General features: G+C 33.3%; 61 protein-coding genes, 2 tRNA genes and 1 other RNA gene. 29 read left to right on the plus strand and 35 right to left on the minus strand.

Annotated elements, in window-relative coordinates:
- Window positions 1–759, plus strand: a 759-nt coding sequence (locus tag A9G40_RS14895; protein WP_218057918.1) for a phage tail fiber protein, incomplete at its 5' end; no start/stop codon positions are given.
- Here the strand turns inward: A9G40_RS14895 and A9G40_RS02425 are convergent.
- Entirely contained in the window at window positions 760–978 is a 219-nt protein-coding gene (locus A9G40_RS02425) for a hypothetical protein (protein ID WP_141675169.1), read from the minus strand. It abuts the gene before it with no gap.
- A gap of 329 nt (window positions 979–1307) precedes the next feature.
- Here A9G40_RS02425 and A9G40_RS02430 point away from each other — a divergent pair, with 329 nt between their 5' ends.
- Complete coding sequence (locus A9G40_RS02430) at window positions 1308–1502, plus strand: thermostable hemolysin delta-VPH (RefSeq protein WP_065581761.1); 195 nt, start codon at window positions 1308–1310, stop codon at window positions 1500–1502.
- Between the two features lie 64 nt (window positions 1503–1566).
- Here the strand turns inward: A9G40_RS02430 and uvrA are convergent, their stop codons facing one another.
- The 9 genes from uvrA to plsY form a co-directional block, all read right to left on the minus strand.
- Window positions 1567–4407: an excinuclease ABC subunit UvrA gene (gene uvrA / locus A9G40_RS02435; protein ID WP_141675174.1), complete on the minus strand. Its 2841-nt coding sequence runs from the start codon at window positions 4405–4407 to the stop codon at window positions 1567–1569.
- 228 nt (window positions 4408–4635) lie between these two features.
- The gene (locus A9G40_RS02440) at window positions 4636–5574 is read right to left on the minus strand and encodes a sugar kinase (RefSeq protein ID WP_442902702.1); all 939 of its coding nucleotides are present in this window, start codon (window positions 5572–5574) and stop codon (window positions 4636–4638) included.
- A gap of 15 nt (window positions 5575–5589) precedes the next feature.
- Complete coding sequence (locus tag A9G40_RS02445) at window positions 5590–6069, minus strand: YhcH/YjgK/YiaL family protein (protein ID WP_065581764.1); 480 nt, start codon at window positions 6067–6069, stop codon at window positions 5590–5592.
- 463 nt (window positions 6070–6532) lie between these two features.
- Window positions 6533–7099 carry a hypothetical protein gene (locus A9G40_RS02450; RefSeq protein WP_141675170.1) on the minus strand — a complete coding sequence of 189 codons (567 nt, stop codon included), beginning with the start codon at window positions 7097–7099 and terminating at the stop codon, window positions 6533–6535.
- Between the two features lie 115 nt (window positions 7100–7214).
- A complete protein-coding gene (locus A9G40_RS02455; RefSeq protein WP_065581766.1) occupies window positions 7215–7631 on the minus strand; it encodes a DUF4878 domain-containing protein in 417 nt (138 codons plus the stop codon).
- Window positions 7632–7787: 156 nt separating this feature from the next.
- Entirely contained in the window at window positions 7788–8495 is a 708-nt protein-coding gene (truC, locus tag A9G40_RS02460; protein WP_065581767.1) for a tRNA pseudouridine(65) synthase TruC, read from the minus strand.
- 24 nt (window positions 8496–8519) lie between these two features.
- Window positions 8520–9338: a pyridoxal phosphatase gene (locus tag A9G40_RS02465; RefSeq protein ID WP_065580303.1), complete on the minus strand. Its 819-nt coding sequence runs from the start codon at window positions 9336–9338 to the stop codon at window positions 8520–8522.
- Between the two features lie 123 nt (window positions 9339–9461).
- Window positions 9462–10067, minus strand: a complete 606-nt coding sequence (recR, locus tag A9G40_RS02470; protein WP_065581768.1) for a recombination mediator RecR — start codon at window positions 10065–10067, stop codon at window positions 9462–9464.
- A gap of 203 nt (window positions 10068–10270) precedes the next feature.
- Window positions 10271–10855: a glycerol-3-phosphate 1-O-acyltransferase PlsY gene (gene plsY, locus A9G40_RS02475; RefSeq protein ID WP_065581769.1), complete on the minus strand. Its 585-nt coding sequence runs from the start codon at window positions 10853–10855 to the stop codon at window positions 10271–10273.
- A 1078-nt stretch (window positions 10856–11933) separates the two neighbouring features.
- On the opposite strand from plsY, the gene A9G40_RS02480 reads away from it, so the two are divergent.
- Window positions 11934–12917 carry an AEC family transporter gene (locus tag A9G40_RS02480; RefSeq protein ID WP_065580310.1) on the plus strand — a complete coding sequence of 328 codons (984 nt, stop codon included), beginning with the start codon at window positions 11934–11936 and terminating at the stop codon, window positions 12915–12917.
- Between the two features lie 815 nt (window positions 12918–13732).
- On the opposite strand, the gene A9G40_RS02485 is transcribed toward A9G40_RS02480, so the two are convergent.
- Window positions 13733–13993, minus strand: a complete 261-nt coding sequence (locus A9G40_RS02485; RefSeq protein ID WP_065581770.1) for a hypothetical protein — start codon at window positions 13991–13993, stop codon at window positions 13733–13735.
- A gap of 47 nt (window positions 13994–14040) precedes the next feature.
- Between A9G40_RS02485 and A9G40_RS02490 the strand changes: the two genes are divergently transcribed.
- On the plus strand, window positions 14041–14901 hold the full coding sequence (locus A9G40_RS02490) for a hypothetical protein (protein WP_065581771.1): 861 nt from the start codon (window positions 14041–14043) through the stop codon (window positions 14899–14901).
- A 265-nt stretch (window positions 14902–15166) separates the two neighbouring features.
- Here the strand turns inward: A9G40_RS02490 and A9G40_RS02495 are convergent.
- The 14 genes from A9G40_RS02495 to A9G40_RS02560 form a co-directional block, all read right to left on the minus strand.
- Window positions 15167–15242, minus strand: a tRNA-Gly gene (locus tag A9G40_RS02495).
- A gap of 12 nt (window positions 15243–15254) precedes the next feature.
- Window positions 15255–15342 (minus strand) — tRNA-Leu (locus A9G40_RS02500).
- 236 nt (window positions 15343–15578) lie between these two features.
- Window positions 15579–16133 carry a CDP-diacylglycerol--glycerol-3-phosphate 3-phosphatidyltransferase gene (pgsA, locus tag A9G40_RS02505; RefSeq protein ID WP_065581772.1) on the minus strand — a complete coding sequence of 185 codons (555 nt, stop codon included), beginning with the start codon at window positions 16131–16133 and terminating at the stop codon, window positions 15579–15581.
- 107 nt (window positions 16134–16240) lie between these two features.
- Window positions 16241–18076 carry an excinuclease ABC subunit UvrC gene (gene uvrC / locus A9G40_RS02510; RefSeq protein WP_065581773.1) on the minus strand — a complete coding sequence of 612 codons (1836 nt, stop codon included), beginning with the start codon at window positions 18074–18076 and terminating at the stop codon, window positions 16241–16243.
- Between the two features lies 1 nt (window position 18077).
- Entirely contained in the window at window positions 18078–18755 is a 678-nt protein-coding gene (gene artM, locus A9G40_RS02515) for an arginine ABC transporter permease ArtM (RefSeq protein ID WP_065567551.1), read from the minus strand.
- Between the two features lie 12 nt (window positions 18756–18767).
- A complete protein-coding gene (gene artQ, locus A9G40_RS02520; protein WP_065581819.1) occupies window positions 18768–19496 on the minus strand; it encodes an arginine ABC transporter permease ArtQ in 729 nt (242 codons plus the stop codon).
- 134 nt (window positions 19497–19630) lie between these two features.
- The gene (locus A9G40_RS02525; RefSeq protein ID WP_065581774.1) at window positions 19631–20365 is read right to left on the minus strand and encodes a transporter substrate-binding domain-containing protein; all 735 of its coding nucleotides are present in this window, start codon (window positions 20363–20365) and stop codon (window positions 19631–19633) included.
- A gap of 23 nt (window positions 20366–20388) precedes the next feature.
- Window positions 20389–21117 carry an arginine ABC transporter ATP-binding protein ArtP gene (gene artP, locus A9G40_RS02530; protein WP_065581820.1) on the minus strand — a complete coding sequence of 243 codons (729 nt, stop codon included), beginning with the start codon at window positions 21115–21117 and terminating at the stop codon, window positions 20389–20391.
- A gap of 157 nt (window positions 21118–21274) precedes the next feature.
- Complete coding sequence (locus A9G40_RS02535) at window positions 21275–21922, minus strand: ElyC/SanA/YdcF family protein (RefSeq protein ID WP_065581775.1); 648 nt, start codon at window positions 21920–21922, stop codon at window positions 21275–21277.
- A gap of 1 nt (window position 21923) precedes the next feature.
- Window positions 21924–22613, minus strand: coding sequence for a CidB/LrgB family autolysis modulator (locus A9G40_RS02540; protein WP_065581776.1), 690 nt, complete (start codon window positions 22611–22613; stop codon window positions 21924–21926).
- Window positions 22610–23065, minus strand: a complete 456-nt coding sequence (locus tag A9G40_RS02545) for a CidA/LrgA family protein (RefSeq protein WP_081302123.1) — start codon at window positions 23063–23065, stop codon at window positions 22610–22612. Before A9G40_RS02545 ends, A9G40_RS02540 begins: the two co-directional genes overlap by 4 nt.
- Before the next feature lie 101 nt (window positions 23066–23166).
- Window positions 23167–24600, minus strand: a complete 1434-nt coding sequence (gene sbcB / locus A9G40_RS02550; protein ID WP_065581777.1) for an exodeoxyribonuclease I — start codon at window positions 24598–24600, stop codon at window positions 23167–23169.
- Between the two features lie 1097 nt (window positions 24601–25697).
- Complete coding sequence (ubiT, locus tag A9G40_RS02555) at window positions 25698–26183, minus strand: ubiquinone anaerobic biosynthesis accessory factor UbiT (protein WP_065581822.1); 486 nt, start codon at window positions 26181–26183, stop codon at window positions 25698–25700.
- 21 nt (window positions 26184–26204) lie between these two features.
- Window positions 26205–27833 carry a Na+/H+ antiporter gene (locus A9G40_RS02560; protein ID WP_065581778.1) on the minus strand — a complete coding sequence of 543 codons (1629 nt, stop codon included), beginning with the start codon at window positions 27831–27833 and terminating at the stop codon, window positions 26205–26207.
- 156 nt (window positions 27834–27989) lie between these two features.
- Here A9G40_RS02560 and recO point away from each other — a divergent pair, with 156 nt between their 5' ends.
- Entirely contained in the window at window positions 27990–28682 is a 693-nt protein-coding gene (gene recO, locus A9G40_RS02565) for a DNA repair protein RecO (protein ID WP_065581779.1), read from the plus strand.
- A gap of 29 nt (window positions 28683–28711) precedes the next feature.
- Here recO and A9G40_RS02570 read toward each other — a convergent pair whose 3' ends face one another.
- On the minus strand, window positions 28712–29173 hold the full coding sequence (locus tag A9G40_RS02570) for a YaiI/YqxD family protein (RefSeq protein WP_065581780.1): 462 nt from the start codon (window positions 29171–29173) through the stop codon (window positions 28712–28714).
- A gap of 262 nt (window positions 29174–29435) precedes the next feature.
- Between A9G40_RS02570 and thrS the strand changes: the two genes are divergently transcribed.
- The 16 genes from thrS to A9G40_RS02645 all read left to right on the plus strand — a co-directional run bounded on the left by thrS (window position 29436) and on the right by A9G40_RS02645 (window position 44653).
- On the plus strand, window positions 29436–31361 hold the full coding sequence (gene thrS, locus A9G40_RS02575; protein ID WP_065581781.1) for a threonine--tRNA ligase: 1926 nt from the start codon (window positions 29436–29438) through the stop codon (window positions 31359–31361).
- A 27-nt stretch (window positions 31362–31388) separates the two neighbouring features.
- The gene (gene infC / locus A9G40_RS02580; RefSeq protein WP_065566615.1) at window positions 31389–31928 is read left to right on the plus strand and encodes a translation initiation factor IF-3; all 540 of its coding nucleotides are present in this window, start codon (window positions 31389–31391) and stop codon (window positions 31926–31928) included.
- A gap of 84 nt (window positions 31929–32012) precedes the next feature.
- Window positions 32013–32210, plus strand: a complete 198-nt coding sequence (rpmI, locus tag A9G40_RS02585) for a 50S ribosomal protein L35 (RefSeq protein ID WP_034945602.1) — start codon at window positions 32013–32015, stop codon at window positions 32208–32210.
- A gap of 32 nt (window positions 32211–32242) precedes the next feature.
- Window positions 32243–32596: a 50S ribosomal protein L20 gene (rplT, locus tag A9G40_RS02590; protein WP_024496189.1), complete on the plus strand. Its 354-nt coding sequence runs from the start codon at window positions 32243–32245 to the stop codon at window positions 32594–32596.
- 67 nt (window positions 32597–32663) lie between these two features.
- Window positions 32664–32720 carry a pheST operon leader peptide PheM gene (gene pheM / locus A9G40_RS15700; RefSeq protein WP_141671930.1) on the plus strand — a complete coding sequence of 19 codons (57 nt, stop codon included), beginning with the start codon at window positions 32664–32666 and terminating at the stop codon, window positions 32718–32720.
- An 81-nt stretch (window positions 32721–32801) separates the two neighbouring features.
- On the plus strand, window positions 32802–33785 hold the full coding sequence (gene pheS / locus A9G40_RS02595) for a phenylalanine--tRNA ligase subunit alpha (RefSeq protein ID WP_065581782.1): 984 nt from the start codon (window positions 32802–32804) through the stop codon (window positions 33783–33785).
- Between the two features lie 16 nt (window positions 33786–33801).
- A complete protein-coding gene (gene pheT / locus A9G40_RS02600; RefSeq protein WP_065581783.1) occupies window positions 33802–36189 on the plus strand; it encodes a phenylalanine--tRNA ligase subunit beta in 2388 nt (795 codons plus the stop codon).
- Window positions 36190–36193: 4 nt separating this feature from the next.
- Window positions 36194–36487: an integration host factor subunit alpha gene (locus tag A9G40_RS02605; RefSeq protein WP_065566618.1), complete on the plus strand. Its 294-nt coding sequence runs from the start codon at window positions 36194–36196 to the stop codon at window positions 36485–36487.
- Window positions 36488–36625: 138 nt separating this feature from the next.
- Window positions 36626–36721, plus strand: an RNA gene (gene ffs, locus A9G40_RS02610) — signal recognition particle sRNA small type.
- Between the two features lie 120 nt (window positions 36722–36841).
- On the plus strand, window positions 36842–37984 hold the full coding sequence (locus A9G40_RS02615) for a polysaccharide biosynthesis/export family protein (protein WP_065581784.1): 1143 nt from the start codon (window positions 36842–36844) through the stop codon (window positions 37982–37984).
- A 29-nt stretch (window positions 37985–38013) separates the two neighbouring features.
- Window positions 38014–38913: a hypothetical protein gene (locus tag A9G40_RS02620; protein ID WP_065581785.1), complete on the plus strand. Its 900-nt coding sequence runs from the start codon at window positions 38014–38016 to the stop codon at window positions 38911–38913.
- Window positions 38913–39716, plus strand: a complete 804-nt coding sequence (locus A9G40_RS02625; protein WP_065581786.1) for an ABC transporter permease — start codon at window positions 38913–38915, stop codon at window positions 39714–39716. The genes A9G40_RS02620 and A9G40_RS02625 overlap by 1 nt, the downstream gene beginning before the upstream one ends.
- Window positions 39716–40375 (plus strand): ABC transporter ATP-binding protein, encoded by a 660-nt coding sequence (locus A9G40_RS02630; protein ID WP_065581787.1) that lies wholly within the window; start codon window positions 39716–39718, stop codon window positions 40373–40375. The genes A9G40_RS02625 and A9G40_RS02630 overlap by 1 nt, the downstream gene beginning before the upstream one ends.
- 38 nt (window positions 40376–40413) lie before the next feature.
- Window positions 40414–42501 (plus strand): capsular polysaccharide biosynthesis protein, encoded by a 2088-nt coding sequence (locus A9G40_RS02635; protein ID WP_065581788.1) that lies wholly within the window; start codon window positions 40414–40416, stop codon window positions 42499–42501.
- 464 nt (window positions 42502–42965) lie between these two features.
- Window positions 42966–43670, plus strand: coding sequence for a DUF4261 domain-containing protein (locus A9G40_RS02640; protein ID WP_065581789.1), 705 nt, complete (start codon window positions 42966–42968; stop codon window positions 43668–43670).
- A 92-nt stretch (window positions 43671–43762) separates the two neighbouring features.
- A complete protein-coding gene (locus tag A9G40_RS02645) occupies window positions 43763–44653 on the plus strand; it encodes a DUF4261 domain-containing protein (RefSeq protein ID WP_065581790.1) in 891 nt (296 codons plus the stop codon).
- A 130-nt stretch (window positions 44654–44783) separates the two neighbouring features.
- On the opposite strand, the gene A9G40_RS02650 is transcribed toward A9G40_RS02645, so the two are convergent.
- The 7 genes from A9G40_RS02650 to A9G40_RS02680 all read right to left on the minus strand — a co-directional run bounded on the left by A9G40_RS02650 (window position 44784) and on the right by A9G40_RS02680 (window position 49930).
- On the minus strand, window positions 44784–45068 hold the full coding sequence (locus A9G40_RS02650) for a hypothetical protein (protein WP_065581791.1): 285 nt from the start codon (window positions 45066–45068) through the stop codon (window positions 44784–44786).
- Between the two features lie 9 nt (window positions 45069–45077).
- Window positions 45078–45479 (minus strand): hypothetical protein, encoded by a 402-nt coding sequence (locus A9G40_RS02655; protein ID WP_065581792.1) that lies wholly within the window; start codon window positions 45477–45479, stop codon window positions 45078–45080.
- Window positions 45480–45792: 313 nt separating this feature from the next.
- Window positions 45793–46284 (minus strand): hypothetical protein, encoded by a 492-nt coding sequence (locus tag A9G40_RS02660; protein ID WP_065581793.1) that lies wholly within the window; start codon window positions 46282–46284, stop codon window positions 45793–45795.
- A gap of 33 nt (window positions 46285–46317) precedes the next feature.
- Window positions 46318–46677 carry a hypothetical protein gene (locus A9G40_RS02665; RefSeq protein ID WP_065581794.1) on the minus strand — a complete coding sequence of 120 codons (360 nt, stop codon included), beginning with the start codon at window positions 46675–46677 and terminating at the stop codon, window positions 46318–46320.
- 52 nt (window positions 46678–46729) lie between these two features.
- Window positions 46730–47467 (minus strand): hypothetical protein, encoded by a 738-nt coding sequence (locus A9G40_RS15180; RefSeq protein WP_218057921.1) that lies wholly within the window; start codon window positions 47465–47467, stop codon window positions 46730–46732.
- 408 nt (window positions 47468–47875) lie between these two features.
- Entirely contained in the window at window positions 47876–48709 is an 834-nt protein-coding gene (locus tag A9G40_RS02675; protein ID WP_176700430.1) for a phosphoenolpyruvate hydrolase family protein, read from the minus strand.
- Window positions 48710–48718: 9 nt separating this feature from the next.
- Complete coding sequence (locus A9G40_RS02680; RefSeq protein ID WP_065581796.1) at window positions 48719–49930, minus strand: Tm-1-like ATP-binding domain-containing protein; 1212 nt, start codon at window positions 49928–49930, stop codon at window positions 48719–48721.
- A gap of 173 nt (window positions 49931–50103) precedes the next feature.
- Here A9G40_RS02680 and A9G40_RS15185 point away from each other — a divergent pair, with 173 nt between their 5' ends.
- The 3 genes from A9G40_RS15185 (at window position 50104) to A9G40_RS02690 (ending at window position 51432) form a co-directional block, all read left to right on the plus strand.
- Entirely contained in the window at window positions 50104–50289 is a 186-nt protein-coding gene (locus A9G40_RS15185; RefSeq protein WP_218057922.1) for a hypothetical protein, read from the plus strand.
- 112 nt (window positions 50290–50401) lie between these two features.
- Entirely contained in the window at window positions 50402–50734 is a 333-nt protein-coding gene (locus A9G40_RS15190; RefSeq protein WP_218057923.1) for a hypothetical protein, read from the plus strand.
- A 116-nt stretch (window positions 50735–50850) separates the two neighbouring features.
- On the plus strand, window positions 50851–51432 hold the full coding sequence (locus A9G40_RS02690; RefSeq protein ID WP_065581797.1) for a hypothetical protein: 582 nt from the start codon (window positions 50851–50853) through the stop codon (window positions 51430–51432).
- A 292-nt stretch (window positions 51433–51724) separates the two neighbouring features.
- Here the strand turns inward: A9G40_RS02690 and A9G40_RS02695 are convergent, their stop codons facing one another.
- Both A9G40_RS02695 and crcB read right to left on the minus strand, forming a co-directional pair.
- Complete coding sequence (locus A9G40_RS02695) at window positions 51725–52123, minus strand: cell division inhibitor SulA (protein WP_065581798.1); 399 nt, start codon at window positions 52121–52123, stop codon at window positions 51725–51727.
- Between the two features lie 104 nt (window positions 52124–52227).
- Window positions 52228–52605, minus strand: a complete 378-nt coding sequence (gene crcB, locus A9G40_RS02700; protein ID WP_065581799.1) for a fluoride efflux transporter CrcB — start codon at window positions 52603–52605, stop codon at window positions 52228–52230.
- 214 nt (window positions 52606–52819) lie between these two features.
- On the opposite strand from crcB, the gene A9G40_RS02705 reads away from it, so the two are divergent.
- The 5 genes from A9G40_RS02705 to A9G40_RS02725 all read left to right on the plus strand — a co-directional run bounded on the left by A9G40_RS02705 (window position 52820) and on the right by A9G40_RS02725 (window position 57659).
- Window positions 52820–53425, plus strand: coding sequence for a riboflavin synthase (locus tag A9G40_RS02705; protein WP_065581800.1), 606 nt, complete (start codon window positions 52820–52822; stop codon window positions 53423–53425).
- 591 nt (window positions 53426–54016) lie between these two features.
- A complete protein-coding gene (locus A9G40_RS02710; protein ID WP_065566667.1) occupies window positions 54017–54223 on the plus strand; it encodes a hypothetical protein in 207 nt (68 codons plus the stop codon).
- A 590-nt stretch (window positions 54224–54813) separates the two neighbouring features.
- Window positions 54814–55245 carry a hypothetical protein gene (locus A9G40_RS02715; RefSeq protein ID WP_065581801.1) on the plus strand — a complete coding sequence of 144 codons (432 nt, stop codon included), beginning with the start codon at window positions 54814–54816 and terminating at the stop codon, window positions 55243–55245.
- A 330-nt stretch (window positions 55246–55575) separates the two neighbouring features.
- Window positions 55576–55944, plus strand: a complete 369-nt coding sequence (locus A9G40_RS02720) for an MmcQ/YjbR family DNA-binding protein (RefSeq protein ID WP_065566669.1) — start codon at window positions 55576–55578, stop codon at window positions 55942–55944.
- Window positions 55945–56339: 395 nt separating this feature from the next.
- Window positions 56340–57659 (plus strand): DEAD/DEAH box helicase, encoded by a 1320-nt coding sequence (locus tag A9G40_RS02725; RefSeq protein WP_081302124.1) that lies wholly within the window; start codon window positions 56340–56342, stop codon window positions 57657–57659.
- Window positions 57660–57671: the final 12 nt, after the last annotated feature.

Consider the following 57671-nt stretch of genomic DNA (forward strand, 5'->3'; position numbering starts at 1 on the left):
TCTGTGTTAAAAAGTGGTGATTATGGTGTTGGGGCTGTTGTTGGTGCGATAGCTGAAAATTTTGATGGTCATCTTGCAGGCGGTTTTTATCAATGTAGCACATCTGATTTCTCTGATTTGCAATTTGCGGGCGATAGTGCAGCGACACTATTAACGTATCCGAGCAATAGCAAATCGTGGAAAGTTGAGCAGTTATCAGTAGTTAGTAGTAAAACGCCGAAAATCTATTATCGTTGCGATACGCGAGATGGCAAACAGAAATGGTACGAAGCGATCACAACAGCGAATTCAACTGTAGATAGCAATGGTTTTCTGAAAAAAGCGTCGCCAATTTTGCGGTTGTTTGCGACTGAAAATATTGATGATGTTGATGATTTTAAAAAATCGGGCTGTAGTTTAGTGAATGATTTGGCCGCTGGCGTGACAGCTAAACGAATTGATATTGGTCATTACGAAATCAGCGGTAGTTTAGGTTTTGCAAAAGAGGGGTGGTATATAACGCTACCCGAGGACGCTAACGGCAATAAAAAATTTTTTGCTGAGTACTCAACTGATGAAAACAACATCATCACAGTTAAAACATACACACGAAAATTCGATTTTGAGAGCTGTCAAATCGTTGCTGGTGAGCCAATTGACATAACTGAGGGACGCTGGATAGACATTCGATTAGAAATGCCAGTTGTTGAGGTAATTGAGAATGAAGAGCCGATACCGAGCACACTAAATCCAGTCATTATTAACAATGATGAAAACTAACTAACAAAACACACTATCAATCTTCAACTTACAATACTCAACAGCGTCATCTAGCATCACAAAATCAGCTATATCAAATAATGTTTTTGGTGTTTGATAGAACACATAATTGTGATCGTCATAGCTGTTGATAATGTAGCACTCGCCGACGATCTCATAATCGTAATCGTCGGGCGTCATGCGTATGTAAATTGGTAGCGTGTAGTTTATTGTTATCATACTGTGAAAAATTGATGAGTTTTATTTATTATAGATAAATACTTTTTGATGTGAACTTTTGAGAAAATGGTCGCAAAAAGTGTTAGAATATGTGAGAATATAATTGAATAACTTATTGATATTTAACGATGAAAAACTCGATAAAAAGTACTGTATATTCTAAGTTATTTTTATAAGTGATTGATTTATAAAAATATATTTTCGGATTGCAAATCCGTCTACCTCGGTTCGACTCCGGGACGCGCCTCCATTTAAATTAATCATTTTTCTATTTTATTGGGTTTCATTTATTTTTCAATTTGGCGATCATAATATTATCAATATTAACTATGAGCTACTTTAATTATCATGCGAAAGCGAAGAAGTTAATCAAGAATGGCGATCTTGTTAGGTATGAATTTGTTGATGATTGGAATGGTATTAAACCTGCGTTAGTTTTATATTTAAAAAATGCTAATCCTATGCCGATTAGAGAATATCGGTGGGATGAATATTTGCCATTGTTGAACTCTTCATTTGAATAATGCAAAGAATGGGCGTTATATTTCGCCCATCTTATATGTTTTGAGTAGAAGTAATAGCACTTGGCTATTTGACTTTTTGTTTTTCTAACAATGGTTTTAAATATTTTCCCGTATAGGACTGTTTAGATTTTGCCACTTCTTCTGGTGTGCCTTCAGCGATAATTTCACCGCCACCATTACCTCCTTCAGGACCCAAATCAACAATCCAATCAGCAGTTTTAACCACATCCAAGTTATGCTCGATAACAACAATGGTATTTCCTTTATCTCGCAATGAATGTAATTGTGCTAGCAATTGCTTCACATCAGCAAAATGTAAACCAGTTGTTGGCTCGTCTAATATATATAAAGTTCGACCTGTATCTCGTTTAGATAACTCTTTTGCAAGCTTTACACGTTGTGCTTCACCGCCCGATAATGTGGTCGCTGATTGCCCAATAGTAATATAAGACAATCCAACATCAATCAATGTTTGTAGCTTGCGTGATACCATCGGTACTGCATCAAAAAATTCACGACCTTCTTCGACGGTCATATTTAAAATTTCGTTAATCGACTTACCTTTATATTTGATTTCTAAGGTTTCACGATTATAACGGGCACCATGACACTGATCACAAGGCACATAAATATCGGGTAAAAAGTGCATTTCAACTTTAATTAATCCATCACCTTGACAAGCCTCACAACGTCCACCTTTAACATTAAAGCTAAATCGACCAGGTGTATAGCCCCTAGCACGCGATTCTGGTACACCAGCATAAAGTTCACGGATCGATGTAAAAAATCCAGTATATGTTGCAGGATTAGAACGAGGTGTACGACCAATTGGGCTTTGATCAATGGCAATGACTTTATCAAAATAATCAAGCCCTTTAATCGCTTTATACGGTGCTATATCGCTTTTTTCTGCACCATTAAGTTCATTTTGAGCTAATGGATATAAGGTGTCATTAATTAAAGTTGATTTTCCCGATCCTGATACCCCAGTAATACAGGTAAATAATCCAACAGGAATATTTAATGTAACATCTTTGAGATTATTTCCCGTTGCACCAATAAGCGATAACATTTTTTTCTTATCAACTTTAGTGCGATCAGCTGGAATTTCAATTTGTTCTTTTCCAGATAAATATTGTCCTGTTAAAGAGGTTTTACATGCCATAATTTGTTTTGGCGTACCTTGTGCTACAACTTCACCGCCATGTACACCAGCACCAGGTCCAATATCAATGACATAATCAGCAGCCATAATAGCTTCTTCATCATGCTCAACCACAATAACCGTATTACCTAAATCACGTAAATGCGTTAATGTGTCAATCAAGCGGGTATTATCGCGTTGATGCAAACCGATAGATGGCTCATCAAGTACATACATCACCCCAACAAGCCCAGCTCCAATTTGACTAGCCAATCGAATACGTTGGGCTTCACCACCTGATAAAGTTTCTGCTGAACGTGAAAGCGTTAAATAGTTGAGGCCAACATTAATCAGGAATTGTAAACGATCGTTGATCTCTTTTAATATTTTCTCGGCTATTTGTGCTCGTTGCCCAGTCAATGACAATTTATCAAAAAAGTTTTTAGCTTGTTGCGTACTTAAATCGCTAATTGTCGGTAAATTAGTATCATTTATAAAAACATTTCTTGCTGCTGTACATAATCTTGAACCATCACAGCAAGGGCAAGGTCGATGACTAATATATTTTGCTAGCTCTTCGCGGATAGTTTGCGATTCTGTTTCTTTATAGCGACGTGCCAAATTATTAAGAATACCTTCAAACGGGTGTTTACGCTTAACCACATCACCACGGTCATTTGTATACACAAATTGGATTTCAGTGCTACCTGAGCCATTCAATAAGATATCTTTTATTTTTTGTGGTAGCTTTTCATATGGTTTATCAATATCAAAATTATAATGCTCAGCTAATGATTTTAGCATCTGAAAATAATAAAAGTTGCGACGATCCCAACCTTTAATTGCACCAGCCGCTAATGAAACTTCTGGCATCTGCACAATCCGTTTTGAATCAAAATATTGTTGCACACCCAATCCATCACACTCAGGACATGCACCCGCGGGGTTATTAAATGAAAATAATCGTGGCTCTAGCTCCGAAATACTATAACCGCAAATAGGGCAAGCAAAATTAGCCGAGAACAAATGTTCTTGGGCTTGCGGATCATCCAAATTTGCTACTTTAACAATGCCATTAGTGATTGAAAGCACTGTCTCAATTGACTCAGCAAGGCGAGGTTTTAAATCATCACGAATACGAAAACGATCTACCACAACCTCAATGGTATGTTTCTTTTGTAATTCAAGTAAAGGGGGATCTGAAAGATCATAGACATCACCATCTACTCTTACTCGAATATATCCACTGGCAGCAAGTTGTTCAAATAATTTAACAAACTCACCTTTGCGCTCTGTGACAACGGGTGCAAGTAACATATAACGATTTTCAGCAGGCAACGCCATAATACTATCAACCATCTGTGATACTGTTTGAGCCGCTAATGGCAAGTGATGATTTGGACAACGAGGCTCCCCAATTCTGGCAAAAAGCAATCGTAAATAATCATAAATTTCAGTGATAGTTCCAACTGTCGAACGGGGATTATGCGAAGTTGATTTTTGTTCTATTGAAATAGCAGGGGATAAGCCTTCAATATGATCTACATCAGGTTTTTCCATTAGTGACAAAAACTGACGAGCATATGCCGATAAAGATTCAACATAACGTCGTTGACCTTCCGCATATAGAGTATCAAATGCTAACGAAGATTTGCCCGATCCCGAAAGACCAGTAATTACAACTAGCTTATCTCTTGGAATGGTTACATTAATGTTTTTTAAATTATGCGTTCGCGCACCACGAATATCGATATCTTTGATTGACATAGATCTCTTCTTATATGTGTTTTTAAACTAAATGAATAGAAAACCAACTGTATATTATACCAGTGGCATTTAATTAAATATACTACTATATAGAGAAATGCATTAATTAAGTGTTTTTATACTCAAACACTAATTTTTCTGAAAATTTTAATAAAATATTTGTTGCACTTATTTGTTATAACATGAATAAAAACGGTCATTAATGACCGCTTTTTTGCAAATTTAATTGATTAATTTAGGTGTGGCATCAACGGGAATAATTGCCCCTCGATATTGTATAACTGTACCAGCAACTAAATGACCTTGCAATGCTGATTGTGTTGGATTCTTTCCGTTTAAACGGGCAGCAAGATAACCAGCACTAAACGAATCACCAGCTGCTGTGGTATCAATTACATTTTCCTTTGCTATTTTATTAGCTGGAACTTCGAAACGACCTTCAGCAGAATCAATAATACAACTATCACTGCCACGTTTGATTACAATTTCAGTAACGCCAAACTGCTTTGTACGTTCAATGACTTGCTCATAAGGCAACTTGCCCCATAACAAATCTTCATCATCTAACGTTAAAAATGCAATATCTGTATAGGATAAAATATCGGCATAAACACTACGAGCTAATTCAAGGCTACTCCATAAATGTGGACGGAAATTATTATCAAAGATGACTTTACCGCCATGAGATTTAACACGTTTTAAAAGTGCTAATAATTTAACAATACTTTCAGCATCTAAAATGGCAATACTAATACCACTCAAATAGACATAATCACACAGAGCAATTTGTTGAATGATTTTATCTGCCTTAGATGATTTTAACCAAAATTTAGCGGCAGCATCATTGCGCCAGTAATAAAATGATCTTTCGCCCTGTTCATCAGTAACAATAGAATAAAGCCCAGGCAGTTTGTTAGGCATTTTTTGTACTAATTCCGTTTGAATATTTTCTTTTTGCCAACAATTTAACATCTCTTGACTAAAAGGATCAGTGCCAAGCGCTGTGACATAATAAATTGAAAAAACATTATCTTTTAATAAACGTGACAAATAAACAGATGTATTAAGTGTATCACCACCAAAGCCTCGTGTAGTCGAATCTTGTCTCATTGAAAGTTCGATCATGCATTCGCCAATAACCGCAATTTTTGTTGCCATAATATTTACCTAAGATCCTTATTCTAAATTTAAATAATCAAATGCAATTTTTACCACAACTTTACGAACAGCCACCATTTTGCCATCAATTGCGCAAAGTGGTTTATGCACTTCATGAGGAAAAAATACAATAAAATCGTTTGGTTGTAAAACTAATATGGTTTCTTCTCTCGGTGTTTCAATGAAAGCAATATCATTTTCTGTTAATTTATCATCCAAAATTGTTGTGTGAGGCGGTAACGTGCACACTGCCATTCCTTCTTGCCCTTCTAAAACAATCTGAACGTCAATATATTTTTCATGATATTCTGGATTAGCCTCGTTGATGTGACGTGGAGAATTATCCGATACCATAAAAAACATTTTATCGCCATCAATATCATAACGCCCTATAGGAGTATTCCTATTCACGTTATCTTTAATATATTCAATTGACTGTTTTATTTTTTCTGGAAGGTAAGGGACTAACCTTAAATGATTGATATTACCTATAATCATGCTAAATGATCCTTAAAAATATTGATGAAGATTAATACTGATAATGGCATTAATTGCAACTAACTTACACTATGATAAAGCTAATTAAATTAATAAAGAGTATATACTTAAGTCGCCTGTTTTTGTAGATCATATTGCTAATAAGTTTTTATAGCCTTTTATAGTTTAGCCATCACTTGTTTACGGTTATATGAGATACTAATGTAGAGTAATCTACAAAAAACAAAACGAATACTTTATTGCGGTCAAGAAATATAGCGGCTACACCATAAAGAAAATCACCACCATTATCAACGTGTTAACATTAGTTGTTTAACCATTGAAAAATGGGTTACGCCAATTCTAAATTGGAAAAGATAATAACGAACTAGTTTATTGTAGAGTGTGGCGATAGTATTTCTTGCCGCTTTTAACGGGTAAATGCGCAAACTCTGGCGCAGAGAGCCATAAACCACCATGCGTTTTATGGATATTTATAGATCCAAGTAATATTGGGATAATTTGCAAATGCTTGGGGAAAGAGATAAAAACCACTTAATGTTGGAAAATGAGTATACTTCCATTCAACATTAAAATCAGGTTGGAATTTAATAATAGAATCAAAAAGTAATGTTGTGCAATAAAGATGGGGTTGTTCTCTTGGTGCTAATATAAAAGCTTCACCTTGTTTGATTAAAAGGTCATTGACAATTTGCGATCGCTGCACATCAGACAAAAAATTAGGTCTTGCTATAGCATATTTTTCAGCTAATTTAGGAGTAATAAATTCGTTTAAGGTTGACACAATTACTTGATTGAGGCGATTATTATCATCACTTGTTGTAGCGTGGATAATTTTAATCTCTGGTTGAATTGATATAATCATACCAATATGTGAGAAATCACCGCCACCTAACTGATTGACAATAAAACTATCGGTTTGTATACCTTTCCTAAAAACCCAGTCTCCTACCTTTATAGAATAAGGCAATTCAATGGTTTGATTGGAAGAAGAAGCAAGCTGATTAGCAAATGCAAAATTTATCAGCATGAGAAAAATAATAGGAAAAAAACGGTAATGTTTCATCAAAATTGTTTCGCAATTAAAAAGGGTAAAATTTTACCCTTTTATCATTTCTAATATAACAATTAACATTAGCTATAATTTATATTTTCATACGAATTAACCATTTACCATCAACTTTGATTAATGAGATGTTTTTTTCATCTTTTTTAGTATTATCTTTGAAAGAAGCGCTAACTTGCACTTTAGCCATTGTTTTTTCATCATTGGTATATTCTGCAGGTGCTGCTTCGACTTTATCAAAACCACCATGTTTATCGGCAAACGCTTTCCCTCTTTTAAGCGCTTCTTGCATTTTACTTTTCATAAACGTTGTCATATCGATATCTTTGCTATCTTCTTTAGGAAAATAGATCAGATCCATAACGGTATCTGAATCACCTTTGTAGATTGCTGTGATAAATTTTTCTGCTACTTGTTCTGGTGTTTTTTCTGATGAACAAGCTGTCACCATCAGGGCTAGTAAAAACACACTAAAAAATTTGATAATTGTTTTCATTTTCATTCCTATTATAGATTTATTCAAATTTATAAGCGCTTTCTTAGATAAATAAAAAATGTAGATAAAATAAAAAATGGCATCCAAGGAAAGCGCCAAAAATGATACTATGTAATTATCTAAAAAAAAAGCAATTTCATTAAAGCACAAAAATGGTTATTTGAAATTTAATAAGATATTTTGCCAATTAGGATCGAGCGCAGCTTTTAATATTATTTGCTTTTGTTCAATAGGGTGTGTGATTTTCAGTGTATGGGCATGAAGCATTAATCGTTTAATACCGAAATAATCAGCAAATGCTCGGTTTTGATGAAGGTCGCCGTGTTTACTGTCCCCTAAAATAGGGTGAAAAATATGTTTCATATGGCGTCTTAATTGATGTTTACGGCCTGTTTGTGGTTTTAATTCGACAAAACTGTATCTTACGCTATCAAATTTCCTCACTTTAATGGGTATTTCAATTTTGCTAATACCTCGGTAAAAAGTCACTGCATTTTGTGCTGGCTTGTTTTTATCAGAAAATTTATCGGCGATTTTATCTAATTCCTCAACTAAAGGATAATCGATTATAGCTTCACCTTCCACGTAACCTCGCACAATGGCATAATAAGTTTTTTCAATTTGCTTCGTTGCAAATTGTTCAGACATTATTCGTGCTATATCACTAGAGAGCGCAAATAATAGTACTCCTGATGTTGGTCGATCAAGCCGATGAACGGGAAACACATGTTGACCTATCTGATCTCGCAAAGTTTGCATAACAACAACCGTTTCATGTTTATCTAGCCAACTGCGATGTACAAGCCAACCAGATGGCTTGTTAATAGCGATTAGATTGTCATCTTGGTAAATAATTTCAAACATATTTTATTATTACTAACTAATCAATTATAAAAAGAGTTTTTCTAGTTCTATTGCGATGCTTGGGCTATTATTATCGCCAATGGCATAACTTGCTTTAGCTTTCACTTCATCATCAGCATTCCCCATTGCAATTCCTAATCCAGCAACAGATAGCATACTGATGTCATTATAACTATCGCCAAAAGCAATTATTTCACTTAGATCAATATTTTCGTGTTCTGCCCAATGAGTTAAACCATTGCCCTTGGTATTGCCTTTCACTGCAACATCCGCTCTATTTGACCAAGACCATTCACATGAAAACATATCTAATGCCTCTACTGCATTTGAAAACTGTTGCAATGCAGATATATTATGGCTACTTGTGGCAAATTTGAAAATTGAGGCAGATTCATCTATCAGTTTTTCAAAGCTATTCACTTTTTTGATTTCTGGTTGTAAAAAGGTGGGTAGTGTATTAACCCACTTAAAAAAACTTTCAAGATGATCATCAAGAACTTCATAAGTCATCGATTGATCAGTATAAATTAAAGTATGTATCTTATACTGATTAACTAACTCCAATAATGTTTTTGCTTGATCTTTTGTCATTGGTTTTCCCGCAAACAATTGCTCATTTTCAAAATTGTAAAGATAAGAGCCATTACAGCAAATTGCTGGCGTTGATAAGTTAAGTTGGTAATAATAAGGGTAAATTACAGAATGATGGCGCCCTGAAACTAAAATCACTTTTACACCTTGATCGCTTATTTTTTTGATCATATTGGCTGTTTCTGGCAGAACTAAACGATTACTGGTAAGTAATGTACCATCCATATCAAAGGCAACGGCTTTATATTTCATATTTATCCTCTTTGCGTAATTATTATGGTCTAGCTAACCATCGCATAACTAACTAATCATATAACTAACTAATCACATAACTAATATGCTATATGATAAACTAGACCACGAGATCAAGTCACACTAAAACTCTATTTTTTGACGACCAATAAATGAATGAGAAAGTGTTGTACCATCAACCATTTCAAGTTCACCACCAACTGGTACACCATGAGCAATTCGAGTTGCTGTTACATTAAACTCTGCGCACATTTGCGCAATGTAATTAGCTGTCGCATCGCCTTCAACGGTTGGATTAGTGGCTAAAATAACTTCATTGATTGGTTCTGATGCTAGTTTGATTTTTAATAAATCAAGACCAATGTCGCTAGGGCCGATACCATCTAATGGCGATAAGTGACCTAATAATACAAAATAACGACCACTATACTGCCCAGTTTGTTCAATGGCAACGATATCAGCTGGTGTTTCGACCACACAAAGCTGTCCGCTACTTTGACGGCGAGCATTTTTACAAATAGAACAAATATTTTGCTCGGTGAATGTTCGACACTCTTTACAATGGCCTATATTTATCATTGCCTCATGCAATTCATGAGCCAATTTAATACCACCTTGTCGATTTCGTTGTAATAAATGAAAGGCCATTCGTTGTGCCGATTTTGGACCAACACCAGGTAAACAACGCAGTGCTTCCATAAGAGATTCTAGTAATGGACTTATTTGCATGAATTAATTTATTTCTCGCAGTTTTAAATTATTAGGTTAATAATACCTTTTTTCAATAATCTATTAAATAAGAATTATTTTAAAGGTTTATTTAATGTTGATGAAAATTGAAAAATTGTAGGCAAATTCGTAGGCACAATAGTACTTAGCAGACAACAATTTACATAATAAATTGTTAAATCTATACTTATTATTGATAGATTTTAGTCATTTTTTATTTTTGTACGATGGTAACTTTTTAATTCATCACCTTTCAAAAGGCGTGCAATGTTACTATTGTGGCGAATAATAATCAAACATGAAAGCATAGAAACAGGTAAAGTGAGCTCAGGTTTAAATAGCCAAACATAAAAAGGCGCCATAAGAAAGCCAACAATCGCAGCCACGGATGAATAACCAGTAATGAATAGCGCCAGTAGCCAAGTCAGAATAAAACAACCTGTAAAATCAAAACCTATTGGAATCATCATACCTAAGGCAGTTGCAACTCCTTTGCCACCACGAAAATGAAAAAAACAGGGAAAGATATGTCCTAAACAAGCAAAAATACCAATAATCCCTAAAAAGAAAGGTGTCACTCCAAGCCGATAAGCTATATAAACGGGAATAGCACCTTTTAACATATCAAAAATTAAAACAAAAATAGCGGGTAATTTGCCATTTAATCGTAAAATATTGGTCGCACCGGGGTTATGTGAGCCATGTTCAGAAGGATCAGGCAAATGCATGATTCGGCTGATAATCATGGCACCAGAAAGTGATCCCTCAAGATAGGCAATGATAATCATCAATATAATTTGTAATATCAAAATACAACTCCTTTACTTCTTATAATAGTCTTTATTTAATCTAGCATTTAAGTTGTTTTATAACCTAAATACAGGAGTCAGAAACAAATTAAACTACAAATCATCAACCCCAAATTAAAGCTTTTACAGCTAGCTAAACAATAAAAAAACAGTTTAACATGTCTATAAAGCAATGGGGTATTCCTATGATAGCGATTATCGCTTCAAAAAACTGTATGAGCAAGGTTGTGATCTTATTCGTCGAAAAAATGATCTTCTTATAGTTTAGTAAATAGCTTAATTCAAAAATTGGTAAATATATAGGCAAATAAATAAACGTTTTTTATAGTTTGTCAAGGGCATTTTTGATTTAAGATTAGCGCAAAATAGCATTACTCATTTTACAATAGCGAACAAATGATTTACATTATGTTAGTCATTAATTGATTTTTTCGAAACAAAATTTACCTTATATTGTTTCTTTGTTCATTGTCATTATATAAATATCAACAATAAAGCTTTACAGCAACAATTCTATATAAATAAATTAAATCAAATTATTAACTATGATAGGTGTGTTTTTTTATAACGAATAACGCATTATAGAAAACAGCATTTAGGTAATTTTTAGCGCAATATTAATTTTTACTATACTTTAACACTCATTTTTTATTTTTGCTTATTCCTTGTTTTTTAATGAACTAATATAAATTATTTATCAATATAAGGCCTATTTGTAATGGTTTTATGGGTTTTTAGGACAGCTAGCCGAAAGGGGGGGTTTACACAAGTTCGAGAAGAGTAAGTATAATGATCTGTAAGTTTATATATTTTACATTTAAATATAATTAAAGGTTGTCATATTAATCGTGTTTTTAAGCAATTATACACGGTGTGAAATAACATATTAATAATATCCAGTTTCAAGAAAAAATGCCGTTTTATAGGTAATAAAAAATATTTGATTTTGTTACCCAGTTATTTTACTTCGGTTTTATAAATATAATATCTAATCTGAAGTTACCGGCCAATTACCGAATTTGTATTTTAAGTAATATTATTTTAGGAGTTTTAAAAAATGAATCTAATCTGGTCTGCAGTAGGGCAAGTTGTCAGTTCGTGTCTTCCAGTTTTTTTATTAATTTTTCTTGGTTGGTTATGTGTACAACAAGGAATCTTCACAAAAGATGCTAAAAAATTATTATCAGGGCTTGTCTCAAACTTTGTCTTCCCAGCGTTACTTTTTGTGCATACTTCGCATGCTAAACCCTCGCAAATATTTAATGGTATTTGGATGTTTGCGTTTTTCTGTACTATGTCATTTTTATGGATAATTTGTTTTTTAACCAATAAATACATATTACATAAAGATTTAAAGTCAACGGCTATGAATACTATGTTGTGTTGCTTTCCAAACATGGGGGGGATGGGGGTTCCTTTCTTAACGTTGATGTTAGGTGCGGCTTCTACTATTTCAGTTGCGATTGCTAATTTTGTTGTGGCGTTATCATTGATTCCAATGACAATATTCTTGTTAGAGTTATGCGATACTAAAATGTCTGGTGGTAAGGTAACTGGTGATATGATATTTAGTGCAGTCAAAAACTCACTGATGAAACCAATGTTTTTAGCTGTTATTTTAGGGTTAATTGTGAGCGTTACCGATGGAACAAAATGGTTACCTCATTTTGTGTTTAATACCTTTGATATTATGTCTAATGCTTGTAACTTTATTTCGCTTATTGCAGTTGGTGTTGGTATTCATGGTGTTAAATTAACATTGTCTAAACCATTAATGATCAATGTGATATTGAAAAGTTTTATTACACCTGTAGTGGCGCTTATTTCTGTATACTTATTTGGTATTACCGGTATGGAAGCTGAAGAACTGGTCTTTTTATTAGCAATGCCAACGGCATCAACAGCTGTTATTTTGGCTTATAATTGGAATGTTGAGCAAGAACAAGCGTCAAGTATTTTCTTTGTATCAACAGTTTTATCTATTTTTATTTTACCAACGTTATTACTCATTATGGATTTCACCATTCCTGGCGTTGCTTAATAAATGCCAAATATAATGCTCTCATTGCTTTTAACAGGGTGAGGGCATTAGCAATAAAAATCCCAATCTAATTTGATACTCAAAAAGTAACTTAACAATCGATTATTCAATATGTGGTTCTAGTGACAGTTAATGCTGCCGTTAAATTCTATAATTATAGATGTGAATTGTGAGCTTAAATTGGTTTGTGCGCCTTGCTAGTAATATTTTTTCCATATCCAAATAGGAAAAAGCACGCTTATGCCATTTTGTTTATTTGTTAAAAATCAGTCAGAAAGGCCATTGATTTTATTGAAGTTTTTATTGGCGTATTTTAGGGCGCTGTGCTGGGGGTAGTTTATCCTTTTAACCATAAGATTTACAGTTAACTTCAATGTTTTTATTAGGTTAGACTTAATCTGACAGGCGTTTGTTATTTTAACAAAATCAAGGCTCGATGCTCAAAATAAATTGTCTAACTGCTTTTCCTTAACCAACCGTTTTGTACCTAACCAAGTCTGTTATGGTGTTTTTCCATAACAATACTTGCCTGAATGTGCTTTTTATCGGTTGTAAAATTCAAGCCATTGGTTAACTACGTTTTGTATTTCACTCAATTGTGTGTAAATCTTACGTCGAAATAAGATATCGTTACATTCGGTTTTGATCATTTTATCAAATCGCTCATAAATACCGTTAGTTTGGAGTTGTAGGCTTTGGCCTTGGTGTGTTAAATCTCTTTTAGATTAAGATACAGTTCATAAGCACGACTTTCCTTATAACCTTTATTTCTTCCTCAGTCTGTAAGAATGCGTAAAAGCGGTACTTGTTCGCTATCAAAATAAATCACAGCGTCGCCAAACTGAATGTATACCATCTTCTGACATCAATATGTCTTTTTGATAGAAAATTGGTTGATCCTTGATGTTGACCATAAGCAGGTTATTTATAGGCCATATTGACAACAGTTTGTTCAATATGTGGCTCTGCTTGATTTTTTCCGATAGTTTTTCACGGTTGATTTCTTGGCGTGCAAGCTCTTCTTCTTGTTCATGCTTCTTTTTAAAGCGATAATAACTATCCCCAAAAACTTGCACTTCACTAATATTTATAAAAGTAATGTTTATAAAATGAAGAGATTTATATGAATAAAAAATTACTATCTTTAATCATATTATTAATCATTAACTTTGCCTACGGTAGTGAAGTAGTTTGGGATCTGATTTTTGATAAAAAATATAGTTTACCCAATATAATAATAAACCTTGAAGGTGAAAAAATTGCATTGACATTAGATACTGGCACCAAAGAAGCTTTACATCTGCCAATAGAGCTAATTGATAAAATCCCGAATAAATCTGAAAATTCACAAAAAACGAGAAGTATTGATTTATCTGGTAACATTACAGAGAGTAGAACATTTATTATCAATGAGTTAGAGTTGAATTCTTTTATTTTTAAACGTGTGGAAGTTGTAGAATATAAAAATTGGGGCCTGAGTTTTTCTAGTAGTAATGATAATAATGAGAATAATAATATAGAAAACCCAGTTATTGGGCTGGGTTTATTTGATGGTTATATTTTAACTATTAATTATCCTGAAAGTAAAATAATAATATCGGATGAAACAGATATTGCTGCGGATCTTGGTAAAAAATGGATTCCAATTCCTTTTCATATCAATGGTGAGGGCTTAGTTATAGATATGTCGGATGGTATAAAGAGTTATAAAATGATTTTAGATACTGGTGCCACTATGTCAGTCATAAAAGAACAATCACTTTCAGCAAAAACGATTAAAAAGAATGACGATGAAAGTGATTATAAATTTGTATCACTTAAAGTTAATAATGTTGTTAATGATAATACCGACGCTGTTATATTGGATTCTCTTCCCGCTGAATTTCAGTCTGATGGATTAATCGGGTTTGATTTCCTTAGTAAAAATATAGTGAAGATTGATTTCAAAAATAAGCAACTATGGATTCAAACAGTGACACAATAAGCCAATAATAGCACAATTCGTACAAATGCTCCTTATGTGTTTAAACGCAACGTAAGGCTAGTTAGAAGTAATGACTTCTACTCCACTTAAACTGGGGCTATCACAATAAATTATTTTTGGACTAGTTATAGAATTCAAAAAAATTTTGAACTAATAAGTTATCGCTTTAAGTGGATTTCATCAGAATTTAGTAGACTGAAATATAACTTTTATTTTCCTTTTTCAATCAATTGTATCAGTGAATAGGGTTTTATAGAAAAGATATTGGAGCGGGAAACGAGGTTCGAACTCGCGACCCCGACCTTGGCAAGGTCGTGCTCTACCAACTGAGCTATTCCCGCATAAGTAAAGGCTGGTGCCCGGGGCGAGACTTGAACTCGCACGGCCAAAAAGGCCGAGGGATTTTAAATCCCTTGTGTCTACCGATTTCACCACCCGGGCTCAAAACTGATTTACAAAAAGTAATTCGCTTTGAATGCAGTGCATTTTACCTATCTTATGATTTCAGTCAATAGAAATTTTAAATTAATTGTTTAATTGCTCAATGTTTAGCTAATTAATGATTAAAATGGGGTTGTACGTTAATTGATAAGGCGATGAGTAATTTTGTTTATACGTTTTGATTGAACAAAATTACTTGTATAAAAAAGTGCTTGCCTAGAAATATAAATAGTCGGTTATTCTTCTTCTAATAAATCACTATGCGCTATCCATAAATATTGTAACATTGATAATAGCGTTAAAGCTGTTGCAATAAATAATGCAACGAGACCTGCATAAATGACCATATCACAAGGACGCCATAGTAACCAAGTTAACGCGGTCATTTGGGTAATTGTTTTTATTTTGCCAATTGACGAAACAGCTACGCTTTTACGTTTACCAATTTCAGCCATCCATTCTCGCAGGGCAGATATGATAATTTCGCGTGAAACGATAATAATTGCTGAAATAGAGATCCACCATGCTTGATAATATTGTGTAATTAAAACTAAAGCAATTGTCACCATAATTTTATCAGCAACAGGATCTAAAAAAGCACCAAATTTAGTTGTTTGTCCTAAGCGACGGGCAAGATAGCCGTCTAAAACATCGGTTACGGCCGCAATTAAAAAAATCAATGCAGAAAAAAAACCAGCCCATTGATGAGGAAACCAATAAAATGCCATCACAAAAAAAGGAATTAAAATGACTCTAAATAGTGTTAAGGCTGTTGGAAAATTAATTTTCATGTGATAGAAGCTCTTTTTTATTTTATTAATCAATGCATTAGTAATTAGCGAAAAATAGTCTTTTATTGGTGACTATGTTGCCTGAAAAATGTTAATTTTTCAATGTGTTATTGCTTTAAATTTAGATAAATTTTTTCAGCTAATGATTTAGATATTCCTTGCACTTGCGCTATTTCATCAATGCTGGCATTTTTTAGTTCTCTTAATCCACCAAAGTGTTTAAGCAATGCTTGCCTCCTTTTGGCTCCAACTCCTTCAATATGTTCTAAAGCACTATCGGTAAGTTGTTTGATGCCTTTTTTTCGTTGGCCGACAATGGCATGATCGTGTGATGCATTTCTGATCTGTTGAATGAGTAATAGAGCAGGGGAATGATCATCCAGATAGCGCCCAGTGCCATGAGCCTCAAAGAAAAGGGTTTCTAATCCTTCTTTACGCTCAGCGCCTTTTGCTACCCCAATTAAAATAGGATGATTTTTATTCCAATTAACATTCAATTGGTCAAATACTTGCAACGCTTGGTTAAGTTGTCCTTTACCGCCATCAATAAAAATGATGTCGGGGATTTTTTCGTCGGGAAGCTCTTTTTTGTTGTAACGGCGTGTTAATACTTGTTCCATTGCTGCATAATCATCACCTGGTGTGATACCTATAATATTATAGCGCCGAAATTCGGCTTTAACTGGTCCTTTATCGTCAAAAACAACACAAGATGCAATGGTGTTTTTGCCCATAAAATGGCTAATATCAAAGCATTCCATGCGGTTAATTTTATCAACCCCTAAAAAGGTTTTTAATGCATCGTAACGTTGTTTTATGGTTGAGTTTGCTAATAGCTTATTTTTTACTTCAGTTTGAGCATTTACCGTTGCAATGTTGAGTAATTTTAGATTATCACCTTTAGGTTCATCAACCAATTTAACTTGGTGTTCAGCAATAAGTGACAGTGTCTCTTCTATAGGTTTTTTATCAGATAAAGAATAATTCAACAAAATTTTCTTAGGAATATTGCGGTTTTGATTACCTTGCAAATAAAATTGCCCTATAAATGTTTCAATAACTTCTTCTAATTCCGTATTGGATGGCACTTTAGGGAAGTAAGATCGATGACCAAAGGTTTGCCCGTTGCGAATAAATAAAACATATATACACGCTAAACCTAATTCATAATGAAAACCAATCACATCAAGATTATCATTATTGTTATAAATTGCTTGTTTTTCATTAATATGTTTTATTGCTTGTAGTTGATCGCGTAGTGTTGCCGCTTTTTCAAAATTAAGTTCATTGCTGGCTTTTTGCATATCTTCAGTGATTTTTTGTAAGATTTGTTCTGATTGCCCAGACAGAAATAACCTTACATAGTTAACTTGCTGTTGGTAATCTTCATCACTCACTAAACCAGGTACGCAAGGCCCTAAACAACGCTTAATTTGATATTGTAGACAAGGACGGGTGCGATTGCGATATGTCGAATTCAGGCATTGTCTTATTGGAAATGTTTTTTGTAACAAGGCTAATATTTGTTTAACAGCATAGCCACTGGGATAAGGACCAAAGAACTCATCTTTTTTCCGATTTACAGCTCCTCGGTAAAGCGATAGTTGAGGATGTTGTTCTTTACTTAATTTTATAAATGGGTAGCTTTTATCGTCTTTTAAAAGCACATTGTATCGTGGCTGATACTTTTTAATATAAGTTTGTTCAAGTAATAAAGCTTCGGTTTCGGTATTAGTAATTGTGAATTCAACATGGCGGATATGACTAACTAGCATATCTGTCTTTAAGGTTTTTTTGCTATTGTTAAAATAGCTTTTTAGACGGTTATTAAGATCTTTTGCCTTTCCCACATAAATAATCGTCTGTTTATCATTAAACATCTGATAAATACCCGGTTTATGTGGGACAGTTTTTAAAAAAGATGCTGAATCAAATGAGTTCATATTAGTTTTCAAATGTGAGGGCTTTTTTCTCTATTATCCTCATAATGGTGCTAAGCAAACCATTTATCAAGAGGTAAACTAGCCCAGCAGCAATAAAAATAGTGAAATCGTAATAATCCGCATTCAAATCATTACTATAACCCATCACATCCATCACAGGAATCATTGCGGCTAATGCAGTACCTTTTACGACAAACACGACTTCATTTGAATAAGTGGAAAGTGCACGTTTTAAAGCATAAGGAAAAACAACTTTTAACGTTTGTATTTTATCCATACCAAGTGCTTTACAAGCTTGCCATTGTCCTTTAGGTAAGGCTTTTAACGAGCCATAAAAAATTTGCGTTGTATAAGCAGCGCTGTTAAGTGTTAATGCCAAATAGGCACAAAACCAAGGTGAAGAGATGGTATTATAAAGTAATGGTACTTTGATTAAAATATCTTTAAACTGTGATGGCCCATAATAAATGAGTAATAGCTGTACAAGTAAAGGTGTACCGGTAAATATAATAATATATGTGCGTATCACTTTATTTAGTATAAAGTGATTTAGTGATAATAAACATGATAAGCAAGTAGCAATAACTCCTGCAGATAAAATACCTAAAATGCTTAAACTTAATGTTTCAGGGAGACCTTGGCAGATTATTTTTAGGTAATGAATAAAATTATCAAACATAATGCGACCTTACTAATTTTTCGCTGAGGTAGGTTGTTCAAAATAGGTTGAGCGTTTTTCAATGCGCGATATAATTTTTTGACTAAAAATTGAGATAATTAGATAAATAATCATAGCCACGATATACCATAAAAAAGGTTGATTGGTTCGTGCAACAATGGCTTTGGTTTGCATCATTAAATCATTAATGGCAATTGCTGAAACTAAAGCCGTATCTTTTAATAATATTAACCATTGATTACTTAGACCTGGTAAAGCATGGCGCCACATTTGTGGCATAATAATGCGAAAGAATGTGCGAGATTTGCTTAGTCCTAAAACTTGCGCGGCCTGCCGTTGTCCATTAGAAATTGCTTTAAATGCACCACGTAAAGTTTGAGAGGCATAAACAGCATAGAGAAGAGAAAGTGCGGAAACACCACATAAAAAAGGACTAACATTAAAATCTTCAATGTTTAGCTGTATTGTTAAAGAGGTAAAATACAGATCGATGGTGAAACCATCATTTAATAATATCAATAATAACGGTAAACCGTTATAAATGGCTATCACAATTAATAATTCGGGTAATGCTCGAATAGTTAAGTTAAATAAAGACATGGTCCATGCAATGGGTTTGAATGGAACGGATTCTAATATTGAGAAAATAAAAGCAAATATAATCCCAACAATTAATGATACAAAGGCTAATGATAATGTGGTAGAAGTAGCTTCAATAAGTGGCAAAATGTAACCATCCATTGAAGACAAAACCCATTTCATTTCATTTGCAAAAAAATCAAACATAAAAAAACCAAGATTAAATTAAAAAATAAATTCGCCGCAAGTGAATGCGGCGAGGTCATTATTATAAAATATATATTTAAATATAAAGTTTATTTGTTAAACCATTTTTTATAGATAGCATCTAGTTCACCGTTAGCTTTCAGTTTATCTATTGCTTGATCAAATTGGTTAAGTAGCTTTTCGTTACCTTTACGTATCGCAATTCCTAGCCCTTCACCAAAAAAGTTGTGGTCAATAATTTTATCACTTAAAGGAACAATGTCTGCATCTTTACCTAACCATTCACCAGCAACAATTGAACTTGAAACGATTGCATCAATTCGCTTAGCTTTTAAATCTAAAATAGCGTACTGATAGCTGTCATAACTTACCTGTTTTACATCTGGGTACTTTTCATTTAGATATTTTGGATAAGTTGTGCCTTTTTGGATCCCAACACGTTTACCCTTTAATTGTTCAAGATCCGTTAGTGTATCTTTTAATGTAATAAACTGAATTGAGCTGTCATCATAATAAATTTTTGTAAAATCAACTTGTTTTTGTCGTTCTGGCGTAATGTCAATACCCGCTATAGCAGCATCAATTCGACGTGTTTTTAAGCTAGGAATCAGGCCATCAAATGATTGATTAACCACTTTACAAGATGCTTTTATTTCATCACAAATTTTATTTATGACATCAATATCGAAGCCAATAATTTCATTTTTTTCATTAGTAAATTCAAAAGGCGCATAAGTTGCTTCAGTGCCAATGGTTAAAGTGTCTACAGCTTGAGCTAAAAATGTTGTTCCTGCAAGACAAATGGCTAGTAACGTTTTTTTCATATATCCACCCAATTTTATTTTAATTAATGTGATAAATAAGCTTTAAATTGCTCGGTTTTAGGATGTGCAAAGCATTCAAGTTGCCCTTGCTCAATAATTTTGCCATGCTCCATATAAATGACTTGTGAAGCTACTTTGCGTGCAAAATCGACTTCATGGGTCACAATAATTTGTGTAATACCTGTTTGCGAAAGTTCATTAATAATTTCAGCAATTTGTGATGTGATCGCTGGATCTAATGCGGCTGTTGGTTCATCAAATAATAATATTTGTGGCTCCATCATTAATGCCCTTGCAATAGCCACTCTTTGCTGTTGACCTCCTGATAGATGAAGGGGATAACGCTGAGCCATATTATCAATTTGTAACCGCGCTAAAATTGCCATTGCTTTATCGCTAGCTTCTTTTTTCGATAACTTTAAAACTTGGCAGGGCGCTTCAATCAAATTTTCTAACACCGTTAAATGTGGCCATAAATTGTAATTTTGAAAAACCATGCCGACATTTTTGCGAAGATGTCGAATTGTGGATTCGCTGATTTTTTCGGAAAAATCAAAATGCGATTTGGCAATAGTCATTTTACCTGATGTCGGTATTTCAAGTAAATTGAATACTTTTAATAAAGAGCTTTTACCGGCACCACTTTGACCAAGTAATACAATTGTTTCGCCAAGTGGATAGCTAAGAGAAACATCATTTAAGGCCTGATGTGCACCATAAAAACAGTTAATATGGTTTAATTCAATATTCATTATATATTTTTCTTGACTGTATAATTGATTAAATATTACTTTTTTTTGCATAAAAATGCAATCTAATTTATTGGACAATCTTTTCTTTGCTGTGTTTTTATCCCAAAATAGATGCATTACCTGAATTCTCTTTACAAAAAATTTAGGCTAAATAAAACTAATGACTATTAGTAATGATAGGAATTACTGGACCAAGATATTTAGGTTCTTTATTAAGAATATAGAGATCAATAAAGGCACTGACGCGCGCAAACATTTCACGAATGCGCACTAGTTTCATGCTTGCTGGCGCTGGCACAGCAAAGCATTGCGCTTGAATGTTATGCGCAAGCGCAATAAAAATAGCCCGTTCACAGTGAAATTCTTGCGTAATAATAGTAAAGTCATTGGCATCAAATACTTTATTGGCACGAACTACCGAATCAAATGTTCTAAAGCCTGCATAATCTAAAACAATCGAATCGCTAGGAATGCCTGCTTTTATTAAATCCTTCTTCATGGTGATTGGTTCGTTGTAACTCAAAAGCGCGTTATCGCCACTTAATAATAGATAATCAACTTTATTTTGCCAATATAGATCGATGGCTCCATCAATACGATTTCGATAAAAACCATTTATTCCGCCACCACGAACATATTTTGCTGTACCGAGTACCACACCGATCGCACGGTATGGCAGTTTGTTTTCATCATGGTAAATATAAGGTGCTGTTTTGTAGCTGATCCAATAGTCTAACCCCAATATTGCAGACATTGTAATCAAGCACAATCCAGTAAAATAAGCAATAAGCTTTTTTAAGTTCATGCTATAACCAGTCAAAAATAATTACCATTATTGGAAATAAAAAAGGCGCTGTCAATGATGTCATAATACCGCATAGTACTAAGGATAACGAACTGTAGGCTCCTTCGTTGTAATCTACTTCAATACAACGAGCAGTGCCAACAGCATGCGACACAGCACCAATAGATAAACCTCTAGCTGAGGCTGATTTTATTTTAAATAAATTTAATATTTGATGCCCAAATATGCCACCTAATGTGCCAACAAGTATTACACATAATGCTGCAATAGACGGAATTCCTCCCTGATTGCTGGCAATAGTCACTGCAATTGCCGTTGTAACTGATTTTGGTAAAACCGATGCGGCTATTTCACCATTACCACCTAACCAAAATGTAATACAAACACCTGTTATCATTGAAGCGATTGATGCGGTAAAAGTAATAAGCATTATCGATTTCCAACGTGCTTTGATTTGTGGAATTAATTCATACAAAGGGTAGGCTAAAGCAACTACGGAGTAAGGTAATAAGTCATTAATAATTTGTATGTTACTAACATATTCTACATAACTTGTGTTGGTTATTAGTAAAATTGGAATTAACACAATGACTGAAATCACTAAAGGGTTGAATAGCGGATTTTTTAGTTTAAATGCAGCCCGACGAACAATGAGAAAAACGCCAAGCGTTAAAGGCAACATCCATATCATGGTTGATTTTCCTTTTTTTGGGGTTCAACAATTGAGTTCTTAGTTGGTAAGCGATGGCAATGTTCAGTTAAAAATGCAGTTAGTAGCAGTACGATGAGTGATCCTCCTACACTACTAAATATTATAGGTATCCAGTTTTGCAATAAGAGTGAATAATTATCCATTATTCCCATAGCTGCGGGAATAAAAAGTAATGTCATGTAGCGCATGAAAAGGTTACAACTATTTTTAACCCAACAAGTAGGAATAAGTTGAAAAGCAAGTAAGAAAAATAGAATCAACAAACCGATAATACTACCAGGGATCATTATCGGTAATATTTTAGAAATAATGTTTCCCACCCATAAGCAAATAGTCAGTATAATCAACCCTCGGCTATAACTGAACAGTGTATAGTACAAAGAATAAAGCCGATGTCTTATTGTGGCGTGCTTCGCTAAAAAATGTTTCATAACGTGAATGCTATTAATCTTAATTTTTAATTATGACTATATGCCTGTAGTTAGCGTTGACATAAATCGAATAAAGCATATCATACGCCCGTCAAATCTAATTATCCAACTAAATAATGACAATAGTGATAAAGTTGTTTTAGTATTAAAAGTTTTTCCGGCTGTTCTATATAAGTTTCCGCAAGCTGTTCTAAGGTTAGTAAGTAATCTTGAATTTTTTGGATATTAAATTTATCGCGGCAATAATCCTTCCAAATAACCTGTTCATGCTCTGTTAGTATTTCTGGGTAATTGCGTGCTTTATATCTAAAAAATAGCGTTGCTAAGCGAGGATCATCAAATGTGAATGATAAGCTGTCTAATAAATGTGGCGGAGTTGTTCGAATAGTTTCACAGCGTAATTTGTCTTGGCTATTTAAAAAACCACTATATATTTGACCATCAACATCAGAACTAATCGAAAAATGATTATCTATTGCAAATAATTCTCTCATTTTATCTTGCAATATTGTTTGATTTTGCAATAGCCGTTGTTGATTGATTAAACATTGTTCTATATCAATATCAAACCTTGTTGCGTTTTCGGGTAATAGTGTTTTTAACGGAGCAACAATAGGGCATTTGTTTATATGAATTAACTTTAAAGGAATTCGTGATTCATTAAGTTCAAGATCTTCTGTTTTTGTATAAAGTTTTTCTTTAATTTTTTCTGCTGGTAAATCAATAATTGAGTTAATATCTCCAGTTAAATCACAAACAATAACGGCATTATTTTGTAACGGATGCCAAGCAATAGGGCAAACTAATGATAGATTGCCTCGATGGCTACCTAGCATGCCCGATATATGAACAATAGGATTCATATTAATTACATCAATAAGCTCAGCAACTTTATTTTTGTTGCGTAATGTAAAAAAGTAATTGAAAAGTTTAGGTTGTTTTGTTTTTATTAATTTTGCCATGGCAATTGTTGCATACACATCAGACATTGCATCATGTGCATGCTCATGTTCAATATGATTCGCTTTTGTTAAATGCTCCAAACGAAAGCTAGGTAATCCCGCATCATTAATCGGCCAGTTGATACCTTCAGGTCTTAGCGCATAACACGCTCGAACAACATCAAGAAGATCCCATCTTGAATTACCATTTTGCCAACTATAAGAATAGGGATCGTAAAAATTGCGATATAAAATATTACGCGTTACTTCATCGTCAAAACGAATATTGTTATAGCCTAAAATACAGGTATTGGGGTGGCAAAAAGCGTGATGAATTAGTCGGGTAAATTCTGCTTCACAAATACCTTCTTGATTGGCTTTTTGAGGTGTAATTCCAGTGATGAGTACAGCTTCTGGACTAGGTAGATAATCTTGTGTTTGACGGCAATATATCACTAGTGGGTCTTCAATAATATTAAAATCCGCATCAGTACGAACTCCAGCAAATTGAGCAGGGCGGTCTAATGCTGGATGAATTCCAAATGTTTCATAATCATGAAAGTAAAAAGTTGGCTGTTCTAGGTTGTTTTTCATGGTGCTTTTTTGTTTAGTATCGTTTTTTATTTAAATTTAATTAAATTGATATTTGTTCATTTTTGTTTTAGTTATTTACGTGTCTTGATTTGTTCACATTGCAAATGTGCACCGATTGAGTACATAACTATTTTTTTATATATGTACAGAATGTAAAAAATGGCGCTAAGTGATAGCAAATCAATATTAAATAAACCTTATACAGGGTTGTTTGAGCTAACCGATGGTTTAGGTGTAAGGATATCATAAAAAGAAACAATTGCATTTCAATTTCGTTACTGATTGTAACTATCTTCTAAAACAGTACAGTAAATAAGGTAGAAAATTCTCGATGATAAAAGTAAAAGGGGATTTAAGTATGAAAAAATGGCTGAACATCAAATTTTATCTATTTTAAAAGAAACCAAGGCAAGCGCTCTTGTTAAAGAACTGTGCCGTAAATATAGCATGGGTAATTTATCTTTTTGTATATGGTGAGAAAAATGTGGCGGAATGGAAACTTTAGACATCAGGTTAATCTTAAACAGATGCTTACCGAACTTAGCTTAAAATCATAACTTCAGTAGGAAATTATGAAAAAACTTTAAAGCCCACAAGGTCACGTAAAATTTGATTAAAACGACTTAGGAAAAATTATTTTATTGCTATTGCTACGAACGGTGTAATTGTTGGCTTAAGCCATTGTGCTTACTATGATCAACCTAAGTTGCAGGATCATTCTATGATTATTTCGGTACTGAGCGCCATTAATTACTAACAGGTATTTATACTGAGACTTTCCTAACATGTCAGGTATTACGCTTGCTTAAATGTGAACTAAAATCAAATAGCTATTAAGCACACCAAACTTAGTGCATGATATTAAGGGCAAGGCTATGATGCATCTGAAAAGAACCGTAAATAAGCATAATAAAAAACCGTCAGAAAAGTTATTGATTTTATTTGGTTTTTTAATTCTAGATCCTAGATTAAAACATGCATTACAATTTTAGACTCGGTGAAGCGAAGAAAGTAGAAAGGTGATTTATACTAGCTACTTCGCACCACAACGGTTTGGCGATTGTGATGCATTATAATCATCTTTCTTATATACTAGTTTAGTCTTTGGGGGCACTTTCGATAATATCAGCCAATTTTTCGAGTGTCAGTCTTAATAATTTTGGCATAGACTCCAATTCAATTGAGTCCATTAAATTTTTAACGTAAAGACCCAGCTCAGTATCACCTTCAACAATTAAACGTCGTTGAAAGAATAGGGTATCAGGATCTTGACGTCTGGTTGCTATCATAATCAAATCATTAGCATTACCAATAAAACTTACATCAGCAATCTCTTCTCTGCTTACGACAAGTTTATTGTCAATAAGGCTTACAAACCAAATAAGACCAAGATCGGTAACTTGAATTTTAAGCCATCGATTTTCTAAAAAGTCGAGATCACCATCTTCAAGGGAATGTTCAAATTGTAACTGTAATAATTGCTCTATGGCCTGCTTTTTTATATTAAAAGGAATGTGTCGTAAAGTAAGCCCCAAAATATGGGGCGCTTTATTAACAAACTGTGAATGAATCTTGCTTAAAATTTCGCTTCTTGATCCAATCATTTAGGCATCTCCAGAAATCATTTTTTCATAGATATCTAAATCAGTACTTAAATGTTCATAAACTTCTTCACTAACTTCATTACGAACTTTCATTTGTAGTAAAGCTGTACGTTCTGCACCAATTGCTACTAGACGCATACGCCTTTCTAGATTTTCTGCCTCAAGTGCTTTTTGTTCTAAGTCTTTCAGACCCGTTCGCCGTCTTAACGAACCAATAACACGAGAGCCAATTTCATGAATAATCTCTTGATCTAAACCTGTTTCTGATGTTTCTTGTAATAAATTGTTTTGCATTTTTTCAAGACTAGTAATGGCTTCTTCGGCCATATGTCCTTTAACTGTTAAAATTTCATTGTGTTGTTCAGAATTATCTAAAATGACACTACCTCGTAATAAGATAGGTAATATTATAACCGCTGTAATTAATGAAATTAAAATGATACCTGCTGCAATAAAAACAAGTTGATAACGGCCACTAATACTTATTGGTATTGCTAATACACCCGCTAGAGTAATAGCACCTCGAACGCCTGCAAATGTCGAAATTAAAAGATCTCTTGTTGAATAAGCTCTAAATGCAAGTGGACGTTTGGTTCCAAAAGGCATAGCAGGCATATGCTTCATTGCCCATAACCAAGCAAATCGAGTTCCCATTAGCACTGCAAAGACAAATAATACAATTAAACATAATTGCCACACTTCAATTGATTTATCTATTTGGTTTTCTGCAAAAGTATTATTTAAAATGCTTGGTAGCTGAATACCTAATAAAACAAACACAAATCCATTAAACACAAAAGTTAACATTGACCATGTGCTATCTGATTGTAAGCGTGCAGTTAACGGTGCATTTCGCATCATACCTGAATGGTTTACTGTCATACCTGCACTTACAGCAGCTAAAATACCTGAGCAGTGGAATTCTTCTGCAATGATATAAGCGGCAAATGGAAGTAAGAATAGTAATACAATTTGAATAGCTGGATCATTGTGAGTCAGCTGATTTATTTTACGTAAAATACGTGCATATAACCAAGTAAATAAGACACCAATAGCTAAACCACCAATGGCGACGATAAAAAAGGTTACGCTAATTTGTAATAAGTCAAATTGTAATGTGCCAGCTGCAATTGCTATAGCAAAATTTAAAGAAACTAAGCCGGAAGCATCATTCATTAATGCTTCGCCCTCAATGATTTCCATTTTTTCTTTTTCTATTCGTCCTTTACCCACAATTCCACTTAATGCTACAGCATCGGTTGGAGATAACACAGCAGCTAAGGCTAAGCATGCAGCTAACTGAACATTTGGTAGTATCCAATAAAGAATGTAACCCAATGCAATAATCGAAATGACAACTAAAACTAAAGCTAATCCGATGATTTCTCTACCATTGTAGATAAAATCTTTAACTGACGTTTTGCGTCCGTCAGCAAAAAGTAAAGGGGGAATAAATAAAACGAGAAATAATTTTGGATCAAATTCTACATAAACATTAAATGCTGCCAATATACAACCTAGTAATATTTGCATTAAAGGTAATGGAATTTGAATTGGCAACATTTTAACAACGACACCAGAAAGTGATACAATTAGCACCAAGAGTAAAATTATTGAAAAAAGTTCCATAGTTTTCCTTTTATTTATCCTATAATCCTGTTGTTTATATTGATTATACAGGATCTTTAGTTAAATTTCAGGTGAAAATTTCGTAGAATCACCTAAATTTTGGTCAGATACAAATTTTAATTAAAAAATAATCGAATTAATTAACAGGTATTTTTGATGGAAAGTTGGCAAAGGGCATTTATATTACACACTCGTTCTTATACTGAAAGCAGCCTATTAGTTGATTTGTTTGCTGAAAATGTTGGAAAAATAACGGTTTTAGCTAAGGGAGCAAAAAGAAAACGTTCATCATTAAAAGGGATGTTGCAACCTTTTACTCCACTAATTGTACAATATTCAGGTCAAGGTGACATAAAAACATTGCGTCAAGTTGAAGCAATGTCTCTCTCTTTGCCATTAGCATCTGTTTATTTATATAGTGCTTTTTACTTAAATGAACTATTACACCGAGTCTTAGTCACTGAAACTGAAATGCCAACACTTTTTGATGACTACTTAAAAAGCTTGCAACAATTAGCACAACAGGTTTCTGCTGAAAATGTGCTACGAGCTTTTGAATTATCCTTATTAGATAATTTAGGCTATTGTGTTGATTTTTTTCACTGCTGTGCCACTGGCGATAGTATTGTCGAATCGATGAATTATCAATATCAAAGTGAAAAAGGGTTTATTAGTAGCTTATTAAAAAACAGTACCAGTTTTACAGGTAAACAAGTTTTGGCACTAGGAAAACGCCAATTTAATAGTGATGATACACTGAAAGCCGCAAAACGTTTTACTCGAATGGCATTAAAACCTTATGTAGGATCAAAACCTTTTAAAAGCAGAGAACTATTTTTGAAGCTCTAATTTTTACCAATTACAATTTATACATAATACTAATAGAAAGATTTATTAGAAAAGTGATGAATTAATTTATCAAGTTGATTGGCAAACTTTTCTCTATCTTTAATTGAAAAAGGAGAAGGGCCTTTAGATTGTACGCCACTAGCTCGCATAGTTTCCATAAAATCGCGTATAGTTAGCCGCTCTTTTATCGTATCGAGTGTATATTGTTCTCCTCGTGGTGTGAGTACTAAAGCGCCTTTATTTAATGCATCTGATGCAAGTGGAATGTCGGATGTGATAACTAAATCGTTTTTTTTAACTAACTCAATAATTTTATTATCTGCGGCATCAAATCCTTTTCCAACTTGTAAACTTTGAATGTAAGGTGAGAGGGGAATCGTTAATCGTTGATTAGCTATTAATATTGTATTAATGGCTTTTCGATTTGCTACTCGATATAAAATCTCTTTAATTGGGTTAGGGCATGCATCAGCATCAATCCAAATGTTCATAGTTACTCTATTCAATATTCAATTAAAACTTCCAATATTTAGTGATTATATCGTCTATTATAAAAAAACAATCAATTATTTTTTGTAAAAGTGTTACAGAGTTAGGATACGTTATAGTCTATTTTATACATATGTTCATGTTGATGCTACGGCAATTGTTTCTATTTAAAATCTTAATGATAAGTGATAGTATATGCGGTCTACTTTATTTATGTATGCAAGTGCGCTTTCGTGTGGCGCACCACTGTTATAAGGATTTATTATGCCAATAATTACTCTTCCTGACGGAAGTCAACGTCAATTTGATAAAGCCGTTACTGTTTTAGAAGTTGCACAAAGCATAGGTGCAGGGCTAGCAAAAGCATGTATAGCTGGACGTGTAAATGGTGAGCGTAAAGACGCTTGTGATTTGATAGAACAAGATGCCACATTAGCCATTATTACGGCAAAAGATGAGGATGGTCTTGAAATTATACGTCACTCTTGTGCGCATCTATTAGGTCATGCTATTAAGCAATTATGGCCTGATACGCAAATGGCCATTGGTCCAACTATTGATAATGGCTTTTATTATGATGTTGATTTAGATCACTCTTTGACGCAAGAAGATCTTGATGCATTAGAAAAACGTATGCATGAATTGGCTAAAAAAGATTACGAAGTAAAAAAAGAAGTGGTTAGTTGGGAGCAAGCTAGGGAAGTATTTTGGAAACGACATGAACCCTATAAAATAGCTATCTTAGATGAAAATATTCCTAAAGATTCAAAACCAGCACTTTATCATCACGAAGAATATATTGATATGTGCCGAGGGCCACATGTGCCTAATATGCGTTTTTGCCACCATTTTAAATTGCAAAAAGTCGCCGGCGCTTACTGGCGTGGTAACAGTGATAATAAAATGTTACAACGCATTTATGGCACTGCATGGGCTGATAAAAAACAACTCGATAGTTATTTACAATTCTTAGAAGAAGCAGCCAAACGTGATCACCGAAAAATAGGTAAACAACTTGATCTTTACCATATGCAAGAAGAAGCACCGGGTATGGTATTTTGGCATAATGATGGTTGGATTATCTTCCGTGAGCTTGAAGTTTTCGTTCGCACCAAATTAAAGGAATACGATTATCAAGAAGTCAAAGGCCCTTTCATGATGGATCGCATTTTATGGGAAAAAACAGGGCATTGGGGTAATTATAAAGAGTTAATGTTTGTGACTTCATCTGAAAATCGTGAATATTGTATTAAACCAATGAATTGCCCAGGGCACGTGCAAATTTTTAACCAAGGGTTAAAATCATATCGTGATTTACCATTGCGTATGGCTGAATTTGGTAGTTGTCATCGAAATGAGCCGTCAGGATCTTTGCACGGATTAATGCGTGTTCGAGGCTTTACGCAGGATGATGCACATATTTTTTGTACGGAAGGCCAAATTCGTAGCGAAGTTAACAGCTGTATTGAAATGGTTTATGATACTTATAGCACTTTTGGATTTACTGACATTACGGTTAAGTTATCAACTCGCCCAGAAAAACGAATTGGTAAAGATGAAACATGGGATCTTGCTGAAAAAGATTTGGCTGAATGTTTAACTGAAAATGGCATAGAATTTGAGTACTTACCAGGTGAAGGCGCATTTTATGGACCGAAGATCGAGTTTACTTTACATGATTGTTTAGGTCGTGCATGGCAATGTGGTACTGTTCAGCTTGACTTTATGTTGCCTGAACGTTTAGATGCAACTTATGTAGGTGAAGATAACGAACGTCATATTCCAGTTATGATCCATAGAGCTATTTTGGGCTCAATGGAGCGTTTTATGGGGATTTTAACTGAAAACTGTGCGGGGTTCTTTCCAACATGGCTTGCTCCATTACAAGTTGCAGTAATAAACATCACTGATAATCAAGCTGAATATGCCAAACAATTATGCGAAAAATTACAAAAAGTTGGTATTAGAGCAAAAGCAGACTTGAGAAATGAGAAAATTGGGTTTAAAATCCGTGAGCATACTCTTAAACGTGTTCCTTATATGTTTGTTTGTGGAGACAAAGAAATGGAATCAGGAACAATTTCAGTTCGAACACGCCAAGGTAAAGATCTTGGTAGCTTTGAAGTGAAACATGTTATAGAATTGTTGCTTAACGAAATTCATAGTCGTTCATTAGAACAAATGAATTAATGATAAATTAATTTGGAGGAATGAGATATTAAAGTCAGTAAACGTATTCAGTCAACACGCGCGCATAAGATCAATGATGAAATTACAGCTCGTGAGGTGAGGTTAACCGGCGTCGATGGTGAACAGCTCGGTATAGTAAGCTTAGACGAAGCTTTAAAACAAGCTGAAGAAGCAACTCTTGATTTAGTCGAAATAAGCCCTAATGCAGAGCCACCTGTTTGTCGAATTATGGATTATGGCAAATTCCTCTATGAAAAGAGTAAAGCAACAAAAGAGCAGAAGAAGAAGCAAAAGATTGTTCAGGTTAAGGAAATTAAGTTCCGACCTGGTACAGACGAAGGCGACTATCAGGTAAAACTCCGCAGCCTGATTCGCTTTCTTGAAGATGGCGATAAAGCTAAAGTAACGTTGCGTTTTCGTGGACGTGAAATGGCTCACCAACAGTTAGGATCTGAAATGCTTGATCGTATTAAAGAGGACTTAGCTGATTTGGCTGTCATTGAATCTTATCCAACTAAGATTGAAGGGCGCCAAATGATTATGGTGCTTGCGCCGAAGAAGAAGTAATGGTTTTACAAGTTAATTTTTGATTCATCAAAGATTACACCATTATTTTATTTTTATTAACAATGCGAAGTGGAAATTAATAAAATGCCTAAAATTAAAACTGTAAAAGGCGCAGCAAAGCGCTTTAAAAAAACAGCTTCTGGTGGCTTTAAGCATAAGCAAGCTAACAAGAGTCATATCCTAACTAAAAAATCAACTAAGCGTAAACGTCATTTACGTGGTTTGACCACCGTGTCAAAAGGCGATTTAGGTTTAGTTACTGCGTGTGTTCCATACGCTTAAGTTATTGGTTAATTATTTAGAGGATATAATTTATGGCTCGTGTTAAACGTGGTGTTATTGCTCGTGCACGTCACAAGAAAATTTTAAAACAAGCAAAAGGTTACTATGGTGCACGTTCACGTGTATACCGTGTTGCTTTCCAAGCAGTAATTAAAGCAGGACAGTATGCTTATCGTGACCGTCGTCAACGTAAACGTCAATTCCGTCAATTATGGATTGTCCGTATTAATGCGGCAGCTCGTCAATGTGGTCTTTCTTATAGCCGTTTTATCAATGGTTTAAAGAAAGCATCAATTGAAATCGATCGTAAGATCCTTGCTGACATTGCTGTATTTGACAAAAATGCATTTGCCGCATTAGTTGAGAAAGCAAAAGCGGCACTATAATAGCTTTATAAAAGCCGAGTTATCTCGGCTTTTATATTTTCATTTTTATTATAAGAGTTGATTAATTATGAAGTTAGTTATTTTTCGTTTCTTTTTTGATTGCTTTAGCAATACTATTTTGTGAGGCAAAGAAAAAACGAAAAATAATTATAAAAGCCTCAAAAGAGGCTTTTTTTATGCAATAAACAATAAGCAGGAGAACTGTATGTCTCAATTAGTTGAACTGGTAAATAATGCCAAATCCGCTATTGAAAATGCTAATGACATTAATTCGATCGAACAAATTCGGGTGGAGTATTTTGGTAAAAAAGGTCATTTTACAATGCAAATGGCTTCATTACGCGATGTTCCAGCTGATGAGCGCCCAGCTGTCGGTCAAAAAATAAATGATGCAAAGCAAAAAGTTGTTGAAATATTAAATCATAAGCGCAAGTTTTTAGAGCGTCAGGCTCTTGATGCAAAACTAGCTAATGAAACAATTGATATTACGTTGCCAGGAAAATCAATTGAATTAGGTGGATTACATCCAGTGACAAAAACGATTAATCGGTTAGTCGATTTTTTTGGCGAACTTGGTTTTGCTGTTGAAACGGGGCCTGAAATTGAAGATGACTATCATAATTTTGACGCATTAAATATTCCTGCTCATCACCCTGCTAGAGCTGATCACGATACATTTTGGTTTGACTCAAAACGATTATTAAGAACACAAACTTCTACGGTGCAAATTCGCACAATGGAAAACCAAAAACCACCAATTCGAATCATTGCTCCAGGAAGAACTTATCGTAATGATTACGATCAAACTCATACGCCAATGTTCCACCAAATGGAAGGCTTACTGGTTGATAAGGATATCAGCTTTACACATTTAAAAGGGTTATTACACGATTTTCTTCATTGCTTTTTTGAAGATAATATGGAAATTCGTTTTAGACCAGCTTATTTTCCATTTACAGAACCGTCAGCAGAAGTTGATATTAAAGCGAAAAATGGCAAGTGGCTAGAAGTGTTAGGTTGCGGAATGGTTCATCCTAATGTATTACGTAATGTAGGCATTGATCCTGAAGTGTACAGTGGCTTTGCTTTTGGTATGGGAATCGAGCGGCTAACAATGTTACGTTACGGTGTCACTGATTTGCGTTCTTTCTTTGAAAATGATTTACGTTTTTTAAAGCAATTTAATTAATTCTGGAGATCAAAACATGAAATTTAGTGAAAGTTGGCTACGTGAATGGATCAATCCAGAAATTAGTAGCGAAAAGTTAGCTGATCAATTAACAATGGCTGGTTTAGAAGTCGATGATGTTGAAAAAGTAGCAGGCGATTTTACAGGTGTTGTTGTCGGTAAAGTCGTTGAATGTATGCAACATCCTAATGCAGATAAACTTCGTGTCACAAAAGTCGATATTGGTAAAACTGAATTACTGGATATAGTTTGCGGGGCACCAAATTGCCGTAAAGGTTTAATGGTTGCTTGTGCAACGGTAGGCGCTGTATTGCCTGGCGATTTTAAAATAAAACCAGTTAAATTGCGGGGAGAGCCATCAGAAGGCATGTTGTGCTCTTATTCTGAATTAGGAATTTCTGATGAACATAATGGTATTATTGAATTACCTGATAATGCACCGTTAGGACAAGACATACGTGAATATTTGAATTTAAATGATGTCATGATTGATATCAGCGTAACACCGAATAGAGCAGATTGTTTTGGTATTATTGGCGTTGCTAGAGACATTTCTGCAGTTAACAATATTTCAATGAAAGAGCTACAAGTTGACAGTATTCCTGCAACCATTACCGATACCTTATCAATACAGATAGATGCTCCTCAAGCCACTCCTCGCTATTTGGGACGTGTAATCAAAAATATTAATGTTAATGCAGCCACTCCACTTTGGATGAAAGAGAAATTACGTCGAGGTGGAATTCGTTCAATTGATGCAGTTGTAGATATAACTAACTATGTATTATTAGAACTTGGTCATCCAATGCATGCATTTGATTTGACTCAGATAGAAAAGGGAATAGTTGTTCGTTACGCAAGTAATGATGAAAAACTGGTCTTACTTAACGGTAATGAAGTTAACCTTAATGATAAAACTTTAGTAATTGCCGATCACCAAAAGGTTTTGGCTTTAGCCGGAATTATGGGGGGTGAAAAATCGGCTGTAACACAAACAACTAAAAATGTATTTCTTGAATCTGCATTTTTTAATCCATTAGCAATAACAGGTAAAGCTCGAGAATATGGCTTACATACTGAAGCTTCGCATCGTTATGAGCGTGGTGTTGATCCGTCTTTACAATTTGTTGCAATGGAACGAGCGAGTCAATTACTAGTTGATATTTGTGGTGGTGAAGTTGGTCCAATTATTGATGTAACACAGCAAAGTGAACTACCAAAACAAGCAATAATTAAGCTTCGTCGTAATAGAATTGATCGTATCATTGGTTATGCAATTGAGACACAAAAAATCACCGATATTTTAATTAGGCTTGGTTGTGAAGTCGAATATAATGACAATGTTTGGACTGTAAAATCACCAAGTTGGCGTTTTGATTTGCAAATCGAAGAAGATTTAGTTGAAGAAATTGCGCGTATTTATGGCTATAACAATATTCCAAATGCCAATTTAAAAATTGAGTCAGTAATGAAACCAAAGCCTGAAAGCCAAATATCATTGCGAAGAATAAAAGACTTATTAGTTGATAGAGGATATCAAGAAGCCGTAACATATAGCTTTGTTGATCCCAAAATTCAACACATTCTTCACCCTGAGCAGCCAGAGATCACATTACCTAACCCCATTTCAAGTGAAATGTCAGTTATGCGTTTATCACTATGGTCTGGCTTATTAGATGCAGTACTATACAACCAAAATCGCCAGCAATCTCGGGTTAGATTGTTTGAAACAGGGTTGCGTTTTATACCGGATGAAAAAGATGAATTAGGTGTACATCAAGAGTTAATGTTATCAGGCATTGTTACAGGTAGCTTATATGAAGAGCATTGGCAACTTCCTAAAAAGAATGTCGATTTCTATGATCTTAAAGGTGATATTGAATCAATCTTTTCTCTTTTAGGCTGTGCGGATAAAGTACAGTTTAAAAAAACTCAACTACCTGCCTTGCATCCTGGACAAAGTGCTACTATCTATTTGAATGATGAGCTATTAGGCTATCTAGGTGTCTTACATCCAGAAATTGAAAAAAAATTATCTTTAAATAGTAAAACACTTGTTTTTGAAATAAATTTAGCTAAAATTAATAACAAGACAGTACCTGTTGCTCAAGACTTATCAAAGTATCCTTCGAACAAACGAGATATAGCTATTGTGGTATCAAATACAATTCCAGTAGCTGATATTATTTCTGAGTGTAAGCGGGCTGGTGGTGAGCAACTTATTAAAGTTAATTTGTTTGATGTTTACCAAGGTGAAAATATCAAAGAAAATCAAAAAAGTCTTGCTATCAGTTTGATTTTACAAGATAAATCACGTACACTTGAAGAAGAAGATATAACAAACATTGTAAGTAAATGCGTTACTGCTTTACAAAATCGTTTTAAAGCCCTATTAAGAGAATAATAATATGACATTAACTAAAGCTGATATTGCAGATCGTCTTGCCGAAAAATTTACCATTGATCGTCAAGAAGCTAAAGTCCTTGTTGAACTCTTTTTTGAAGAGATTCGAGTGGCTTTGGAAAAAGGGGAGCCAGTAAAATTATCTGGATTTGGTAATTTTTCGGTACGAGATAAAAACTCACGCCCTGGTCGAAATCCTAAAACAGGAGAAAGTGTTGATATCTCAGCTCGACGAGTTGTTACCTTTAGACCTGGAATTAAATTCAGAGAGCGTGTAGAAAAAAATTTAGTTATCTAATATTAAGTTCTTATTCTGCTTGCTTAATATAATAGCCTTTCTCTTGTTAAAAACACTGGAAAGGCTAACTTTTATTTGTAAAAGTGCTTGTATTAATTTCGTAAATAAAGCATAATAATCATTCTTCAATGGAGGCTTTATGGGTCCTCTTGCAACATTTTTTTGCTCATCAGGTCAGGTCCGGAAGGAAGCAGCCAAAGTAAAAAATATGTGTGTGGGATGTGGCTGATAGAGTCTCCTCCAAGGCGTATTTTATAGTAAATTTATCTATTTTTAAAAATTATAAATAATTAGGTGTTATTTTGTAATTTATAACGCACTAAAAAATAACTTATTGATGACAAGGAATTTATTTTGAAATCCCCATCTCTTATTCCAATAGCATTAGCAATGATTTTAAGTGGTTGTACATTTTTACCTCATGCTGGGCCCAATTTTTCTTCCATAAAAAATATGAATAAAAAACAGGTTGGATTAGATACGATTTATAGTAAAGTTAAAATCGTTAGTTTAAATACTTCGCCTGATTCTATAAAAAGGGACCAAACTAATTTATCCAACTTCGTGAAATTTATAAACAAAAAAAGTGCCCAAGCTAAAAAAGTGGATAATATTGGAAAAGGTGATATTTTAAAAATTTCTATTATTGAAACCCCTCCGGCAATATTATTTACAGGTTCAAGCGATACTGGTGCACCGAGAACAGGATTAACTGATTTACCAGTGGTTGTTGTTGATTCTCAAGGAGTTATTTCTTTACCATTTGTTGGAACTATAAGAGTTATTAATAAGACTCCTGCACAAGTACAAAAAGAGATAATTGAAAAATTATCTGGCATTGCAAATAGACCTCAAATTATGGTTTCAGTTTTAGAAAAAAGATCATCAAGTGTGACCGTAATCGGTGATAAATTTAGCGGTAAAATGCCGATAACAGCTAAGGGCGAGCAATTACTAGATGCAGTTACTATGTTGGGTAGTAGCATGTATGACATTAAAGATACTTTAATTCAAATTACTAGAAACAATAAAGTTAACGAAATCCCACTGAGTTTAGTTTTATCTAATCCTAAATTTAATGTACAACTACAAAAAAATGATGTCATTACTTTAATTAATAGGCCAAACTCTTTTATTTCTATGGGAGCTATAGGTGCTACTAAAGAAGTTCGTTTTGAAGCTGTTGGAATTAATTTATCTCAGGCATTAGCTCGTATTGGTGGTTTACGCGATAACCAATCTGATGCACGAGGTGTCTTTGTCTTTAGATATCAAGAAACATCATCAGCTAATAATAAGAAAGAATTAGTTCCGACGGTTTACCAAATAGATTTAAATAACCCCAATTCATTATTTATAATGAAGAATTTTCAGGTTCAAAATAATGATATCGTTTATGTTGCATCTGCTCCAATTATAGAATTACAAAAATTCTTATATGCAATTTTTTCACCAGGTGTTGGAGTTGTTAATCAAGTCAACCAGATTAGTGAATAATTTTTTTACTAATCCACTTGTGAGAGATTATGCACTTAAAATTTAAAAGAAAAAAAAGTTGGTTATTGCACTTATTAGTTACATTGCCAACTTTATTATCAATGATTTATTTTGGGTTAATAGCTGAGAATATTTATACTTCAGAAGCTACATATATTATACGTTCTTCAGATACCCAATCATCATTAGGCGGTCTAGGTACTTTTTTTTCAAAAGTTGGAATTTCACGTTCCAACGATGACTCATATGTAGTCTTGTCGTATATCAAATCTAGAGATGCATTATCTTCTGTAGAAAAAGTTTTACCAGTACAAGAATGGTATACGAAGAAGGGCGACATAATATCTCGATTTAATGGGTTTCATTTTGATTTTTATGACAAAAAAGAATATTTTTATCGATATATGAGTAATATGATCAGTGTTAATTTTGATAGTTCCACAGGAATTGCAACAATCAATGTAAATGCTTTTGATATGCAAGATGCGTTCAAAATAAATGAACAATTATTAAGGCAAGCTGAAGGCTTTGTTAATCAGATAAATTTGCGTGCTAAACAAGACCTCATAACAGCATCTTTAGCAGAATTAAAAAATGCTGAATCTCAGATGAAGAAAGAAGCCCAAGCCTTGTCCGAATTTCAAAAAAATAAAAATAAAGATGCTAATTTAGCCGAATATCAGCAGATACTGATTAATAACACAGTAGCTAAACAACAATTTGAAGCGGCAACATTGTCGTTACGTAATGCGCAAGTTGAAATAACAAAAAAACAACTGTACTTAGAACGAATTGAACAACCTAGTTTATCTGATGTATCGTTTAAACCTGCACGAATTTATAATATCATTGCAACCTTTATAATTAGTTTTTTAATATATGGTATTATTAATTTACTTGTAGCTGGAGTAAGAGAGCATAGAGATTAATGGCTGAAGTAGTTACACAAACATCGTTTATACGTTCCTTAAAAATACAGGCCAATGTATTAAACGCCTTGATTCTAAGAGAAATTATTACTCGTTATGGTCGTAATAATATTGGTTTTCTTTGGTTATTTGTTGAGCCTATGTCATTAACTTTCTTAATAAGTTTAATGTGGTTTTTTTTTAAAATAAATCATGTATCTAATCTTAATATTGTTGCATTTGTTCTAACAGGCTATCCAATGGCAATGATGTGGCGCAATGCTTCATCTAGAGCTAAAGGTTCAGTTACAGCTAATCAAGCATTGCTATATCATCGTAATATTAAGATTTTAGATTTAGTTTACGCACGTGTTTTTCTTGAAATGATTGGTGCAAGCGCAGCTCAAGTATTTGTTATATTGCTTTTTACTTTTGTAGGATTAATTGCCATGCCTTATGATCCTTTTTATATGCTATGTGCTTGGGGGTTAATGAGCTGGTTTTCTCTTGGTTTAGGTTTAATAATCTTTGTTTTATCCGCTAAATATGAAGTTTTTAATAAAATGTGGAGTACTTTAAGTTTTATACTTATGCCTCTTTCTGGTGCTTTCTTTTGGATTGACACGTTCCCTGGTAACATTCAAGAGATATTGCTTTATATTCCTCCAGTTAATGGCACAGAAATGTTTCGTTCAGGATATTTTGGCCCATCTGTTATAACTCATTATAATGTAAACTACTTAGTTTTATGTAATATCGTTTTATTATTTGTCGGATTAACTATGGTTAAGATTAATGAAAATCATATTCTTGAGGATAATTAATGATCATTGTTAAAGATGTAAGTAAACGATATTTAACAAGAAAAGGCTATAGAACTATCTTAAATAATATTAATTTTTCCCTACAAAGAGGAGAAAAAATAGGTATATTAGGGCGAAATGGAGCAGGGAAATCAACGCTTATAAAACTTATTAGTGAAATTGAAAAGCCGACATCTGGTTCAATAATAAGAAATATGTCAATTTCTTGGCCACTTGCTTTTTCAGGTGGTTTTCAAGGTAGTTTATCTGGAATGGATAATTTAAAATTTATTTGTCGGATTTATGGATGTAGCATTGAAAAAACCAAAAAATATGTTGAGGATTTTGCAGAATTAGGCGATTATTTATTTGAACCAATAAAAAAATACTCTTCAGGAATGAAAGCTCGCCTAGCTTTTGCTTTATCATTATCAATTGAATTTGATTGCTATCTGATTGATGAGGTAATTGCTGTTGGTGATTCTAGATTTTCAGAAAAATGCAAAAAAGAATTGTTTGAAAACAAAAAAGATCGAGCTCTTATCTTAGTCTCACATAATATGAATGCTATAAAAAATTATTGCGATAAGGCAATGGTATTAGATAATGGTTATCTATACCAATTTGACACGATTGAACAAGCATATAAGTATCATAATAATCAACAAAAAATTGCTTAATACTTATAATAGATCTTATTAATTTAGAAGAAAACTAAATGAAAAATGTCTCAGTATTCTCTAAAAAAATTCTAGCCATAAAACATATTAATCATTTTTTTTCTAATTTATCATTTAGTTATAGAATTAAAAGAAAAGCTGACGCAATTGCTGGATGGGGATATCGTCCAACAACGCTTAAAGCGAGGGCATATGCAACTAAACATTCATTACCATTTATTGCTCTTGAAGATGGTTTTTTACGTTCTGTTGGTTTAGGGCTCGAAGGATTTCCGCCGTTATCACTTATTGCTGATAGTATTGGTATCTATTACGATTCTAGAACCCCTTCACAGTTAGAAGAATTAATAAAAAATAAAACACTTTTAAATCAATATATTAATGAAGCAATTTCTGCAAAAAAATTAATTATTGATTCAGAATTAACAAAATATAATCATGCGCCCGATTTTTGTGGTTTCGATGCTAAAATTAACAATCAAACAAAAAAAGTATTAGTTATCGATCAAACATTTGGTGATATGGCAGTTGAATTGGGTGGGGCAAATCAACAAACATTTATATCCATGCTTAATTGTGCTGTTGAAGAAAACCCATCTTCAACTATTTATGTAAAGACTCATACAGACGTAATAAATGGATATAAGAAAGGTTATTTAACAAAATTAGCTAATCATTCTGTGATGTTATTTAGTGAAGATGTAAACTCTCTTTCATTACTTAAATATTTTGATAAGGTTTATGTTGTTACATCGCATATGGGATTTGAAGCCCTTTTATTGGGAAAACAAGTTATTACCTTTGGTTTACCTTGGTATGCAGGTTGGGGTGTTACAGACGATCGTCATAAAAATATAAACAATTTGCGATCAACAAATAGAAGAACTCAAGCTACAGTTTTAGAGTTGTTCACTGCAAGCTATCTATTGTATTGTAAGTACATAAACCCTTATACAGGTAAAAAAGGGACTATTTTTGATGTTATTAATTATTTAATAAAAATTAAGGCACTTAATAATAAATTGAGAGGTACGATTAACTTAGTTGGTTTTTCGTTTTGGAAAAAACATGTATTATTACCTTATTTAAAATTGCCATCAGTAACATGTTGCTTTTATTCGGTAAATTGTTTTACAAAGATTATTAATGATGAAAAAAAAGCGAAAAAAATAAAGGCAGAAAAGCTATTAATATGGGGGCAAGGGAAAAAGGCATTGCACCCAATTATTGACACTTTAAGTTCATTTCGTGTTGAAGATGGTTTTATCCGTTCAATTGGTTTAGGTTCTAATCTAGCTATGCCATATTCACTGGTTATTGATAAGTTAGGTATTTATTTTAACTCTCAAAATACCAGTGAATTAGAGTTTTTATTAGCAAATAAAAAAATTACTAAATGGGAAAAAGAAAAAGCAAACTCACTACAAAATTTGCTTATTTTGACGAAACTAGGCAAATACAATGTTGGTCAAAAGATGAATATTAGACCAAGTGAAGGTAAAACAAAAGTTATTTTAATACCTGGTCAAGTTGAAGATGATGCATCTATTTTATACGGTTCGCCTATTATAAAAACAAATCTAGATCTGATAAAAGCAGTTAGGCAAAATAATCCGAATGATTATATTATTTATAAACCTCACCCTGATGTTTTGAGTGGCAATCGAATTGGAAAAGTTAATAAATTCGAAATACAAAAATATGCTGATGATATTATTGAATCTATTAATATTATTGATTGTATTGAGCAGGTTGATGAAATTCATACAATCACATCGTTAGCGGGATTTGAGGCCCTAATTCGACATAAAAAAGTGGTGTGTTATGGGCAGCCATTTTACTCGGGTTGGGGATTAACCGTTGATATGTATCCTAACATCAGAAGAAATAGAACACTAACACTTCAAGAGTTAATTTATATTGTGATGTATGATTATGCTATTTATATCCATCCTGATTCGTTAAATTTTACTGATCCAGAGACTTTAATAAATTATTTATACGATAAAAAAAACAAAAACTCAAAGCCAATCAAACAAAGTTGGTTAAAAAAACAATTCAACAAATTAAAACAACTCTTATTTCTTATTTATAAAATTAAGCTAAATAGAGTTAATCACTTCTAAATTGGAATGTTGAATTTACCACTTATTTTAGTAAATATTTTTTACACAATTATAGTAGATTTCAATATATTCAAATAGCGCTTTATTGGTTTCTTTGCTTTTAAGTAATGAATCATATTTACGATTAAACGGTATAGTGGAATGGCAACACATATTCAAACAACAAAATTAAGAGGGGTTGTTTGTTAAACTCTACTGGTGGCAAATAACCTAACGATGAATGTAACCGTTTATGATTGTATCAATAATCATAGATTGCAAAAGATTGTCACAACGCTTCGGTTGCCACAAATTTTTTTCCTTTAACAAATTCTGTTTTTATGGTTTTAAATGTCATTTCCGCTAGGGCATTGTCATACGGACTCTCTTTTTGTTTAGATAGCGTTGAATATTAAGTTCTATTTAGATCAAGATAATTTATTAAAGCAATTACGTAGTATTGATTCATCGATGAAAAATATTCGATGCCAAATGCCAAATGCCAAATGCCATATGGCAAGTTAGGTGACGGATGTTATGCTTTATTTGAGTGGGAAAATCATGTCATTAAATTAATTGGCATCAATGCTCTTTATCCTGCTGATGTTTTAGAAATATGCGTTGCACCAGCACATTACAGTCAGGATATTAAAGATCAAGTTCGTGAAAATAATAGCTATATTATTCTATATTATACTGGGTATGAAAAGGATATACTTGAGCAATATGTTGCTTTAACACAGTTTGCTGTTGGATTTGAACATTGCGATATGAGCGCGCTTATTAATGCAAAGGCTCATCAAATTTTAGCAACACATGTTGCTAGCGCACTGGCAAATGAACAAAAAGGCGTCTATTTGTTACGTAATTGTTTACCACTGTTTTTTATTGGATTTGTGAAATTTAATGTTGACCGTTTTGATGGCGTATGGATGCGTACTTATGGTGCGGATGTTTTTGGCTTGCCCGATTTGGCTATATTAGCCAATAGTCATGAAGATAGCGAAAAGTATATGAACATGTTCAATAATTTATTGCTTTATTTGCGGGATAGTGGGGCATCGATACAAGCAGGTCACACTACAGAAGATACCGAAGGCAAAAAAATGTTATTACGTAGCCCATCAGCACAAGAATCTTTTTTACAAAATGGTGGAATGGTGTTGGTGATGGAATACCTTGTTGAGTAATCTTCAGTAATAAATCAGATTTATTGATATAACGATTAACATCCTCTTGATAATCATCGATTTTAGAAAAATTTAATATTAAGGAAGAATAAATGAATATTTTTTCACGTCTATTTGGTAAAAAGTCACAGCCACAACAAACTAATGGGGCACTAGTTGAAAATCCAGATATTAAGAAACCATTAACATTAGGTGTTGTGTTTAAAGGGCAATTTTGTTTTGAGGAAGATAATTTATTAAATAAATTACGCAATATAGATTCATCAATGAAAGACATTCAATGTCAACAGCCATTTGGACAGTTAGATGATGGATGTTATCTCTTAATTGGTTGGGGAAAACATGTGATTAAGCTATTTGGAATCAATGCCCCATATCCTGCTGAGGCTTTAGAAACTTGTGTTGCACCTGCACATTATAATCAGGATATCAAAGCGCAAATTCGAAATAATGATAGCCATTTAATTTTATATTATATTGGGTATGAGCAAGATGTACTTGAGCAATACCTAGCTTTAACCCGTTTAGCCGCTGGTTTGGAGGAGTTTAATGCTTTAGCCGTGATTAACGGAAATGGGCATTCTTCGTTACCAATAAGTACTATTCGTGGATTGGTTACAGATAAAGGTGGAATTGATAGTTTACGCCATTGCTTACCTTCGTTCTTTTGCGGATTTGTGAAATATGAAGTAGAAGGTGTTAAAGGGGTATGGATGCGTACTTATGGTGCGGATGTTTTTGGCTTACCTGATTTTGCTGTATTAGCCAATAGCCATGATGAGGGGGAATATTATTTTGAAATGTTTGGTAATATCCTAGAGTATCTACGTGATAGCGATGCAACAATGATGCCAGGTGATACTATGGAGGTAGGTGATAATGAAATGATGTCATTACGCGCTCCAGAAAATAATGAATACTTTTTGAAAGATCAAGGTCATGTTTTGGTGGTTGAAATAAATAGCAATAATGCAACTGCATAACTTGCCAGCAAAATTAATCTAATAAAATAAACGTCTATTTTTCAATAGAGTGTTTATTTTTTATGTTCATTTTATCACTTAATTTATTGCTTAATTTACTTATCGATAGTGCTAGCCCATTATCAAAACGTTATTTTTTCATTGTAAGTACAATATCGCCAGAATTAAGTCTTACCTTTTCACCATTATATTGGTACTCCGACCACAGAGCAGGATTATCCGATTCACAGTCATTAATAATTCGATATTCACTATAACCTGTATTGTTGCTTAAGATAGGTATAATCTTACCAACAGATCTTTCAATATCATGTTCAGACAAGTAGATAATTAATTTTTTGACTAATTCTAGTTTGTGTTTTAACTCTGGATTATCTTTATATGATGATTCAATAAAATCAATAATATCTAACATTTATAACCTTTATAAAAATGTAAAACCAAAAAAATGATTTGGGTCAAAAAGTAAATTACCACAGCCTTGGCCATTGAAGTAACTTATACTCATTGAGGAAAAGGGTATTGATGAGTATGTTATCTTGGTGATAGTTACAGTTTGCTCGGTTTTGAATAATTGCGAATAAATTGACATTAATGAAAAATGGTCATCATCATCTAAAGTAAACCATGCTTTAATTTCTGTTAATTCATTATATTGTATAATACCTGCTTCACTGAGATATAACTCAAAAATAACTTCATCAATAATAAAATATAATCTATCATAAAGCGGGTGAAAAATCGGTAGAGTAGCATAATCAACATAGCCAGCGATCATTACATCCTTTAGTTCACCAAGCATTAATCTATCAAAAAATCCCTGCATGATTAACTCTTTTTTTACTTTGTACAATTAACTCAAAAAACGATTCTGTTGTAATCAGCATATCAAGAAAGTTTTTTATATTAAAATTAACATTTACGCCATCCATTTTTTCACCTATACTTGTTTAAGCATCTATGGGCTGCTTCTGCCAAAGCCTCAAACCCCACGTACAGCGCTCCCAATCGTGGCGGTGATTGGGTTTTGTTTTCTTATATTATCGTTTAAATATTTGAATACTGACATGCAGTTGCTCTAAATAATCAAAGTTATCGTATGTAAATGTTGTCACACTCAACTAGCATCATTAGCTACTTCAAACATCATCTAAAAGGCATCTATTATTTGATAAATAGAACTCACCGATTTCTTGTACATCTTTATCGTCACTTTGTAAAGCTAAAATCGCCAATTTTTTTGATAACTTCTGGCTAAATGAATTGAATAAATACATCAATATACCAAATGTTTGATAATCCTGTTGCCCTAAAATAGGTGTAATATAATTCCAAATATGTTTTTCTAGCCACTGTGTATTGATACTTAAAATAATCTCTTGGCATAATTTTGTATTGCCATCTAAATATTGCATAATGTTGATAATTTCAGGTAATAAGCTTATTTTGATTGCTTCTGGAAATTGTTTGATCAAGTGTAATAACAAGGGATCAAACTTTTGGGTTAAATGTGTTTTAATTAATTCAACGGCTTTAGGCTGATTAGCTAATAAATAGAGTTTATTTAATAAATTATCCTGTAGATTAATGCAGTCGGTTAAAAACTGATTTATATCATTAAATGAGTGCATATTTTGGGTTACCTGTTTTATCTATGATGTTGCTCAAGGTTTTATCTGGCAAAACCATATCCAATTATCATGATGAAAATAGAATGCAATATTGTTATCAGGGCAGATAAGTAGACTATCATTATGAATATTATTTAGACAGTGGGTTGATATTTCCATCCCATTGGTATAGGCATCATAATAATATCCTGATTTAATGGTATAGTGCTTTATAATTTGAGTAAATTTTTCAAAAGCATTGTTATCAATTCTTACACAATGGTGATTCAAATGTTTATCAAGATGTTTGATGTTATTGGCAAATTTCGGCCATTTTCCATTAATTAGAAAGTGGTATCGTTGTTTTTTATCTTTTTTTATAAAGTTGTTTATAAAAAAATTAAGATGATTCATAGTATATTGAATATTAAGTTATGATTTTACCTTTATATATTGCCATTTTATCTTAAAAAATACCTTTTAATTGTTTTTTTGATATTTTGATCTGTTTAGCAATGACTTCTACATAGAATGAATGGCTTTGAATAATATAATGCCAATAGTCACCGCGATCATATTGTTGCCAATTAGGGAAATGAGATTGTCGTTCATTGACTAATTGCTCAAGCCATGATGATTCAGGGATAACCCAATAACAAGAATTAAAATCATCGCTATCACAATGACTGTAGTAAGCGCACTGTTTGTTTCGTTCAAAATGCATTGCCCAAACATTAGAAAACTCGAATATACCCGTAAATTTAGAATACTTTGCAGGTTTATACCATATTTTGCAATAGGCGGTTAATGTATCGCCTTTGGATTTTATGACAATATCATCGTTGGGGGCTTGCCAAAAAGGAAGTTCAATGGGATAGGCATGATCTTTGGCTTGTGAGCGTTGATAAGTGATACCATGATTGGTTAAGGTTGTTTGAATATGCTTTTCAACGTGGTAATTAGGATATTTACCCTCTGTAATCATAAAAGTAACAATATAAGATGGATTAAGAATGATGTCAAAAATACGATCAATTTTGTCATGAATCATTATAGCAAAATCACCTAACTTAGCTTTAGCAATACCACTATCATTTTTATAAGTGAATGTACAGTTAAAGGCTTTCGTAAGCTTGGCTAATAGTTGTTCAAATGAGCAATTCTCATCAATTAACAATCTTAACCATTTTGGGGGAGTATTCATCTGTTCCTGCTTAGCACTATTACTTTGTGATTAATTTAAGGCTGAACCGGTAAAAATATTCGCCAGTTTGCCAATAATATTTATCAATTTTAATCTTTTTGGGGATGAATTGTTAGGCTAATCTTATTTTTTATTATCTAAATAATTTTATTAAACGATTATTTTAAATTGAAGATAGTACTGAAAGTTGATTGATAGTTTTGCTATTTACTAATTTGTTAACGCTATCTATGCATAGATTACCATGGTTAGGATTTTTGTTTCTGTTAAATCTAAGTCACTATATAACGAATATGAGTGGATATTGATATTATAACGTTTTCTCAAATTAGCATTTAATTAATCGCGCAACTATTAAAAAAATAGCAGTGCGACGTGTAAGTCGCACCGTTATTGCTTATATTATTGTTAGTGTCGTTGAATTGATTTAAATTGTTTTGTTGTTTGTTTAAGTGCTATTTCTGTTGGTAAACGTTCCATTGAACTAGCTCCATAAAACCCATTACAATCAGGGCAATTGTCTAAAATATATTTAGCGTCTTCTGGAGTAGCAATAGGGCCACCATGGCATAAAATTATAATATCTGGTCGAATTGCTTTAGCTGCTTTAGCCCATTGATTGATTAAAGGCACACAGTCAGCAAGCTTTAAAGCCGTTTCTGCACCGATACTACCGCCCGTAGTTAATCCCATATGGGGTACTAAAATATCAGCGCCAGCTTTAGCCATATCGATTGCGTTTTGTTCACTAAATACATAAGGTGTTGTTAGCAGATCTTTTTCATGTGCTTTGCGAATCATTTCTACTTCTAAAGCGTATCCCATACCTGTTTCTTCAAGGTTTGCTCTAAAGTTACCATCAATTAGTCCAACAGTTGGGAAGTTTTGTACGCCAGCAAATCCAGTTTCCTTTAATTTATCTAAAAATTGATCGAATTGACAAAATGGATCTGTCCCATTAACGCCTGCTAACACTGGCGTGTGTTTAACTACTGGTAACACCTCTTTAGCCATATCCATCACAATTTCGTTAGCATTGCCATAAGCAAGCAATCCAGCTAATGAACCTCTACCAGCCATACGGTAACGTCCAGAATTATAAATAACAATAAGGTCGATACCACCAGCTTCTTCACATTTTGCCGATAAACCTGTGCCAGCGCCCCCACCAATGATGGGTTGCCCTTTTGCGATCATGTCATGAAATTTTTTTAGTAATTGTGAACGTTGATTTTTCATAATTTTCTCCACTTAATTTTTAATTATTTGAGTAAATTCATTAATAATCAGATCACAAAACTGGGGAGAGTTAATATGATGGGGTGTTTTTATTAATTTTCTTTTAGGGGTCTGAATAAATGTTTTTTCAAATTCATCAATAAAGGCTTTATTCGCTTTTGGTGACCAAAAAGTTCCTCCTTCAATATCCAATGCTGAAAACCCACCTTCAGGGATAATAAAAGTAACGTAACCTTGGCATTGATTAAGCTTATTTGCGATCCAATTAGCCATTTTTTTATTTTCTTCAGGCGTTGTTCGCATTAAGGTTACTTGTGGATTGTGTTGGTAAAATAAACGATCTTTATATTTTTCTGGAATAGTTTCAGGGCTAGAAAAATTAACCATATCAAGTGCTCCACACGATCCAATATATGGAATTTGGCTTCTAGCAATTGCGCCAAAACGATCTTCATTGCAAGCTAAAACACCATCAAATAAATAGTCACATACTTCTGTTGTGGTAATATCCAGTACTGCATGTAATAACTTGCTATCAGCTAGCTTTTCCATCGCTTTACCTCCGCTGCCTGTAGCATGGAAAACAAGGCAATCATATTGATCGTGCAATTTGGCTGATATAGATTGAACGCATGTGGTTGTAACACCAAACATAGTTAAGCCAATTGCAGTTTTATCTTCGATCGTTTCTTGGGTTTTAAAAAGAACTGAACCCGCAATAAAGTTAGCCGCATTTGATAAGACTTTTCTTGATATAACATTAATTCCTGCAATATCTGTGACTGAATACATCATTGCAATATCGCTTGCGCCAATATAATCAGAAATATTGCCAGATGCCATTGTAGATACCATGAGTTTAGGAATGCCAACAGCAAGTGATTGCATAGCAGGAGTAATTAATGCCGTTCCTCCTGAGCCACCTAATCCTAGTATAGCGCCTATATCATTTTGAGCCATCAAAAATAGTTTGAATGCATCTGCCATTGCAACAATCGCTTTACCTCGGTCACCACAAAATATAGCCGATTTGCCATGTGGATGGTAACTTGCAACCATTTCTGACGTGATAGTTGCTAAATGATTAAATTGATGAAGTTGTGTGGAAATATCGATAATTTTACAATTAAGATTTTTTAAATCGAGAAGGGTTTTGATATAAATGATTTCTTCCCGTTTGGTGTCTAGTGTCGTAACCAGATAAATTGTGCTAGTTGATGCCATTTATAGCTCCTAAACAGGTTAATAAGGTTAATACTTTTACCAAAAGGGTGGTTAATAGTCATACATTATATACTCAAAATGAGACATAAGTCTCATTTTTATAATACTAATTTTAACTTAGTGATTAAAATGCAGTATTATTTGATGATGAATTCAAATTAATAATATATCTAATGATTCAAGAGACTTTATTGCGTTCTACAAAATATACAGGCGCCAAAAAGAAGACTTATGAACGTTTAATTAATACAGCATTAGAAGCATTAGAGCAGGGCTTTGAACTGTCTATAACCGAATTAGCTGATAAATCGGGGGATTTCAAGAGCAACAGCTTACCGCTATTTCCCAACACAAAGTGATCTTATTTCTGCAATTGTTGAAAGTGCTTTAGGTCCCATTTTTAGTTGGCGATCAGAAAAACAAAATACAGAAGAACGCATCAATGATTTTTTAGCTTTTGCCTTTCCACAAATGTTAAAACATGAAGGGGCACTACGCGCAGCACTAAGAGTTTCATTACAACAATGGGCAACAAAACGAGCGTCATTATCTCAACAAACCGAAAAATTGGTGCGAGGTAATCGCAAAGAAATCCTTTCAACAATATTGTTACCACTCAAAACTGAACTTCCTGAAGAACTTTATAATAAAGTAATTTATGCTATTTCAATAATTTATGGCTCTGAAATATTTATGGTACTCAAAGATATCTGGATGCTTGATGACCAGTCTATAATATCACTATCGCAATGGATAGCTAAAGCAGTCATTAACCAAGCTAAACAAGATGCCTCAAAAATTTGATTGATGTGCTATGATAGCTGGTTAGCCTAATTTTGCTGATCGCTAGTGCTATTATAAAAATAAATGATTTTGTGAAAATTAATCCTTATTCACGTGTTTAAAGTAGGAAAACGATAATGAAAAAGCTTGTTTTTATTCTTATTTTTTGTCTTTGTGGCTGTGTGCATAAGCAAACGCAAATTTTACCCAGTAGTGACACCATTATCAAATTAAAGAGTGATGAAAAAATAGGTATTATTGCTGAATCACAAACATACTCATACCAATTTACAAGTGCCGATGCGATAGACAAGCTCAAAAGCTACCGTAATTTTTTAGCAGAATATAAAAATGATATTGAAAAAGCCTCTATCACTTTTTTCAGAGAACATGCAAGCGATGAAATTATTGTACGGTATAGTAATCTTATCCCAGAAAAAACAGTTTTAAACAATAACAATTTATCAATGAAGTATAAATCAGAATGGGTGTTAAAAGATGGTTATTATCAAGTGTCATTTAGCACAAAAGGAAATGCCTATAAGCAAGCAAATACGCTATCTGATCAATATTTATTACCAACCCCCATTACCGTGTTAGTCAAACCTAGAAATGAAATAAAAGCTAGTGAGGACATCACTGGTGATGTAGCAGGTTTAATTATATTGCCAGTTTTTATTCCATTAATGATGATTAGTTGTATTATGGGGCCTTGTTAAAAGCTATGTGTAAAAGCTATGTATAAAAGCTCTGTGTAGAAAAAGTTCGCCATCACATGCCAGGAAAATGATAATAATTAATCTACTGCCTATGATTGGAAGTGGAAAAGTAGATCGAAAAAAATTAGCCAACTTGTTGTTATAAATTACTATTATTAATGATTTGACTATCACAAAAAGCTGAACATTTTTAATGTGCTCAGCCCTGATTTTTAATAGCTATTAAAAATTTTAACTTTACTTGCTAAATTTGAAAATGCACATTTATTTGGCTAGTTACTATGGCTTATAGTTAGTGATATTGAATAGGGTGTTCACTTTGTTTATCATGTACTAAAAGTAGACAGGTGTCACTTGATGATACCGCCTGTTGTAAGCGAGCTTTGTCTTGCTCATTAAGATTATTGATACAAGCAACCACATAACTGCAAGTTTTGTTTTGTAACGCTTTTTCAATAGTTGATATTAAGTTTGCGTTATTTAAATTTGCTAGATGAACAACTTTGTTTTTATCTAAACCTGCGATATTAATCCATGAACGCTTTAACATTGGTCGGTTCGAAAGCCATAATTGCCATTTTTTAGCTTTGTTAAGTGATTTTAATAAAGGCCGTTGTTGTTGTAATACTTGTTGAAAAGGTGATTCAAAATTAATCGCCATAAGTTGTTGTGTTGAATGTTCAATAAGCATAATAACCTCAATACTGTTTTTATATACAGTGTATGTTAGTACAGTATTTCCCGCTTGTAAACTTTATTTTGATTGGTTTTTATATTATTTACAACTATTCAACTTTAAGAACGTAACCATTGATATGACAATATCCCTAAAAAAGTCATTAAAACAGAACCAATTACATGTATAAATAGGGTTGCCAATCCCCAATATATTCGACCTTCTTGTAAAAAATTGACAATTTCGGCTGAAAAAGTTGAAAACGTTGATAATCCGCCACAAAAACCCGTTATAACCAATAAACGCCATTCTGCCGATAGGTTAGAATGATTAAAAAAAGCAATCGCAAAACCAATAATGTAGCCTGCAACTAAATTTGATAGTAGTGTACCTAATGGGATAGCAAAAGTGATCGCATTGAATTTAAGTGATAAAAACCACCGTAATAAACCGCCAGCTACAGAACCCACTGAAATGGCTAACACCAGTTTTAGCATGATAAAACATCCTTAATTATAAAAAAAACATCAAATTAACTTTAACAAAATCTTAGTATTGGCCTTTTATTGGTAGTTACAATAAAAATTATTTCTTAAATAATCAAAATCTATAAAATTATAACGTCATCATACCAGTTGAAAATACAAATAGGAACTTCTGACCAAGTTGCGATAGAATGTTCATCATTAAGTAAAAAATTAGGGTATAGATATGTTTACGGGTATTGTTCAAGGTGTTGGTCAGATTATTGATATTATAGACCAAGATAAATTAAGAACGTATAAAGTTAAGTTACCGCATCAATTAACCGATAAAATTGAAATTGGGGCTTCGATAGCCAATGATGGTTGCTGTTTAACTGTAACGAAGTTTGATAATGGCGTAGTATCATTTGATATTATGGAAGAAACGTTAGCATTAACCACAATAGGTGATAAAAAAATTAACGATTTTGTAAATATAGAACGAAGCGCAAAATTTGGTGATGAAGTGGGTGGGCATATTATGTCAGGGCATATATCTTGCACAGCAATAATTGTTGATATTCAAAAAACAGCAACTAATTGCCATATGACACTACAGTTACCATCTCAGTTTAGCAAATATGTATTATATAAAGGCTTTATTGGTATTGACGGTGCGAGTTTAACGGTTGGGCAGATAGATAAAGATAGCTTTACGATTCATTTAATCCCTGAAACGTTAGCTATTACCACGTTAGATTCGAAAACGGTAGGGGATAAGGTAAATATTGAAATTGATGCTCAAACACAAGCTATTGTTGATACCGTTGAACGGGTACTGGCGGCAAAATAATCTTGAGTAATTGGAATAGGCGATAAATAATAATACTTATACTCATGAATAAATAAAGATTAAAACCACACAGACTAATTGCGTTTTAACATTCAATAATCAATTTTAGTTAAAAATTCAAGGCTCTGGGCTACTTTTTTAAGTAATAGATTGGCTAAATAAGAACTATTAAGCTAATCCAGGGCCTAATTTATCACGGCAAGATGCTAATAATTAAAGATGAGAGTAATTAACCGATCAAATAACGACGTTTTTTGTATTAAAGCCTTTAATTGTAAAGCATAATGTATCTTTGTAATATTGACTAACCCTAAATAAGATAAGCAATACTTACTTTTGTAAAATAATAACAATATCGCAGGTCTATTATGGAGTAATAATATAGGCCACTTATCACCTCAAAATAATCAAAAAACTTTAATAAAATCAATGGCTTTTCTGAATGATTTTTTTCTCTAATCAAGCAGACTATTAGACTATTGATCGATGGTTTGTTTAAAAAATAGACTTGATTTTTTCTCAAATCAGCGCTTATATATAACAGTGATGAGCATGGTGCTTATCACTCATTTAACTTTGGAGGAACTTATAATGGTACAAAAATTTGCTCCGTACGGTAGTGATGTCTCGTCTGGCACTTATAAGTGTGCCGACTGTGGGTATGTTTATTCAAACCAAAGTAAGAAATCGTTACCTCCTTGCCCTGATCATAATAAAACACCGCATAGCAAAAATGGTTGGTATATTATGTCTGGGCAAGGGGATTCAGTTAAAGATCCTCATCCTGATAAAAAGTAATCTTATAAGTTAATACTATCAAAAGGTAGCCGACTAGGTTACCTTTTTTGACCGCATTAAAATTAAATTCATAATGTTATAGGGCTATATGATTTAAAAAGTAACACACTCATTCTTGTATAAAAATTAAGTGAATTATAAGAGCCACATTCATCAAAATAAGTGACGGAAAATAGGAAATAAAGAATCATCAAATCAATTTTTAAAGATCACACATTGTTTATTGCTTTTGCAATTTGTTATGTATTTATGATTAAGCAATATAAATAAGTGACATTGTCACTTATGGTAAAATACCCAATTATAAAAATTATTTTTCATTGATATATTTTATTACCAATATTTCCTCCTGTTGTTTGGGTATTCATCTTAATTAACTTAATATTTAATTATTTTTATCGATTTTGTATAATATAGTGATCTAATTAGAATTGTTACAATCAACAATAATTAATAATAAGGGATATATTGACTCAGTATTGGCAACTTTTAATAGCCAATTAAATTATGCTAAAAGCAAATGGATGTTGTGCTATTTATGCGATTAAAATAACATAACTTAATTAAGTTTCAATTTAAGGAATACCGAAGTGAAAAAACGAATAAAATTGGCTGTGCTACTTTCTTCATTTTTGATAATTTCGAACGCTTATAGTGCAGAATTGCCCTCGTCAGCTAATATCACAAAAGCTTTCGCTGATAGCGCTAAAAGATCAATATTAGGCGAAGGAGGAAAGTTTCCTATTAAAACTGAAGCGGGCTACGAAGTCACTAATATTTTTTATAATCTGAATAACGTCGTATTTGAATATAGTATGCCAACTGATAGCCAAAGCGTTTCCATTGTAGATATTACTGAAGGAATCAGACTTGGGCTCAATGCACAATTTTGTAGTAAACAAGATGTGATTGATGTATTACGGGCTTATGATATTCGCTTCTTGTTCCGTTTCCAATTCAATGATGATCGAAATGTGCCAGCAACATTGTCAATTGATGAAATTTGTGAAGAACCAAAATAAATAGCTTTGGCCATCGCCCCAAGTAGTTCGTAAAATTAACGCTCATTTTGCGAACTTACTTTATTCAAAGTTACTGCCAGCTGATTTATTAAGTTATTTTTGTAAAAATTTTTTAGATTTTCTATTTACATAACTAAACCTTTGCATAATAGCATAATTCACTTTTCAAATTCTGCACTGCATATTCGCTTTTTATTGATTTATTATCATTGTTGCCGCTTTCTTTTTGGATTATTATCACAACAAGCACTAATTAGCATACCTTGCTAATTAAAGATGTGATTAAAGTTGTGATGTTATGTTGAGTTAATCAGAAAAAGGGAAACAATGATGAGCCTTAAAAATAGATTAGTTGAATACACGCAGACTTTGAATAATGTTCAAATTGATAATCCTTTCAAAAAGTTTCCTGACTATCAAGTTCTTAGACACAAAAGTAGTGGTAAGTGGTTTGGTCTAATTATGTCAGTAGAGAAAAATAAATTAGGTCTCAACTCGGAAGAGGTCGTGGAAATCATTGATGTCAAATCCGATCCTGAATTAATTTCTATAATAAAAAATAGCACTGGTTTATTACCAGCATATCATATGAATAAAAATAACTGGATTACCATAATGCTTGATGGCTCTGTGCCACTGGAACAAATAATACATTTATTAGACTACAGTTATAATTTAACGAATAAGGATAAAGTTTGAATTTGCACTGATATATCTAATGACTGCCTCGACAAATAAATAACCGTGCAATTCATGAAAAACGGCTATAAAAAAAGTGATCTAAGCTGAGTTACTCAACAACTGTTTTTTGTTTCTCACAATCTATGAGTAGTTATATGATAAATCCCCTATAGAGCATGTGAGGTAAATATCGCCGGTATTTTTATAAAAACATCTTGAAAATCATTATGTTTTAAATAAGGAGTCACTGGATCACACGGAATTATTTTATATATAGAAGTTTGATTTTATTTTAGAACAACAAACAGAACGATAAATCTTATTGTTTAAAATAAGATTTATCAGAAAATATTATTCAATTGCATTATAATGCCTAAGGACAATCCATTTACCATTTATCTAGGAATCAATTCATGTCATTTGACTCTCTTGGTTTAGATACCGAGATTTTAAAAGCAATTCAAGAACAAAACTATACCAGCCCGACGCCCATTCAACAACAAGCTATACCGGTCATTTTATCTGGTAAAGATCTTATGGCGAGTGCACAAACAGGGACAGGTAAAACGGCGGGCTTTGGCTTGCCCATTTTACAAAAACTACTTGAGCAGAAAACTAAAGACGCTAATAATCCAAATAGCAAAAAAAATAAACGTTCTTTATATGCCTTGATTTTAGCGCCAACACGTGAGCTAGCAGCCCAAATTGGCGAAAATATTCGTGGCTACAGCCGTTATTTACCGATTCGATCCTTAGTGGTATTTGGTGGTGTAAGTATTAATCCTCAAATGATGAAATTACGGGGCGGTGTGGACATATTAATTGCAACACCGGGACGATTACTTGATTTAGCACAACAAAATGCTGTGGATCTTTCAACCGTGAAAATGCTAGTATTGGATGAAGCCGATCGCATGTTAGATATGGGATTTATTCATGATATCCGTCGTGTGATTGCTAAATTACCGAAAAAACGCCAAAATTTAATGTTTTCAGCAACTTTCTCCGATGAAATAAAAGTGTTAGCGCAATCTCTATTACATTCACCAGAATCTGTTGCAGTAGTTAAAACCAATAGCGCTTCAGAGCAAATAACCCAATATATACATAGAGTAGATAAACGCCGTAAACGAGAGCTATTGTCTTATTTAATTGGTAAAAACCAATGGCAACAAGTATTAATCTTTACCCGCACTAAATATGGTGCAAATCACTTAGCGGAACAGCTAACTAAAGATGGCATTAAAGCAGCTGCTATTCATGGTAATAAAAGCCAAGGGGCACGAACTAAAGCCTTAGCCGATTTCAAAAGTGGGCAAATTAGAGCATTAGTAGCCACTGATATTGCAGCAAGAGGCCTTGACATTGAGCTGTTGCCTTATGTAGTTAATTATGAATTACCACAAGTTGCTGAAGATTATGTACATCGCATTGGGCGAACAGGGCGTGCACAAAATGAAGGGCAGGCTATTTCGCTCGTGTGTATTGATGAACTGGCTCAATTAAAAGCGATTGAAAAATTAATAAAAAAGCCGATTCCAGAATTAACAACTAACGGGTTTGAAGTTGATCCAAAAATTAAAGCAGAGCCTGTAAAAAAATCATTGCCAAGGCGAGCATCACCAAAAAGAGCGAATGTAACGGGGGCTGGTCGATCGTCGCACTCTAATCAAAAGAGTATTAAATCTTCAAATAGATCGAATCACTCTAATAATAAAAAAACTAATATTTAACAAAGTAGAAGG

Source organism: Gilliamella sp. Nev3-1, from assembly GCF_001690435.1.
Taxonomy (GTDB): Bacteria; Pseudomonadota; Gammaproteobacteria; order Enterobacterales; family Orbaceae; genus Gilliamella; species Gilliamella apicola_C.

Coding starts and splice junctions, on each gene's coding strand:
- A9G40_RS02425 (WP_141675169.1), bottom strand. CDS start 978: ATGATAACAATAAACTACACGCTACCAATTTACATACGCATGACGCCC.
- A9G40_RS02430 (WP_065581761.1), top strand. CDS start 1,308: ATGAGCTACTTTAATTATCATGCGAAAGCGAAGAAGTTAATCAAGAAT.
- A9G40_RS02445 (WP_065581764.1), bottom strand. CDS start 6,069: ATGATTATAGGTAATATCAATCATTTAAGGTTAGTCCCTTACCTTCCA.
- A9G40_RS02450 (WP_141675170.1), bottom strand. CDS start 7,099: ATGCTGATAAATTTTGCATTTGCTAATCAGCTTGCTTCTTCTTCCAAT.
- A9G40_RS02455 (WP_065581766.1), bottom strand. CDS start 7,631: ATGAAAACAATTATCAAATTTTTTAGTGTGTTTTTACTAGCCCTGATG.
- truC (WP_065581767.1), bottom strand. CDS start 8,495: ATGTTTGAAATTATTTACCAAGATGACAATCTAATCGCTATTAACAAG.
- A9G40_RS02465 (WP_065580303.1), bottom strand. CDS start 9,338: ATGAAATATAAAGCCGTTGCCTTTGATATGGATGGTACATTACTTACC.
- recR (WP_065581768.1), bottom strand. CDS start 10,067: ATGCAAATAAGTCCATTACTAGAATCTCTTATGGAAGCACTGCGTTGT.
- plsY (WP_065581769.1), bottom strand. CDS start 10,855: ATGATTATCATTGCCTATCTTGAGGGATCACTTTCTGGTGCCATGATT.
- A9G40_RS02480 (WP_065580310.1), top strand. CDS start 11,934: ATGAATCTAATCTGGTCTGCAGTAGGGCAAGTTGTCAGTTCGTGTCTT.
- A9G40_RS02490 (WP_065581771.1), top strand. CDS start 14,041: ATGAATAAAAAATTACTATCTTTAATCATATTATTAATCATTAACTTT.
- pgsA (WP_065581772.1), bottom strand. CDS start 16,133: ATGAAAATTAATTTTCCAACAGCCTTAACACTATTTAGAGTCATTTTA.
- uvrC (WP_065581773.1), bottom strand. CDS start 18,076: ATGAACTCATTTGATTCAGCATCTTTTTTAAAAACTGTCCCACATAAA.
- artM (WP_065567551.1), bottom strand. CDS start 18,755: ATGTTTGATAATTTTATTCATTACCTAAAAATAATCTGCCAAGGTCTC.
- artQ (WP_065581819.1), bottom strand. CDS start 19,496: ATGGATGGTTACATTTTGCCACTTATTGAAGCTACTTCTACCACATTA.
- A9G40_RS02525 (WP_065581774.1), bottom strand. CDS start 20,365: ATGAAAAAAACGTTACTAGCCATTTGTCTTGCAGGAACAACATTTTTA.
- artP (WP_065581820.1), bottom strand. CDS start 21,117: ATGAATATTGAATTAAACCATATTAACTGTTTTTATGGTGCACATCAG.
- A9G40_RS02535 (WP_065581775.1), bottom strand. CDS start 21,922: ATGAACTTAAAAAAGCTTATTGCTTATTTTACTGGATTGTGCTTGATT.
- A9G40_RS02540 (WP_065581776.1), bottom strand. CDS start 22,613: ATGATATGGATGTTGCCTTTAACGCTTGGCGTTTTTCTCATTGTTCGT.
- A9G40_RS02545 (WP_081302123.1), bottom strand. CDS start 23,065: ATGAAACATTTTTTAGCGAAGCACGCCACAATAAGACATCGGCTTTAT.
- sbcB (WP_065581777.1), bottom strand. CDS start 24,600: ATGAAAAACAACCTAGAACAGCCAACTTTTTACTTTCATGATTATGAA.
- A9G40_RS02560 (WP_065581778.1), bottom strand. CDS start 27,833: ATGGAACTTTTTTCAATAATTTTACTCTTGGTGCTAATTGTATCACTT.
- recO (WP_065581779.1), top strand. CDS start 27,990: ATGGAAAGTTGGCAAAGGGCATTTATATTACACACTCGTTCTTATACT.
- A9G40_RS02570 (WP_065581780.1), bottom strand. CDS start 29,173: ATGAACATTTGGATTGATGCTGATGCATGCCCTAACCCAATTAAAGAG.
- thrS (WP_065581781.1), top strand. CDS start 29,436: ATGCCAATAATTACTCTTCCTGACGGAAGTCAACGTCAATTTGATAAA.
- rpmI (WP_034945602.1), top strand. CDS start 32,013: ATGCCTAAAATTAAAACTGTAAAAGGCGCAGCAAAGCGCTTTAAAAAA.
- rplT (WP_024496189.1), top strand. CDS start 32,243: ATGGCTCGTGTTAAACGTGGTGTTATTGCTCGTGCACGTCACAAGAAA.
- pheS (WP_065581782.1), top strand. CDS start 32,802: ATGTCTCAATTAGTTGAACTGGTAAATAATGCCAAATCCGCTATTGAA.
- pheT (WP_065581783.1), top strand. CDS start 33,802: ATGAAATTTAGTGAAAGTTGGCTACGTGAATGGATCAATCCAGAAATT.
- A9G40_RS02605 (WP_065566618.1), top strand. CDS start 36,194: ATGACATTAACTAAAGCTGATATTGCAGATCGTCTTGCCGAAAAATTT.
- A9G40_RS02620 (WP_065581785.1), top strand. CDS start 38,014: ATGCACTTAAAATTTAAAAGAAAAAAAAGTTGGTTATTGCACTTATTA.
- A9G40_RS02625 (WP_065581786.1), top strand. CDS start 38,913: ATGGCTGAAGTAGTTACACAAACATCGTTTATACGTTCCTTAAAAATA.
- A9G40_RS02630 (WP_065581787.1), top strand. CDS start 39,716: ATGATCATTGTTAAAGATGTAAGTAAACGATATTTAACAAGAAAAGGC.
- A9G40_RS02635 (WP_065581788.1), top strand. CDS start 40,414: ATGAAAAATGTCTCAGTATTCTCTAAAAAAATTCTAGCCATAAAACAT.
- A9G40_RS02640 (WP_065581789.1), top strand. CDS start 42,966: ATGCCAAATGCCAAATGCCAAATGCCATATGGCAAGTTAGGTGACGGA.
- A9G40_RS02645 (WP_065581790.1), top strand. CDS start 43,763: ATGAATATTTTTTCACGTCTATTTGGTAAAAAGTCACAGCCACAACAA.
- A9G40_RS02650 (WP_065581791.1), bottom strand. CDS start 45,068: ATGTTAGATATTATTGATTTTATTGAATCATCATATAAAGATAATCCA.
- A9G40_RS02655 (WP_065581792.1), bottom strand. CDS start 45,479: ATGCAGGGATTTTTTGATAGATTAATGCTTGGTGAACTAAAGGATGTA.
- A9G40_RS02660 (WP_065581793.1), bottom strand. CDS start 46,284: ATGCACTCATTTAATGATATAAATCAGTTTTTAACCGACTGCATTAAT.
- A9G40_RS02665 (WP_065581794.1), bottom strand. CDS start 46,677: ATGAATCATCTTAATTTTTTTATAAACAACTTTATAAAAAAAGATAAA.
- A9G40_RS15180 (WP_218057921.1), bottom strand. CDS start 47,467: ATGAATACTCCCCCAAAATGGTTAAGATTGTTAATTGATGAGAATTGC.
- A9G40_RS02680 (WP_065581796.1), bottom strand. CDS start 49,930: ATGGCATCAACTAGCACAATTTATCTGGTTACGACACTAGACACCAAA.
- A9G40_RS15185 (WP_218057922.1), top strand. CDS start 50,104: ATGATTCAAGAGACTTTATTGCGTTCTACAAAATATACAGGCGCCAAA.
- A9G40_RS15190 (WP_218057923.1), top strand. CDS start 50,402: ATGTTAAAACATGAAGGGGCACTACGCGCAGCACTAAGAGTTTCATTA.
- A9G40_RS02690 (WP_065581797.1), top strand. CDS start 50,851: ATGAAAAAGCTTGTTTTTATTCTTATTTTTTGTCTTTGTGGCTGTGTG.
- A9G40_RS02695 (WP_065581798.1), bottom strand. CDS start 52,123: ATGCTTATTGAACATTCAACACAACAACTTATGGCGATTAATTTTGAA.
- crcB (WP_065581799.1), bottom strand. CDS start 52,605: ATGCTAAAACTGGTGTTAGCCATTTCAGTGGGTTCTGTAGCTGGCGGT.
- A9G40_RS02705 (WP_065581800.1), top strand. CDS start 52,820: ATGTTTACGGGTATTGTTCAAGGTGTTGGTCAGATTATTGATATTATA.
- A9G40_RS02710 (WP_065566667.1), top strand. CDS start 54,017: ATGGTACAAAAATTTGCTCCGTACGGTAGTGATGTCTCGTCTGGCACT.
- A9G40_RS02720 (WP_065566669.1), top strand. CDS start 55,576: ATGAGCCTTAAAAATAGATTAGTTGAATACACGCAGACTTTGAATAAT.
- A9G40_RS02725 (WP_081302124.1), top strand. CDS start 56,340: ATGTCATTTGACTCTCTTGGTTTAGATACCGAGATTTTAAAAGCAATT.